We start from the raw sequence: 56,294 nt of genomic DNA on the forward strand, positions 1-56,294 counted from the left end.
ATTCAATGAGTTACCACTAATGGAAACTAAAGCTAATACTCTATTTGAGGAGAACGAATGGAACTAACTATAAACGTAGAGGACTATATCTCTGAGAGTGATATTAAAGAGATATGCAAGCAGAGTGTAAGAAGCTATCTAGATAAACAGATAAGTCAATTTACTAACATAAAGGACTTTATTTCTGAAGCTGTCTATGGTTCAATATCAGGAGAGTTTTTAAAAGTTATCTTTCAAGAGAACCCTGAAGCTGTAGAGAAAGCCTTACAGCAACTAAGGAAGCTAGTTAAAGATGGAGAGTTCATATCTAGCTACTCATTGTTTGGGTATAGCATTGAACCAAATGCCAGTGATAGGTACTATCGACCAGCTACTTATAAGAGAGCTACATATATCAATACTTTAGTCCAGAATATGCTGAAAAAGAATGAGGAAGCTATTAAGAATAAGATTAAAGAAATAGCCTTTAATAGAGTAGAAGCTTCTACACTTAAAGGAATTGATGATGGAGATTTTGATCTCTCTTACTACATTTTAGATGCCTTAAGAAAAGGGTTAAGAAAGGACTAATAATGAGAAACATCAAGTATAAGCTTTATTATCCTGCTCAGAAGAAGATACTTAGAGTAGTAAGTGTAAAGTTCAATGAAGCAGGGCTTATAGAAACTGTTGCTGTACCAATGAAAGATGCCTTACCAGAATACTATGGAGATACTGATCTTATTCTAGATCTCTATCCTAAAGATAAGATTGAACTATTAGAGTTCACTGAGTACTACGATATGGATGGTAATGAGATATATACAGGCTATATCGTTAGCTTCTCAGCTTCTCGTCAGAACTATGTAGGCGTTGTTGAGTGGGATAAAGATGCTACTAGCTATGTACTTAGAGTTAAAGACCACTACAATGAGTATTTTAACGAAGTAGATAATATAAAAATCTTAGGGAATATCTACGAGAATAAGGAGTTACTAAATGTGTAAGTTTTCAGATGGAGATCTATTAATACATAGGTTTAGAGAAAGACAAACTATAGATCCACTAATGTACTTTGAAGTAGTTACTGGGCTACAACAAGGAGAATACTTCTTATCAGACTATGGCACTATAGATATAAAACAAGCTGAAAGAGAGTACGTTAAGGTTACTGATGTCTTATGGCAACATTACATTCTAGATACTACAACTAATAAGCTGACACCTTACAATGGTCCTATGACTATTGAAGAAGCTAGAGATTTATATGCTCCTAGTAAGACTACAGATAAGATACTACTTACAGCTTACTGGGAAGGGTTTAGAATACCTATTGAGATGGAGTTCGTTGAAGACGATGTCTTAGTACGTAAGTCTGATGCAGGACGATCTTTAGAAGATAATGATAAATATCTACCTAAAGTTGTAGAAACTAATCAATCTGAAGAGATCTATTACCTATCTAATGGGATAGCTGTAAGCTTTAAGACAGCTCATGATGTATATCTAGATGCCTTCGGTGATAATGTCTTATGGCATTGGGAGCTAAAGACAGATGGTGATTGGTCTATGCCTACATCTACTAGAAAGTCATTTCAAGATACCTTAGAGATCACTAGCATAGATGGTAAATCAGTTACAGAGAGGCGAATACTTTATAGTCTCGGATTTTCAATAAAGGAGTAAAAGTGAAAAAGTTTTATGAAGTCAGGATAGTAAATGAAGATAGGCAACATTTTCATAAAGCATTCTTGAAAGAAGAGAATGCTGAGAAAGAAGCTGCTGAACAAAATGCTAGAATAAGAAAAGATAGTGATAAGACTATCTTTATAGTTAAGGCTCATGTCTTCGCAGATAGCGAGAACTAATATGAGTGAATCTGAACTTCTTAGTATATTTACAAGAGCTTTAGATTTATCTTTATCTAAAATTGTAGATACCCTAGAACTAAGAGAGTTACAGAGAATGTATCCTAAAAAGATCAAGGGTAATACTCAAGCTGCAGAGCTATTAGGTATCACTCCTAATGCTCTTAGGCTTAGAGTATTTAAGGCTATCTATCTCCCTAATATTCATTATAAGAAAATTTCAGATAGGATATTAGTTTGGGATAGAGATGCCTTACTACAAGAAAGGTTTAACAATGAAACTATACAAGCGTAATAATATTATTTATGCTGATTATGTCAAGGGAGGTAAGCGATACAGACAGAGTTTAAAATTAGAGTGGAATAAGACTAATCTTAACTATGCTAGAGTAGAATTGATACCTAAACTTATGCAAGATAAACCTAGAGAACTGATGCTCTTCGATGCCTTAGATTTATCCCTAGAACTAGACGAAAACTATTTACGTAATTCTTCTCTGCAGAATATTATCTATACTATATCTAGTATAAAGAAGATGGTTAAGGATAGAAGTATTCAAGAGATCACTGTCATAGATATAGAAAAGTTCTCGATTATGCTATCTAAGCAAGGCTATTGCTCTAATACTATTAAGAATTATCTAATGGTACTTAGTAAAGCTTTTAGGTATGCTATAAAGCAAGGTATTATTACCTTTAATCCAGTCTATAATATAAAGGTAAATACTAAACAGAGCTTGACTAGAGTTGTATATTCTAAAGAAGATATACCTAGATTGATTAATAGTGCTAAGGGTGAGCTTAGACTTGTATTATTATTAGCTTTCTATTCTGGAGCTAGAATAGGAGAGATACTTGCACTGACATCTAAAGATATATCTAGTGAGTTTATCTCTATATCTAAGACAATAGCCATTAATACTGGTGGGTTACATCCTACCAAGACTAATAAACCTAGAGTTGTCTATATACCTAAAGATATCCTAACAGAGTTCACTGACTTCAAGGGATTTACCATGTCTTACCAGAGACTAGGTAGAGCATTTCAGAACTTATGTAATGCTTTAGATTTACCTTATGCAGGATTTCATAGCCTTAGACATACCTATGCTAGTTTATTACTCAACGATAAGGTTAATCCATTAATTATTAAAGAGGCATTAGGACATTCATCTATGAAAATGTTAGAGCAAGTTTATGGACATTTTACTGGAGTGAAGACTGAAGATAAAGAAGCTATAAAAGCTAGTCTTGACACGATTAAGGCACATCAAGACTAGAACGAATTGAAATATGGGCTTTTAACAATATTGCAAAAATATTTCTTAAAGCAAAAAATATTTTTAAAAAGATTTTAGAAAATCTTAAATTTTCTAAAATCAAATTTCATTTTTTAATCCTCTAACCTCACGGCGATTGATCTTTTATGGGCTGTTAGTCCTTCAGCTTCGGCTAGCTGCATGCATGGTTTGCCAAGATGCATGATTCCTTTTCTGCTAACTGAGATGATAGAGCTTCGCTTCATGAAATTTTCAACTCCAAGCGGTGAGTAAAATCTCGCACTTCCGCCAGTTGGCAAGGTGTGGTTTGGTCCTGCGATGTAGTCGCCCATCGCTTCAGGCGTAAAGTGTCCAAAAAATATCGCTCCAGCATGTTTTACCTCGTCCATATAGCTCAAAGCGTCGTTTGTAGCGATCTCTAGGTGCTCCACTGCAAGCTCGTTCATCAGCTTAAAGCACTCTTGCAAGTCTTTTGCGACGATAATAGCAGCTTTGTTTCTCATACTAGCACTTGCGATTGGTTCGCGTTTTAGAGTTTTTAGCTCATCCTCTATGTGTCTTTGCACTGCCCTTGCAAAGGCCTCCACTGGCGTTATCAAAAAGGCACTTGCGATCTCGTCATGCTCGGCTTGTGAGAGTAGATCGATCGCTATATGGCGAGGGTCCGCACTATCATCAGCGATCACGCCTATCTCGCTTGGACCAGCGATCATATCGATATTTACGTCGCCATAAACTAGCTTTTTAGCAGTCGCTACGTAGATGTTGCCAGGTCCTGTGATGACGTCGACCTTTGGCACGGTCGCTGTGCCGTAAGCCATCGCTGCGATCGCACTTGCACCGCCTATTTTAAAGGCTGTTTTGATGCCACATAGATGCATCGCTGCAAGAAGCAGAGGATTTACCTTGCCACCTGGCGCTGGGGTGCAGACAACGATCTCTTTTACGCCAGCAACGACTGCTGGGATAGCATTCATAAGAAGCGAGCTAGGATAGGCCGCCTTACCGCCTGGGATATAAAGGCCAGCGCGATCAACCGGAGTGTATTTAGCACCAAGTAAGATGTCGTGCTCATCCTTATAGGTCCAGTCGCTTGGCTTTGTGCGCTCGTGATAGCTTTTTATCCTGTCGTGGGCTAAATTTAGAGCCACTCTTAGGGCGTTATCTAGCGAGTTGTAGGCCGCTTCCATCTCTTTTACGTCGATTATTATGTCGTTTTTGCTTGTGACATTAAATTTATCAAATTTACTTATCTGTGCAAAAAGCGCACTATCGCCATCTTTTCTTATCTCGTCTATGATACCTGTAACCACTGGCATCACGGCACTCATATCATTGTCACTTCGCCTAACAAGCTGTGAAAATTTACTCTCAAAGTCAGCGTCGCTGCTGTGTAAAAACTTCATTTATGATCCTTTATTTTTAGTTTTCTCTCATATCTTTGTTTTTGTGTAATGTTACCTAAAATTCCGCCTTGGTGGATATATAAAATTTCGCTCCCAAGCTTGTCTAAATTTGCAAAAAGCGTCATAAAGCCCACTGGGTCGTAAATAAGCTCAAACTCCACGCCACTTTTGCACACTTCAAGCCAAATTTCATAAAACTCTTTATATAAATTTCCAAAATGATACTTCTTTGGGGGATTTAAAATTTGCACTTTGCTGTTTTTATCTAGCTCGTAAATTTGCTTTTTGAGATAGTCGCTGTCTCCTACGCAAGGGGCTGTAAAGACCCTAAGATCGGTGTGCTTTGCTAGGTAGCATGCACTTGTGCCAGTGCCTGAGGGCAAGAATATATCAGGCCTTATGCCGCTTTTTTTGCTCCACTCATTTATCTCACGTGCCTGCGTGATAAAGCCAAACTCAGCCTCACTTTGCGCCACGCCCTCGTTTATAAAAAGTGCATTTTTACTCTTTGCTAGCTCTTTAGCAAATTTCTCACGCTCCTCTTTTACAAAAATTTCCATACCATTTTCAAGTGCAAATTTGAAATTTCCAACTGGATATTGCTCTAAATTTGAGCTAAGATGAGAGACGACGTAGTAAAATTTAAGCCCTTTTAGCTTGGCAAAAAGACTTAGGCTATACATAGCGTTTGACTGGCTTGAGCCGTGAGATACGATGGCTTTGACGCCACCAAGATCAGCCTTTAGAAAATACTCTAGCTTTCTTGCTTTGTTGCCGTTAAACTCGCCTAGCAGATCGTCTCTTAAAAGCCAAAATTCTCGCCCTCTTAAGCGAATTTTATCAATCACCCTTAAACTCCAAAAATTTCTCTATCTCGTTGATAGCCTCTTTGTTTGAGAGTGAAAATTTGATCTCTATACGCCTTGAAGCGTCCTTGTCCTCGGCTCCGTCTTTAAAAACTAGCTCGTTGTAGCTTCGCCCACTTGCGACAAGCAGCTTTCTAAGGCGTGCATCGTCACTAAATGAGTTTATAAACTCCATCACCGCGTAGGCTCTTTTTTGCGAAAGCTCTAGGTTATAAATGTAGCTTCCATCGCTATCTGTAAAGCCCTCTATGACAATCTGATCGATATTTGAGGCGATCTCTTTATCATTTAAAAGCACGTCAAAATACTTACTAAGCGTGGCCTTTAGCTCCTCTTTGACCTCTTCTTTTAAGACCGCACTACCCTTATCAAAAAGCACTGATGAGCTAAGCTTTAGCGCGCCTGAGTTTGGATCGATCTCGATGCTAGATCCTAGCCTATCTTTTAGGGCGGAGATCACTTTTACCCTTATGCCAGTTAGGTTTTTGACCCTGTCACGAGTGACGTTTAGATCCCTTAAAAGCTCGTCATATCTAGCCTCTTTTTTGCTTACTTGCTCGAGTAAAAAGGCGATCTTGGCTAAATTTTTCTCGCTACTTGCATTTGCATCGCTAAGCGCTTTATCTTTTGATGAAATTTCATCATTTAGCACGATCATCTTTTGATTTAGATCAAAAATGCTAGCATTTAGCTCTTTTATGCTCACATTTGCGTCTTTGTTTTCCTCTATGAGCTGGGCTAGTTTATCTTTTAGGGCGTCTATTTGGATGACAAAAATTTCATTTGATTTTTTTAAATTTATGTTTTCGTCGCTTATCTTTGAAAGCTCGCTTTTTAGGGCGTCATTTAGCTCTTCAAGTGTGAAATTCTTGCCCTGAGCGTCTTTTAAATTTGCTAAAGCTGCGATGATAGCTTGCTCTTTATTTTCAAGGGTGTTTTGAGTTAGGACGTATTTTACGACGACAGCGCCTATTAGCAGCATAAAAACAAAGAGCAGACCCGCCATCAAGTCCGCGTACGAAACCCAAAAGCTCGATTGATCTTCGTTATTTTTGTCTATTTTCATTGCACTAGATTTTCGATCTTTTCTATTACAGAATTTGCTTCTTTATCGATCTCGTCTATGTTCTTCTTAAGCTCAGCAATGAGGCTCTCGCGCTCTTTTTCACGCTCCAAGCTCCTACCCTCTTGCTCATACGCTGCCTTAAATATCGTAGCACTCTCCACGAGCGAGGTCCTAAATGCCTTTAATGCCTCGTTTTGCTCTTTCATCAAAGAGAGAGAAAATTCTTTTAAAATGGCGTCAAAACTCTTGATGGTCTGCTCAAATTTAAGCTGGCTCTCTTTTGTAGCGTTTAAATTTCTACTAAAAATTTCGCCAAGCTTTGCATGCTCGGTTAAAATTTTAACCTCCATATCTTTAAAGGCATTAGAAAACGCGCCAACCGCCTTTAATATATCGGAGTGGATTTTTACAAATTCATCTTGTTTTAGCCCAGATTCATTTAGCATTTTTAAACTTGCACTAAGCTCTGCCTTGCTTTGATTGATGATATTTTTCTCAACCTCACAAAGCTCTTTTAGGCTGTTAAATTTCTCATTTGTCTGCTCGCTTAGCTCTTTTACAAATTTATCATCAAGCACCATTTTAAAGGCGTCGTGACTATCTTTAAAGTAGCCTACACTTGCTTTCATGAAATTTGCATTTAGCTCATTTTCCTGCCAGAAAAACTCACGGCTTAGCTCTTTTTGCTCGCTGTAAAATCTCTCAAATTTACTAATGCCGATCTTTTCAAAAAACATCCACCAAAGCGCTAAAAATATGCCATATATCGATACATAAAACGCTGTAGCTACGCCATTTAGCAGTATAGCGATCTCTTTTTCAAGTCCGTTTGCGGTGCTTGAGCTAAAGCTTGGCATAGAGATAGCGATACTGATAAATGTGCCCAAAATTCCAAGCATAGGAAAGACTGCTTGACCGATGTTTGCTAGGTTGTCATTTCTAAAATTTCTTGTATAGCTCTCGAAAAAATCTTCAAATTTAGCGTTTGCCTTTTTGACGCCTGAAATTTCAAAAAGATGAGCAATGATAAATTCTTTTAGCCTTATCTTGTAGTCTTTGGCATTTGCTAAGAAATTTGAGTAAGCCACTAAGGCGCTGTGGCGTGAAAATATAAAAGCGACAAAGAGTATAATGCCCATCATCACGATGGTGTGAAGCTTCATCTGAAAATTTATAACGCCAAGATAGGCTAGTATCGCCAAGATATAGATAGCTAAAGGGATAAAGATAACTTTAAAAAAGACAAAGAAAGAGTGAGCTTGGCGCTCTTTTGGCACGCTTAGCTCACTAAAATCATTTTGATTTTGCATAGGATTAGTTCCTATTTAGGCAGTTTAAGTCGCTAAAAGCAATCTGAAGACGCTTAACCATGCTCTCCTCGCCACTTCTTAGCCATTTCCTTGGATCGTAGTATTTTTTATTTGGCTTATCATCGCCCTCTGGGTTGCCGATCTGCCCTTGCAAGTATGCTCTATTTTTAGCCTCATACTCACGCACGCCGTCCCAGAAAGCCCACTGCGTATCGGTGTCGATGTTCATCTTGATAACGCCGTAACTTACAGCATTTTTGATATCTTTTAGCTCACTGCCGCTACCGCCGTGAAATACAAAATTTACTGGCTTGTCGCTTTTTGTGTTAAATTTCTTAGCGACATAAGCTTGTGAGTTTTTAAGAATTTCTGGTCTTAGCACGACATTGCCCGGTTTATAGACACCATGAACGTTACCAAAACTAGCTGCGATGCTAAATTTATCGCTTATCTTGCTTAGTCTTTCATAAGCAAGCGCGACATCCTCTGGCTGAGTGTAAAGAAGTGCGTTATCAACGCTTGTGTTATCTACGCCATCTTCTTCGCCACCAGTGACGCCTAGCTCGATCTCTAGGCTGATGCCAAGCTCGCTAAGCTCTTTTAGATACTTCTCGCACGTGCTTAAATTTTCGTTGATATTCTCTTCACTAAGATCAAGCATGTGAGAGCTAAAAAGTGGCACGCCGTGAGTTTTTTTATACTCATGACTTGCTTTTACTAGCTCGTCTATCCAAGGCAAAAGCTTTCTAGCAGCGTGGTCAGTGTGTAAAATGACTGGCACGCCATAAGCCTTGGCAAGCAGATGAACATGCTTTGCTCCAGCGATCGCACCAAGAACGGCTGCATTTTCGCAGGCTTTACCAGCGTAAAAACCTGCACCGCCATTACTAAACTGAACGATAACAGGCGAGTTAGCAACCTTTGCCGCTTCTAAAACAGCATTTACTGAGTCGCTGCCTACGACATTTACAGCAGGTATTGCAAAACCTTGCTCTTTGGCATAAGCATAAAGTTTTGTTACATCATCTCCGCTTAAAACACCAGGTTTTACGATATCCAAAACGCCCATTTTATCCTCCAAATTTTATTTGTATTCTATCTTTGCTTTTTGGCGTAGAGCTTCACTTTTTTGTCTAACAGCAGCTTGGAATTTCTCCATTTTCACAGCTTGCTCGATCTCTGGTTTTGCTTGTTCAAAGCTTACAGTGCCAGCAGCTTTGCCATCTTCTTTTAAGATAACGTGGTAGCCAAACTGAGTTTTAACTGGCTTAGTTGAAACTGTGCCATTAGCCATTGAAAATGCTGCGTCTGCAAAAGGTTTTACCATTTGGCTTTGACCAAACCAGCCAAGCTCGCCGCCGTGTGCTGCTGAGCCTTTGTCGATTGATTTTTGGCTTGCTAGCTCTGCAAATTTCTTAGTTAGAGCCTCACCTTTTAAATTTTTAAGTTGAGCGATGATGTCGTTTGCTGTTTTTTCATCTTCAACTAAGATATGTCTTGCTCTTGCTTGAGCTGGTTGGTTCATGCTAGCTTTGTTTTTGTTGTAAAAATCTCTTAAATCGCTATCGCTTACTTTTATACCGTCAAATAATTTTCTCATATAAAGCTCAACTGCGATGCCTTCTTGTGCAGCTTTTACAGCCTTGATGTAATCAACATCTTTTTCAATGCCTGTCGCTTTTGCGTCTTTTAAAAGGAGTTTTCTATTGATTAGATCGTCGATTATACGTTTTTTCTCATTTGGTTGAAGCTTGCTAGCGTCAAAACCTGGCATAGCCGCTGACAAAAGAGCTGAGATATCGCTATCGTTTATAGCATCGCCATCAACTGTTGCAACTACTGCTGCGTTTAGAGTGACAGCTGCAGCTAAACTTAAAACTGCTGGAAACAAAAATTTTTTCATATAAATCCTTTAAAAAATTGATTTTATGGGCAGGATTATATCAAATAATGCGGTAACTTTTCGTTTAACTTGCAATTTTAGGTAAAATAGCCAAATGAGAACAAAAAAAGATATTTTAGAGATAAAAAAGAGGCTTTTAGAAGAGTTTAAAGACGCCAAAAGCGAGCTTAAATTTAGAAATTTATATGAACTTCTTGTCTGCGTCATGCTCTCAGCTCAATGCACAGACAAAAGGGTAAATTTGATCACACCTGCCCTATTTGAAGCATATAAAGATGTTTTTGAGCTAGCTAGTGCAAATTTAGCCAGCCTAAAACTGATGATAAACTCATGCAGTTTTTTTAATAATAAGGCCCTGAATTTGATCAAGATGGCAAACAGCGTGGTTGAGCTTTATAACGGAGAAATTCCGCTTGATGAAGAGAAGCTAAAAGCCCTTGCTGGAGTTGGGCAAAAGACCGCTCACGTCGTGCTTTTAGAGGCAACAAATGCAAACGTAATGGCAGTTGATACGCATGTTTTTAGAGTATCACATAGACTTGGCTTAAGCAGCGCAAAGACGCCAGAAGCGACCGAAGATGATCTAAGCCGTGCCTTTAAAACTGATCTTGGCAAGCTTCATCAAGGCATGGTTCTTTTTGGACGCTACACCTGCAAGGCTAAAAAACCGCTTTGCCATGAGTGCATATTAAACGATCTTTGTAAGAGTAAGGACAAGGTGATATAGAAAAATTTGCTAGAAATTTCTAGCAAATTTTATTTTTATGAGTTATATTTTTTAACGATACCGCGAACGACTTTTTCGATAAAAAGTGCAGAAGCTACTTCGCAGTGCTCTCTTGTAGAGTGAGGTGAGTAGATATTTGGTCCGATTGAGCATGCACTAAGACCTGCTTTTTTCTCCAAAAGCACTCCACATTCAAGTCCAGCATGCACAGCTGTTATCCTTGCATTTGGCTTATAAATTTTAAGCTCTTCTAAGATGTCGTTTGCAAATTTATCATTTATAGGCTTCCAAGCTGGGTTTCTATCTTTTGAAATGACGTTAAAACCGACCGCTTTTGCAAGCTCAGAAATTTCAAATTCCATTCTATTTAGGCCGTCTTTGCTCATTGACCTTGCGAAAAACTCCACTTCAAGCGTGCCGTCATCTTTGATCTTTGCTAAAGAGAGATTTACGCTATCTTGTGGGATGCCTAGCTCGCAGTTATAGGCCCTTACACCTTGTGAAAATGAGTTAATAAGAGCTAAAATTTTCTCGCCGTTTTCTAAAATTTCATCTCCCATGCCAAGCTTTTTCACGCTTAAATTCTCACACTCGCTCTTTAGCTCCTTATCACTTAAAACTAGTGCAGTTGCGCCACTTGGGATAGAGTTGCTTCGCTCGCCACCTTCAAATTTAACAAGCCTGCAGCCATTTTTAGTCACAAATGCCGCCAAAACCTTGATCGCATTTGGGATATTTTTATGTATCTCGTTGCCAGAGTGTCCGCCAGGTAGGCCGCTCACTTTTACTTCATAAAGCGTGCTCTCTTTTGTTTTTTTGCTATTGAGCGCGATGGTCGCAAATAAATTTATACCGCCAGCGCAGCCGATAGTTACGCGGTCGTCCTCTTCACTATCTAAATTTAAAAGTTTATCGGCTTTTAGATCGCCGTTAAAGCCAGCAGCTCCGACCATGCCAACCTCTTCGTTGTTTGTAAAGAGGCACTCAATGTCGTCAAATTCGCTTATCATCTGCATCATTATAGCCACGCCTATGCCATTATCTGCGCCTAAAGACGAGTTTTTAGCTCTCATATAGCCATCATCGCCATAAACTATCTCGATCTTTGGCGCATCGCCCATGCAAACCATATCGTAGTGGCTCTGTAAGCAAATTTTTGGCTTGCCTTTAAATGCATGAACGTTGCCAAAACTATCGACCACGACCTCACAGCCCTTGTCTTTTGCATAACTAGCCAGAAAATCACGCATCTTATCAGTATCGTAACTGCAGTGCGGTATCGCTGCAAGTGTCTCAAATTTCGTTAGAACTTCGCTCTTTGACATATTTGCCTCCATTAAATTTATTTTATCTCGCCCTTATAGCCAGTCGCATCAACCGCTTTTAAAAGCTCTTTTTCATCGACCTTGTCATCTGCTACAACGACAGCTTTTCGCTCTTTTAGCGATACGTCTGCCTTTTTTACGCCCTCAACGCTAAGTGCGGCCTTTCTTACTATCGCCGTGCAAAGCGGACAGTGCATGCTAGGCACCAAAATCTCTATCGTTTTCTCAGCGTAGCAACTAAGTGCAAGAAGGGCTAAAACTAAAATTTTACGCATAAATTTCTCCTAAAAGCTCCGGATATGTAAGGAGTAAAAGCAAAATCACTCCAAAAAGTATATATATAAGTATCCATTTTTTCTTTTTATAGCTTAGGTTGCAACTTTTTGGCTTGTAAAATAAAGCCACACCTGAGATCACAAAGCAAATAACCGCCACGACGCTCAAAGGGACGCGGTACTCGTATAAATTTTGTGTCCAAGATAGAAAAGAAAAAGAAGTGCCAAAAAGCAAGAAAAGAAGTGCCGGTAAGCAGCACAAGGTAGCGCCGATAGCACTACCTATGGATGTTAGTATCAGCCAAAAGGCTCTCATTTTAGCTCTGTTGAGACGTAGTCGTAGCTAAATTCTTTTGGCGAATAGTAGTTTTGTGTGTTGCCATCAACCTCAGCGTATGGATAGCCAAAGTTGTTTAGCGGAGTTTGCTCTGGGGTTGGCTTTAAGATAAAGTCACGGCCGTAGTTAAAGCCTATCCAGCACATCTCCCAGTTGCCAAAGCAATAGTCCCTAATAGCTTTGATCTTAGCGTCGTCGTTTGTTAATTTCTCGCCCAGTCTTACCTTCGTAACGTCAGCTGGATCAACCGGTATCCAACCATAGCCTTTTAAGTAAAACTCAGCCCTGCAGTGCTGTCCGCCTGAAATTTTAGCCACGCCGTCTTTTGCGCTACCCATCTGGTCTGAAAATCTAGACTGACCAACCCTGATACCAAAAATTTCTCTTGCTGGGATGCCAACTGATCTGCAAAGTCCCACAAAAACTGAGTTTATGTCGGTGCATTTGCCAACTAGTTTGCCGCTTTCAAGTATGGCTTTAACGTCGCCTGTGCCACATCCAAGGATGCTATTATCACGCTGCATAGTGTTTGCAACCCACGTATATATCGCTTTTGCACGCTCCAAATCGCCTTTAGTATTGCCGATAATCTCTAGCGCTTTTGCTCTTACGACGCCGTCAGTTGGTATGTGTGAAGTTGGTTTTAAAAACTCCAAAATCGCAGGATCGACCTTCTCATTTGGATCGAAATTTACCTTGCTAAAGTCGGTATTGCGCTCTGTTGTTTGGATTTTAAACTGGATATTTAAAATAGGTCTTTGCTCATTTTCTTCAAATTCGCCATACATTGTTGGTATTAGCGTGTCTGAGATATAAACGTTTTTAGCGGTTGTGTTTATGACGTAGTCTTGGGTTAGTTGCTGATAAGTGGTGCTTAGTGGGAGCGGCAACCAAATTCTTGAGCTTTTGCCCTTTTCAAGCAGCTGGTGTTTGAAATTTACGTCGAAATTTCTAACTACTGGGTTTGCTGGCTCGTCGCTAGCTAGAGTGACACTTGGAAGCAGACTTGCTGCACCTAAAAAACTACTGAATTTAAAAAAATCTCTTCTTTGCATAAAATGCCTTTTTGCTTAATCTTAGCCAAACTTGGCTCTAAAATTGCCCGCTATTCTAGCATAAAATTTTTATTTATGATAAAATCCGCCACATGAAAAAGATTATATTTTTAGGCTTTATAGCGCTATTTTGCAATGGTTGTCTTTATATGAACGAGCGCGGAGTTTCGACGCAATATTATAATGATTGTAAAGAGTATTATGACGCGACTGGCACCTACCAAAAAGAGTGTCCGCACAACATCGTCGACTGGAAATAGCGTGGATCTTAGCAAATTTAACGAGCAGCAAAAGCAATTTTTAAATAGGATAGAAAATTTAGCAAATTTTGATTGCGAATTTAGCCTTAGTGAGAGCGTAAATGTCAAATTTAAAGAGCTAAGCGCTGCGAGCAAAGATGAAATTTATAACCTCGCCCTTAGCCTAAAGCCTTGGCGAAAAGGGCCATTTTTACTTGATGATATATATATAGATAGCGAGTGGCAAAGTTTTATTAAATTTAATATCCTTGCCCCCCACCTAAATTTAGCTGGCAAGTGCGTGGCTGATGTGGGTTGTAACAATGGATATTATATGTTTAAGATGCTTGGGTACGGCCCAAAAAGCATAACTGGCTTTGATCCTAGCGTGCATACATTTTTACAGTTTAAGTTTTTAAATAAATTTATCCGCTCAAATATCAACTATGAGCTTCTTGGGGTAGAGAGCTTGCCAGAATACGCAGCGAAATTTGACACCATTTTTTGCCTTGGTGTCATCTATCATAGAAGCGATCCTATAAAGATGCTAAAAGAGCTAAAAACCGCGCTAAATCCAGGCGGCGAGCTATTTTTAGATACGATGTATATAGATATGGATGGCGACTTTGCACTTACACCAAAGGATAGGTACTCAAAAATTCCAAATATCTACTTTGTGCCAACGCTTAGCGCGCTTTGTAACTGGTGTGAGAGGGCTAAATTTAAGGATTTTACCCTGCTTGAGACAAAGGCTACTGATCTAAACGAACAGCGAAAAACACAGTGGATAGATGGAGAGAGTCTTTCAAATTTCTTAGACCCAGACGACAACACAAAGACTATCGAGGGCTATCCAGCACCAAAAAGAGCCTATATAAGAGTTAAAATTTAAGGATAAATATGGCAGATGAAAATATTTTTGAAGCAAAAGATGAATCACAAATAATCCTCCCAGAGGACGAAAACCCGCTAAGAAACGAGATAAAAACAGCTCCTTTAACAAAGCTAAATTTTAGTGGAACGGCATTTTTACTTGAGAAAAATCACGCAAAAACTAGATTTTTTACCACGGCTGATATGGTGAGCGATGCTGAGGGGCTCATACATAGCGGTTTTGTCTTCATGGGGGCTAACTACGCAGCACTTTTAGCTATAAATGAAGAATTTTGCGTTAGCATCGGAGCTAGGATAAATTTCTTTGGACCGCTCAAGCTTGGCGATGTGGTCGAATTTGACGCACAAGCAAGGTTTGAAGAGAGTAGAAAAAGAGAGGTAAAAGTGATAGGCTACGTAAAAGAGATCAAGATCTTTGAGGGCATCTTTCAGCTAGTCACGCTCGAAGAGCATATCTTTGTCACTCAACAAAAAAATATCCAAAAAGAAGCCGCCATAAGACAAAAGAGAGAGCGCGAAGAGGCGCAGGCTAAAAACAACGGCTAAATTTAACTGATGAGATATAATTTTCTCATCTTTTAACTTCAAATAAACTCAAATTTTTAAAGACAAATCTTATCTCATTATCTTATTTTGGTAAACAATCGGTAATAATTTTTGAAATTTTTAACGAAATTTAAGCTATAAAATTAATTTTCTATGATAATATCCTTTCAAAACATTTTTATCAAAAGGAGATTTAGATGAAACTTACAAAAGTTAGCTTAGCTGCTTTGGTTGCTTTAGGTGCATTTTCAAGCGTTGCAAGTGCAACTCCACTTGAAGAAGCTATAAAAAACGTAGATCTTTCAGGATATGCAAGATATCGTTATACAAATGATCACTTCAAATCAAACCCTGATACAAAAGCAAAAACAAACGATGTTGCTGGTTATGCTTTCAGAGCACAAACATCATTTAAAGCAGCTATCGACGATAACTTCTTTGGTGTTTTAACTTTAAGATATGATCAAACAGATGATTCTGGCAACAAAAACCTAAAAGGTACAGATAAAACAAGTACGACCGACACTTTTGGCGTTTATGAGATGTACTTAGGCTATAAAGTAGCTAATACTACTATTACAGCTGGCAAGCAACTTATCAAAACTTTCTATGATGATGGTGATATAGCAGGTACTGGTCTAAAAGTAGTAAGTACTGATGTACCTGGTCTTACTTTAACAGCTGCAGCTTATGATGCACTACAAAGCGACGGTACTGAAATAGATGGTCCATTGCTTAATAGAATAGTAAATGGTACTGAAAATGATAAATTTAATGGTTCTGCTGGCAATCTTTACTATTTAGGTGCAGCTGGCAGTTATGATCCAGTATCTTTTAAAGCAGCTATTGCAAATCTTCAAGAGATAGCAACACTTTATGGTGCTGAAGCTGGTGTTAGCTTTAATGTAACCGATGATGTAAATCTAAACCTAAAAGGTCAATTTGTCCATAACGACTCAGATCACAAAGATGTAGCTGATGCTAACTTCTGGGCAGTTCAAGCTGGCACAAAACTATTTGGTGCTAAGCTTAACGCTGGTTATTTAGACTTTGATGCTAAAAATAAAGATAATAATAAGTGGTCATTTACTTCAATTGATGCAAATGGTCAGTTAATCAACCCAACTAAAATTCTAAATAGTGTTATGAGTGGCGGCGGAAAACAATACTATAACAATATTAAAGGTAACAACGACTACTGGTTTGTTAATGCTGGATATGATATAGATAAATTTGGCTTTGGTGCTGGATATACTCAAGGTAAAGGCTACAGCTACGCGCTTGGTAAAGAGAGAGCAAAAAGAAACGAATGGTATCTTGATGCTAGCTACAAATACAGCAAAAAACTTACATTCCTTTCTTGGTATGCAGCTGCTAAAGACAAAAAAGACGGCGAAAGCTACAAACAAGATCGTATCAGATTTGAAGCAAAATATAGCTTTTAAAAACATTTATCCGAGCGAGCTTTCGCTCGGATCTTTTCAACTTCTCAATACTTAATCAAAATCAGCAAATACAACTAATAAAATTTATATAATGCAAACAAAAAAGGCAAAAAATGTATCTTTTTTCTCTCATTACGCATTTAGTTTGCGCCATTATCTTTATAGGATATGTATTTTTTGATGTTTGTATATATCCATTTGCCAAAAAAACGATAAATCCACAAACTCTTGAAGCTGTCAAAAAGGCTTACACAAAAGGCAGTACAAAGGTTTTTGGCACAGCGTTTTTACTGCTTTTGATAAGTGGAGCTTTTATGGCAAAGGACTATCTTGGAGGCGAGCATGGTTGGTGGCAAAGCAACTTTCAAAAGCTCTTGCTAGCAAAGATCGTAGTTTTACTTCTTATGTGTCTTATCACTTTCATCTCTGTTCTTAATGTCACTATCTTAAAAAAACCAGATCCATTTGGTAAATTTTCACATCTCATAGCTCTTATTCTTTGCCTGATAATGGTCATTTTGGCAAAACTTATGTGGTGGCTTTAGCAAAATTTGGTTGTAAATTTAAGCCCAAATTTACAACCAAGCCCAAATAAATTTAGTCTATGCTCTTTAGCTTATCTTTATTTAACCCTTCTTCTATACGCTTGATCTCCTCGCTTCCATCTCTTACGACGCTTTTGTCGTATTTTATATACTCATCTATCTTTTTTGGATATTCGACGTGAGTTAGGATAAATTTAAAGACATTTAGCCTAGCCTCCTTTTTATTGTCACTTGAGACGATCACCCACGGCGAGATGCTATTGTGAGAGGCTAGCAGCATCGAGTATTTGGCGATGGAGTACTGATCCCAAAGTTCTTGCGCTTTTTGATCTACTGGAGAGATTTTAAACTGCTTTAGCGGGTCGTTTAGACGCTCTTTAAAGCGCTTTTTTTGCTCCTCTTTTGTGATCGAGAGGTAAATTTTAAAGAAAATGATGCCTGAGTTTATGATCATCTCTTCAAATTTTGGCACCTCGCGTAAGAACTCTTTATGCTCAGCCTGCGTGCAAAAGCCCATCACTGGCTCTACACCAGCCCTATTGTACCAGCTCCTATCAAAGATCACTATCTCGCCAGCGCTTGGCAGATGTGTCACATATCTTTGAAAGTACCACTGCGTCTTCTCGACATCACTTGGTTTTGTAAGCGCCACGATACGGCAACCGCGTGGATTTAGATGCTCAGTTAAGCGCTTTATCGTGCCGCCCTTGCCAGCCGCGTCTCGCCCCTCCATTAGCATAAGCACCCTAAGACCCTTGTCTTTGACATGATTTTGGAATTTTAAAAGTTCTATCTGAAGCAGCCTTAGCTCTTCTTCGTAGCCTAGCTTATCACTCTTTTGGTGCTTTTTATCTTTTGACATCATCGCTCCTTTTAAAAATTTCACGCTTTTTCACGATTTTACTATAAAATAGAATAAATTTAAGAATTTAGACTAAAATCATCTCTTTTAATTTAGCAAGGATTAACATGTTTTTTAAATTTATTTTCTCTCTCATTTTGTTTGCAGGCACGCTTTTTGCCGAGGTTTTAGACGTTAGTAAGGCATTTGTTTTAAGCCCCAGTATCGATGAACAAGGTGTTGAGATCAAGTTTAAATTTGGCGAAAATATCTACCTTTATAAAGATAGCTTTGAGGTTAAACTTGGCGAAGAGAAGATAAACAACCTCTTAAATATGCCAAAGAGCGAAAACACCGGCGAATATGAAATTTACCCAAAAGATTTTTCACTATTTATCCCATTAAATTTAGTAAAAGAGCATCTTAAAAACGGCAGTGCTAGGCTAAATTTAAGTTATCAAGGTTGTGCTAAAAATGGCATCTGTTACCGCCCGCAAACTAAAATTTACGACATCTTTGAGAAATTTGACAAATTTAGCATCATAGCCTTTGAAAAAGAGCAAAAAGATGAAACAAATCCTGAATTTACCGAGCTTTCAGAAGATCAAAGCATCGCAAACGAGCTAAGCAGCAAAAACTTTTTTATCTCGCTTGCGACATTTTTTGGCTACGGTCTCTTGCTCTCGCTCACACCTTGCGTCTTCCCGATGATACCGATCCTATCAAGCATCATCGTCTCAAAGGGTGGCAGCCTAAATGCCAAAAAAGGCTTCTTGCTCTCGCTAGTCTATGTCGTTGCGATGAGCCTTGCCTACGCGCTTGCTGGCGTTGGGGCAAGCCTGCTTGGCTTTGGCATCGCAGGGACTCTGCAAAACATCTACGTACTTGGCGCGTTTGCGGCCATTTTTATCATCTTGAGCTTTAGTATGTTTGGCTTTTACGACATCAAACTGCCCTCTAAATTTGAAAATATGATCAGCAAAAAGTCACAAAACAGCTCAGGCCTCATCGGCATTTTCATCATGGGTTTTGCCTCAGCGCTCATTGTCTCACCTTGCGTGGCAGCACCGCTAGCAGGCGCACTTCTTTACATCGCGCAAAGCGGAGATGCCATTTATGGGGGCATCATGCTCTTTGTCATGGGGCTAGGCATGGGCGCGCCGCTTCTTGTGATAGGGCTAAGCTCAGGCAAGCTCCTGCCAAGACCTGGCGGCTGGATGGATGAAGTTAAAAAACTCTTTGGCTTTTTGATGCTCATAATGGCTGTTTGGATCCTCGCACGCGTGCTTGGAGCGTTTTTTGAGCTACTAGGTTATGGCGTCATAGGCGTCTTTGCGGCCATTTATCTTGGAGCGTTTGAGGCAGCAAATAGCGGCTGGGCTAAATTTAAAAAAGCGCTTTGCGTGCTAGTTTTTATCTACTCGCTCATGCTAATAATCGGTGCATTTTTGGGCTCAAAAGACGCGTTTTCGCCGCTTTCTGGGCTAAATTTAGCCAAAAACGAGAGCGAGCTAAATTTCAAACAAGCTAGAAATTTAAACGAGCTAAATGAGATGTTAACAAGCTCAAGCAATCCAGTGCTTGTGGACTTCTACGCTGACTGGTGCGCGAGCTGCAAAGAGATAGAGCACATCACTTTTAAGGACGCCGGCGTGAAAAATGCTTTGGCAAATTTTACGCTTATTCGTATCGACGTGACAAGTGGCGGGGCACAAAACGATGAGATGCTAAGAAATTTTGGGCTCATCGATCCGCCTGCACTTCTACTTTTTAAAGGTGGCGAAGAGCAAAAAGCACTTAGGACGATCGGCTTTATAAATGCTAAAAATTTCATAGCAAAGCTTGAGAAAATTTAGATTACGAAGGCAAATTTGGCTGAAATTTTTAAATTTATCAGTCAAATTTCTCTAGGTTTTTCAGACCTTGTAACTAACTAGAAAAGTAGCAAAGAAACAAATTTGAGCTATCAAATTTATATCGTGTAGAGACGCAAGTAAAATCGCAAAGTCAAAACTTGCAATCATCTTAAATTTATCAAATTTTAAAAATATCAGTGATTTTGGTTTGGTTTTATGATTGTAAAACAACCAAATTTTAATCAAATTTCACTCATCTCACGCACAAACAAGACCGAAAGCCAAAGATAAAAAATCTCGCTCAAGCGATCACCTTAAATTTATAAAATTTAAGATATGCCAACGAATAAAAATATAAACTAAATTTAGCTTTGCACAAAGGCAGCAACACAACTAAAATTTAATCATTTTTTTTGCCAAACAGTGTGCGGACAAGACCACGATGCAAAAACAAAACTCAGTAAAATTTGCGGTTGTCTTAGTTTTAAAATATCTCAGTAAATAGGCAAAATTATTCAAATAAATTTAAAATATGAAGTACGCAGTAAATTTAACCAATAACATGGCTAAATTGAGCAAGGCCACAAAATCAAAAACAAAAATCAGCTAAATCATTACCCAAATTTATAAAATTCAGATTTTGCTCTGCCGCAGCAAAGACGCCAAAGCAGAGCAAATTTAGGCTCATTTGCCAAATTTAGCTAGCGCTCTTTGGTAGTCCTCTTCGCTGTCGATGCCGATACTTTGACTTTCAACCTCTAGCATCGCTATCCTTTTGCCATTTTCTATGGCGCGCAGCTGCTCTAGTTTCTCGGTATTTTCAAGGCTTGAAGGCAAGAGGCCGCAAAACTCATTTAGGCTTTTTACGCTGTATCCGTAGATGCCAAGGTGTGCCTTGTAGCTTTTGCACTCGCTTCTGTTAAATGGTATCCTTGATCTTGAAAAATAAAGCGCATATCCCTCAAAATCAGTCACCACTTTGACTAAATTTTTATCATCTGCAAACTCATCGTCCATCTTTTTATAGCAAGAAAACATAAAGGCTTTTTCTCTATTTTGCTCGCAAAATGCCCTAAATTTAGCGATATTTTCAGGCTCGATAAATGGCTCATCAGCCTGAACATTTATGATGATCTCGCTCCCTCTTAACCCCAAAATTTGCGCCGCTTCGTTTATCCTGTCAGTGCCACTTTGATGATCTTTGCTAGTTAGAACTGCTTTTATGCCGTGAGCCTTGGCGATATCAAGCACGCTTGGCTCATCCACCGCAACCGCTACATCGTCCACGCCGCTTACTCTAAGAGCCGTCGCCACAAACATCGGCACGCCATTTATCTCTTTTAAAATTTTATTACTAAACCTTGTTGAGGCAAGGCGGGCTGGGATGATTATCATCGCTCGATCCATTCTAGGACGCACTTTTCGATCTCGTCCTCTTTTATGATATTTTTATGCAAAATTTTTGCGCTAAACAGCGAGTTTATCGAGCTTGGCACGCTGTCGTTTAAGATTTTAGCGGTCTTTGCGAGCGCATCTTTTTCATCTTTTGTATCTTTGATCTGGCACGCTTTGATCATGCTTGGCGTAAATTTCACCCAGTGCGCGGTCGATGTGATGACGCTTACTCGGCTAGTATCCACCATCTTAAAGCAAGTTGCCGTATGCGGATCGATCGCATAGCCGCCCTTTGCGAGCTTTGCGATATATGCCTCGCACTCTTTGTCGTCGCACCAGCTAGCCTCAAAGTCCTCTTTTAGCGCTTCAAGCTCTTGCTTGCTAAGCTTATAAAATTTGTTTTTAGCTAGGCTTTGCATAAGCTCATTAGTTCTAACACTACCAAATTTATCAAATAGCAAGCGCTCGACGTTTGAGCTTACCAAAATGTCCATGGCTGGGCTTATCGTCTTAACCAGCTTTTTGTCTCTTAGGTCATAAACGCCGGTGGTGAAAAACTGTGTCAAGATGTTATTTGCGTTTGAGGCGATCTTGATCTTGCCGATCTTTGCGCCCATTTTTTTAGCGTAATACGCTCCAAGCGCATTGCCGAAATTTCCGCTTGGCACGATGATATCAAAGCTCTCGTTTGCCTTAAGTGCCTTTTGTTTTAGCAAATTTGCGTAGGCGTAGGCGTGGTAGATGATCTGAAAGAGAATTCTGCCAAAATTTACCGAGTTTGCCGCGCTTAGTTTAAGGCGTTTTTTCTTAAGCTCAGATTTAAATTTATCATTTGCAAGCAGCGTTTTTAGCGCTCTTTGGGCGTCATCAAAGTCGCCTTTTATGCCAAAAACCTTTAAATTTTCACCCTGCATGGTCTGCATCTGAAGCTTTTGCACCTCGCTCGTGCCGCCATCTGGATAGAGGCAGACGACCTTGATATTTTCGTCGTTTGCAAAAGTCTGAAGTGTCGCAGGACCCGTGTCACCGCTAGTTGCGCACATGATAAGGTATCTTTCGCCTCTTTCATTTGCTAGCTGGCTAAGCAGCGAGCCAAAGGGCTGAAGCGCCATATCCTTAAATGCCCTTGTTGGGCCGTGATAGAGCTCATTTACGTATAAATTTTTATCTATTTTTTTAAAAATGACTGGGTGTTTTGGATCATCAAAGCTTGCATATCTCTTGAGCGCTTTTTTGAAAAACGCCTCAGATACATCAAATTTAAATAGCGAGATGATATGAAGTGCGAGCTTTTCGTAGCTTAGGCTTGAGAGCTCTTGCCACTTTGCCTTTGTGATCTTTGGTAGCTTCTTTGGCGCGTAAAGTCCGCCGTGAGCGGAGCTTGGGCTAAGCATGGCTGTGCTTAAATTTACATTTTTTACCTTTTCATCTTTCACGCTTCTAGTTGGTGTTAGTCTCATTTTTTACCTTTTTTGGTTGATTTTTTTATCCAATTTTCATATTTTTTAAAAACATCTTTTGGCTTAAGTGCCAAAATTTCTGGGGTTTCGTAGCTGTGGTGCTTTCTTATAAATTTAGCTACTTTTTTAAATTTAACGTCCGTTTTTATGAGTAAAATTTGCTCTTTTTCATCACAAAGCTTCTCTTGCCAAAGATAAATGCTCTTTGCGCTAAAGCTACTCACGCAAGCTGCAAGTCCCTTTTTTACGAGCTTTTTGCTTAGTTTTTTTGCCTCTTTTTTCTTTGCGACTGAGGTGATTAAAATTCTCATTTTGATCTAAATTTTCCTTTTAAAAAGTGGCTCATTATAACAAAATGGGCTTAAATTTGCTTCGCCAAAACCTTTTTAAACTCCTCACTTAGCGTAACTTCAAGCGTGATAAGCGATACTCTCAGCCCAAAATCCTTTACCTTTACATAGTCTTTTTGCGTCATCAAAAGCGAGGTGGCGCCGTAACTTTGCAAAATTTCACTTAGCTCTTCTTTTGAAAAGTCGTAGTGATCAGGGAAAAAGACCTGTCCCACGCACTCGCTAAAAAATGCTTCAAGGCGGGCTGGGTTTGCTATGGCGGTAACTAGCACCATTTTTTCGCTTTTATTTAGAATTTCGCTCTTTCTAAAGTGAGTTTGCCCCTCACGTGCGATGAAATCACCAAATTTATAAAAGCTAAATGGATATCTATAAGCCCCGCTTGGCAGGCAAAGCTTTAGCTTTGGCTCTGGGTTTGGACGCACCAAGATGTCAAATTTGGCTATATCAAATTTAGAAAATCCATCATCCAGCAAGATATACTTTGCGCCATGCTTTTTGGCGTAGTCTATGGCTACTTTTCTATCTTCGCTTACTATCACATTTGCGTTTTTGATGCTTGTAGCGTATATCATCGCCTCATCGCCACTTGCCGCCACGTCAAGTAAAATTTCGCCATCCCTTGCGACAACTTGCATGCCCTTGCTCTTTCTTTTGTATCCTCTAAGAATGATAAAAGCGCCTTCGAAATTTTTAGCGATAGCTACGCAAAGTGGGGTCTTGCCGCTTCCTCCAAGGGTTAAGTTTCCAACGCTTATTATTTTTATGCCAAAGTCCTTTTTTTGCGCGCTAAATTTCTTGCAAACAACGACTAAAGCGTAGATAAGACTTAGTGGCAAAAGTAAAAATGCTAGTAAAATTTGAAAGAAATTTGGGCGAAAGAAGTAGTCATTCGCCCAGGCGTGTAAAAGGATGTTAAATTTCTTAAACACGAGATTTAGAAATTTCTTTTACCGTGTTGCAGATGTATTGCACCTCTTCATCGCTCAAACTATGATAGATAGGTAGCGACAAGACTTGCTGATACGCTTTTAGAGCATTTGGGAAGTCATTTACTTTAAGCGAATATTTATTTTTATAATAGCTTAGCAAATGTATCGGTATGTAGTGCAGCGAAGTGTGAATTCCACGCTCCAAAAGCTCTCTAGCAAAGCTGTCGCGGTTTTTATTTATCTTGATGATGTACTGAGTGTAGATGTGCTCGCGTTTTTTGACTGGAGTTGTGATGTTGTGATACTCTTTAAGCTCTTTATCGTAAATTTCAGCGATCTTTTTTCTACGTTTTATAAGCTCGTCTGTCTTTTCAAGCTGAGCGATAGAAAATGCCGCATTTATCGAGTTTATGTCATATTTTAAACCGATATCAACAACGTCGTAGATGTAGCTTAAACTACCAAATTTATCTATACCATTTACAAGGGCGTAGTTGCGAAGCAATTTTGCTTTTTTATAGACCTCTTCGTCGTTTGTCGTGAAAAAGCCAACCGTTGAGATTGGATTTTGCACGCGTGAGTTTGTCTGAAAGCACGATAAGAACGAGTCTGAACCGACTTTTTTGCCGTTATATGTAAGACCTATGCCGCGGTTTGCGTCGTCTAAGACGACGATGCCATACTTATCGCAGATAGCCTTTATCTCATCAAGCTTAGCACTTTGTCCAGCGATGTGTGAGATAAAAGCACACTTTAGTTTTTTGTGATTTTGCTCTTTTAGTACCTTTTCAAGGGCTTCTGGACTGATGTTAAAGTCCTCTTCATCGATATCGACAAAGATAGGCTCAGCATCAAAATGTCTAACAGCCTGAGCTATACTAGGGAAGGCATTTACTGAGCAGATGACCTTATCGCCGCGCTTTGTGTCCATCGCACTTAGCGCTAGATGATGCGCTGCTGCGATGTTGTTTGTAGTGATAACAAATTTAGCACCAAAGTACTCTTTTAGCTTTTCTTCAAATTTAGCAACTGTATCAGTGGCATTTTCAGAATGCAAAGCCTCTTCGATAAGCTCACTTTCGCGCTCAGTGATAGTCGGTTTGTAAAACGGAATTTCTCTCATCTTTAATCCTTTAAATTTTCACTATCAACGGCATTTGTCGTTTAAACCTGTTTGACACAACTCTATTTTCTATATCCAAGACCGCTTTTGATCCAAACTTTTTGATGGCTTGCTCCTTGTTATTTTCTAAATTTTGTAAAATCTCGTCAATGACAGCGTAGCTGTAACCTATGTCACCCTCGTCACTTTGTCCATCCCAAAGATCAGCTGAAGGCGCTTTTTTGATAAAATTTTCATCAACACCAAGATGTTTTGCAAATTCAAAAATTTCACTCTTATAAAGCTCTCCGATAGGATTTATCGCGCACGCCAAATCCCCAAATATCGTGCCATAGCCAAGCATAAGCTCACTTTTGTTGCTTGTGCCGATGACTAGAGCGTTTATACTAGATGAATAATCATAAAGCAAGCTCATTCTAACTCTAGCTGCTAAATTCCCTTTTCTTAAATTGCTTAAATTTACATCTATCGTTTCGTAAAAGGCATTTAAAATGCTCTCAATGGATAAAACCTTGTATTTTATGTTTAGTTTTTCGCATAAATTTAAGGCATCGTCCATATTTTCTTTATTTGATGATGCTGTTGGCATGATGAGTGCATGAGTTTCATCTGGCTTTGCTCTCGCACAAAGTGTCGCAACCACAGCAGAATCAATACCGCCGCTTACGCCTAATAGTAGTTTTTTACCTTTAGTTTTATCTTTTAAGCTAAAAACTAAGGTTTCTTCTATTTTTTGATACCCCTTCATTGTCCCTTTGCCTAAATTTGCTTCCTTTTGCAAAAATTATACTAATTAAATTTAAAATTTTTCTTTAAGTTTAAGTAAAAAGATGCAAATATTTAAGAAATAATAAATTTAAGGTAAAAAATGAGAGTAATGCATAAAAATTTTGGCGATTTTGGAACAAATTGCTACATCGTCACCAAAAATGGCTCAAGTTTAGTGATAGATCCAGGCGATGGGGCAAAAGAGTGGGTTTTGCAAAATGCACAAAATTTAAAGGCGATACTTTGCACTCATGGGCATTTTGACCATATTTACGACGTGAGCGAGCTAAAAAATGAGCTAAAAATCCCAGTTTATATCAATAAATTTGATGCTTTTATGTGTGAGAGTGACATTTTTGGCTATATGAAAAATACCTTTGTGCCAGACATTTTAGTTGATGGCGATGAGAGCTTTGCGGTGGGTGACTTTTCTTTTAAATTTCACCATTTTCCAGGGCATACACCGGGCTGTTCGATGATAGAGATAGAAGATGCGATGTTTAGTGGGGATTTTTTATTTAAAGGTAGTATCGGACGCTGGGATTTTCCATTTTCAAACAAAAACGAGATGCTAAATAGTTTAGAAAAATGCAAAAATCTAAAAGGCGACTTCGCACTTTATCCAGGACACGGCGAAAGCAGCACACTAAAAGCCGAGCAACAAGAGCTTGATAGGTGGATAGAGATCGTAAGAAGGTCTTAAATTTTTAGGCTTGGCTAAATTTTAAAAATTTATACTTTTCATCTTACAAGATAATGTTGTGAGAGTGTGTTAAGAAGTGTTTAGAGGTTTAAATTTATAAGCTAAAAGAGCAAGGCAAGTGCCCTGCCCTAGGAGTTTTACTCGACTTCAGCGTCTATTACGTCGTCGTCTTTTTTGTTGTTGCCGCCGTTTGCGCCAGCGTTTTCATCTTTTTTATACATAGCTTCTGCAAGTTTATGGCTAGCTTTACTTAGAGCTTCTACCTTTGCATCGATCTGCTCTTTTGAAGAGTTTTCGTCTTTTAGAACCTCTTTTAGATCATTTAGCGCAGCTTCGATGTTGCTTCTATCATCAGCTGGGACTTTCTCGCCAAGCTCGCTCATGCTCTTTTCAGTTTGATGAACTAGTGCATCGGCTTGGTTTCTAGCTTCAACTGCATCTTTGCGTTTTTTATCCTCTTCTTTGTGAAGCTCAGCGTCTTTTACCATGCTATTTATCTCATCTTCGCTAAGACCGCTTGATCCTGAGATAGTGATGTTTTGGGCTTTACCAGTTGCTTTATCTTTTGCTGAAACGGTTAAAATTCCGTTTGCGTCGATGTCAAATTCAACTTCGATTTGAGGCACGCCTCTTGGAGCTGCTGGGATACCTTCGAGGTTAAAGTTACCAAGTGATTTATTATCCCTTGCAAACTCACGCTCACCTTGTAAAACCATGATAGTAACGGCATTTTGGTTATCTTCTGCAGTTGAGAAGACTTGACTTTTCTTAGTTGGTATAGTTGTGCCTTTTTCGATGATCTTTGTCATCACGCCGCCAAGTGTCTCGATACCAAGGCTAAGTGGAGTAACGTCAAGAAGTAGCACGTCTTTTACGTCACCTTTGATAACCGCACCTTGGATCGCAGCACCGATAGCTACGACTTCATCTGGATTTACGCTCTTATTTAGCTCTTTGCCAAATGCCTTTTTAACCTCTTCTTGAACAAGTGGTACACGAGTTGAACCACCGACCATTACGACCTCTTTGATGTCGCCCTTGCTTAGACCTGCATCTTTGATGACTTCATTTATCTTAGTGATAGTCTCGCCCACAAGTGAGTCGATCATGCCTTCAAATTTAGCGCGAGTTAGCTTTTTGACAAGGTGTTTTGGACCAGTCGCGTCAGCTGTGATAAATGGTAAATTTATCTCAGTCTCTTGAGCTGAGCTTAGCTCTTTTTTAGCATTTTCAGCGGCTTCTTTTAAGCGTTGAAGTGCCATGATATCGCCTTTTAGATCGATACCAGTTTCGTTTTTGAACTCACTTACTAGCCAGTCGATGATCTTGTTATCAAAGTCATCGCCACCTAAGAATGCGTTACCGCCAGTTGCCAAAACCTCAACGATATTATCGCCAGTTTCAAGCACTGTAACGTCAAATGTACCACCACCTAGGTCATAAACTAAAATTTTCTCAGCCTCTTTTTTATCAAGACCATAGGCAAGTGCCGCAGCTGTTGGCTCGTTGATGATACGAAGCACGTTTAGACCAGCGATAGTACCAGCCTCTTTTGTAGCCTTTCTTTGGCTATCGTTAAAGTATGCAGGCACAGTGATAACCGCGTCTGTCACGCTCTCGCCAAGGTATGCTTCAGCGTCTTCTTTTAGTTTGATAAGAATTTTTGCTGAAATTTCTTGCGGAGTATAGACCTTGCCAGCTATCTCAACCGCGCAAGCGCCGTTTCTATCTACAACGTGATATGGCAAACGAGCCTTTGCCTCTTCAGCATTTTTTTCATTGCTCATCAAACCCATGATACGTTTGATAGAATATATCGTTTTTTCAGGGTTTGTAACTGCTTGACGTTTTGCAACGTCACCTACTAAAATTTCACCTTTGTCTGTAAAAGCAACAACAGATGGAGTTGTGTTTTTACCCTCTTTATTTGGGATAACCTTGCTCTCGCCGCGCTCAAAAACGCTCACACAAGAGTTTGTTGTACCTAAGTCTATACCTATAACTTTTGACATATTTTTCCTTTATTAGATTTATTTTTTAAATTTAGTTTGCCACACTGACCATAGCTGGGCGCAAAACCCTACCATTTATCATATAGCCTTTTTGTAAAGCTTGCACGATCTGACCGCTTTGCTTCTCCTCGCTATCGACCCTTAAAACGGCATTATGCACATTTGGATCAAACTCGGCATCAGTTGCGATCTCGCTCACGCCATGCTTTTCAAAACATTTCTTGAACTGATTTATCGTTATCAAAATGCCCTCTTTGATCTTTTTGGCAAATTCATCATCTTCTGGGTCAAAATTTGCAGCGATCTCGAGCGCATCGATGACTGGGAGCAAGTCCCTTGCAAATTTCTCATTTGCATAGCTTGCAACGTCTGCTTTCTCTTTTTCATAACGCTTTTTGATATTTTCAAACTCAGCATTTGCTCTGTAATATTTATCAGTGATCTCGCCAAGCTCTTTTTCGAGCTTCTCCACTTTTGAGATATCGCTAAGTGCATCTAAATTTACACTATCGCTAGCTGCCTCTTGCACAGGCTCGACCTCAGGTAGATTTTGCTCTTTTACCTCTTCGCTCACGCGGCCTCCTTTATTAGATTTATAAATTTCACATAATCAGTATAAACACTGCCAGCACAGATCATCTGCGCCTCGCTACCAAGGTAGTTTGCTTTAAATTTAAGCCCCATGTAATTTTCATCAAACATAGGAGAAAATGTAAGTTCTTCATCCATCTGCAAGCTAAAACTAGGATCAAAAATCATCTTAAAGCGTCTATCCTTGAACATATTAAAGGCTAAAATTTCATTTTCTTGGAAGTAAATTTTAGTCCTTTTAAGCTCTCTTATCTTGTTTTTTAGTTCGCTTAAGCCAACTTGAGAACAGATAAGCTCAAGCTTGTCTAAACTAACTCCGATAAGGTTGTTTAAAAATTTATACATCCTAGCATCAAATTTGATAACTATCTCATCGCCGCTAAAATTTAAAACCAGATATCTATCATTTAAATTTAAAATTTCTAGCAACTCCTTGTCGATCGTGCCAAAAATCATACAATAAAGTTCAAATTCATCACAGAGCATCTTTAAGCTTCTTAGATCATTTATCTCTAAATTTATGTCGCTTTCAGCAAAAATTTCACTCCAATATCTCCTCATTGCAGCGATAGTTGGGATCCTGCCGCCACTGATGTGAAGTTTTGTGATCTCGCCCTCATCTGAAAGCTTTTTGAAATAAACACGTATCGTAGATGCTGGTATCGCCACGCTCATGCGAGAGCCAAGCTCGTTTGAGCCAATAGGCGCATTGTTCTGTAAATAGGCTTCAATGATAGAATTTAGTATCAAATCGCGTTTATTTGTTTTACTCACTTTTAGCACTCTTTCTTTTTAATTGCTAAGCGGATTATACAACTTTAGTTTATCAATGTCAAGTATATAAGTTAAAAAAATTTATTTACATATATTTAGCCTATATAACTAAACTTTTCTAATGCCTATAATATAAGCTTTGCGTAAAAAGAAATAAAAATTAAAACAGAATAAGAAATTTAACTTCAACATAAAAACCCGAAATTTCTAATTTTATTCAAAAAATTAAAAGTTTTTTATACGTTATAACGTATATTATAAATAATTTTTAGTATGTTTAATGCTTTATTTTGATATTTATATACTATTTTACATTATTTATATAATATTTTAGGTATATTTAATGATAAATAACGTATAATTTTTCAATGATTGAAACAAGTGATATATTTAATTTGCTTCACAATGCAGTTGAGGCAAAAAATATCGGTAAGAAAATTTCACAAGCAAAAATGGCAGAAGATCTTGGCGTACCTATGAGGACATATCAGGACTGGAGACTTGGAAACTCAAGGCCGCAAGCTGCTGCTGCTGTTTGCAAACTGTTATGTGAGCTTGACGATGATGAAATATTATTTGTTGTCAATAAGATGAGAAAATTGCTAGGAAAATAGATGGAAAATTTAACACAAAAAGAGAGAATCGACCTTGAGAGCGTTTTTGCAGTCATTTGCACTAAAAAAGAGTCAAAAATTTTGGTTACTTACAAGGATCTATGCTCGGCTGCAGCTTCAAAATTTCATGTAGTTAAAAACAAGATCAAAAAAGCAAGAGAAAAAAGAGCCAAAATTTAGTATTTTTGGCTTGAAATTTGTATATTTTATAAACTTTGTAGCCAAAAAGGCTGTCAAATAAATTTCATCCTACCTATTTATATATGGTTTTGCTCCGCTTATCTTAACGAGCATCTATCTTAGCTACCAAAATATCTATAAATGGTAGCTTCAGTAGCCAAACGCAAATTTATCAAATTTATTGTCACTAACCTATCTTCTCTGCTTCTTTATTGCGTATATTTCTTATCTATAAATTTTTGGGAGTTTTTCGCTAGGTCAATGAGTAAAGACGGGCTAAATAGGATGGAATTTAAAATTTCAGAGCTTGCAAAGGCGCTTGGTTTTAGCGTCATTTCAAAAGATAGAAACCCAGCTTGGAAGCCTATAAATGATAAATTTGCAAACGATATCTTAGAAGAGCTTAAAATTTATAAGCCAAATGCAAGGATAACAGCTGTGCATGCTGGACTAGAATGTGGAGTGCTTTTGGAGAAAAAAGCAGATCTTAGTGCATGTTCTATTGGACCAAACATCTACTCACCTCACTCTAAAAGAGAGCACTGCGAAGTAGCTTCTGCGCTTTTTATAGAAAAAGTAGTTTGCGGTATAGTTAAAAAATATAACTCATAAAAACTAAAATTTGCTAGAAATTTCTAGCAAATTTTATATCTCAAAGCATCTAAAGCAAATTCGCCCGCAAACGCGAGCAAATTTAGACTATTTTCCAAACTCATAAACGATCTTGCCACTTTTTATCGTGGTAGTCGCTGCGCCTTTTAGCTTTTTGCCAAATAGTGGAGAATTTACCGATTTTGAGCGGTTTATCTTTTCATCATAAATATACTCGATCTCAGGGTCTATCACCGCGATGTCAGCTAGCATGCCCTCAGCAAGCCTGCCCTTATCTTTTAAATTTAGCATCTTAGCCGCATTTGTAGAAGTTAGCTCCACCATGCGCTCTAAGCTTATAACGCCCTCATTTACGAGCTTAAGAGTGAGTGGCACAAGGGTTTGAAGTCCGATGATGCCAAATGGCGCCTTGTCAAATTCCACTATCTTTTCATCCGTGTGATGTGGGGCATGATCGGTGGCGATAACGTCTATAAGTCCGCTTTTTAGCGCCTCTCTCACCGCTTTTACGTCGCTTATCTCACGAAGTGGCGGCGACATTTTGAAATTTGTATCGTAGGCATTTTTCAAAATTTCATCGTCACTAAAGCTAAAGTGGTGAGGTGTCGCCTCGCAAGTGATGTTTATGCCCTCTTTTTTGCCCATTTCGATGATCTTTAGCGAGTACTCTGAGCTTACGTGAGCGATGTGGATGTGCGCTTTGGTGAGCTTTGCAAGCAGCATATCACGGCTCACTGCGATCTCCTCTTTCTCTCTCGCCATGCCGCGAAGTCCAAGTATGGCTGAGACCTTGCCCTCATGCATGACGCCCTGCCTGCAAAGCGAGCAGTCCTCTGAGTGGCTTATACAAAAGCTATTAAACATGCTTGAGTATTCAAGTGCCGCTCTCATCACGCTTGAGCTAGTCACTGGTAGGCCGTCATCACTAAATGCAACTGCGCCAGCCTCTATAAGATCGCCCATTTCAACGATCTCATTACCGCCAAGTCCTTTGCTAATGGCTGCGATTGGCAAAAGATCGATCAGTCCGCAGTTTTTAGCCTTTTCTATCATAGCTCTTGTGATCGAGGCGTTGTCATTTACTGGGTTTGTGTTAGCCATGCAAAGGCAGGTGGTCACTCCTCCAGCCACAGCCGCTTCGGAGCCTGAGATGATGTCGTCTTTATACTCTTGACCAGGATCGCGAAAATGCACGTGCATATCGATAAGTCCTGGCATGACGAGCTTATTTGTAGCGTCGATGACCTTATCAGCCTCAAATTTCTCACTTCCGATTTTGGCTATTTTGCCGTTTTCTATTAGGATATTTGCCTTAAATTTCTCGTCGCTATTTACGATAGTGCCGTTAATTATTGCTATTTTCATCGTTAGCCCCTATTTTTTGCAAGCGTATTTAGTATCGCCATTCTTATAGCAACGCCGTTTTCAACTTGATTTAGTATGACTGAGTGCGTGCCATCAGCCACGTCTGAATTTAACTCCACGCCCCTATTTATCGGTCCTGGGTGCAGCACGATCGCATCAGGCTTTGCTAGCTTTATCCTATTTTTATTTAGTCCAAAGAATTTCGAGTACTCTCTCGAGCTTGGAAATGCCACGTCCGCACCGCCACGCTCTAGTTGGATGCGAAGCATGATGATGACGTCGCTGCCCTCGCAAGCCTCCTCCATATTTTTGCAAATTTGAGACTCAAAGACCTCAGCGTCTTTTGGCATCATCATCCTTGGCGCAAAGAGCTTTAAATTTATACCAAATTTCTTCATCGCCCAGATGTCAGACCTTGCCACGCGGCTTCTAGCGATGTCGCCGATGATCGCCACGTTTAGGTTTTTATCCAAAATTTTACCATGCTCTCTTAGCGTGAAAAGATCAAGCAGAGCTTGGCTTGGGTGCTCATTTGTGCCGTCTCCTGCATTTACGACGCTAGCTTCTGTCCTATCAGCTGCAAATTTCGCCGCTCCAGAGCTTGGGTGGCGAAGCACGATGATATCAGTTCTCATAGCAGCCATGTTATTCATCGTGTCATTTAGACTCTCGCCCTTTGTCACGCTAGAGCTTGACGAGCTGAAATTTATCGTATCAGCCCCAAGCCTCTTTGCTGCGATTTCAAAGGATGTTCTAGTTCTTGTCGAGTTTTCATAAAATGCGTTGATCGTGGTCTTTCCACGAAGGTAGTCATTTTTTTTCACTTGGCTTAAATTTAGCTCCTTAAACTCTTTCGCCGCCTCTAGAAAATATAAAATTTCTTCCTTGCTAAGCTCTCTAGTTCCTATCAAATCTTTATGTTTGTAGCCCATTTTAAGCCCTTTTTGATCTATTTTGTTACAAAGTCGCAAGCTGGTTTGTAGCCGTTATCGCAAGCTTTTTTAAACAAAGCTTTTGCCTTCTCTTCGCTTTTTGCTTCATTATCATCTTTGTCTTTTATAAGGCCATAAGCTGTCATTTCGCCTAGCTTTTCGCAGGCCATACCCTCATTTTCGTCGCACATTTTTGTAAAAATTTTCTCAGCCTGAGCTCTATCTTTCGCCACGCCATCGCCGTTAAATAGCATGATAGCATTCATCGTGCAAGCCTTTTTCTCGCCCTCGCCGCAAGCTTTGTTAAAAGCAAGATAGGCCTCGTTAAAATTTTTCTTTGCATAAAGCTCATTTGCCTTGTCTAAATTTTCATTTGCCATAGCATTTAGCGCAAAAAGTGCTGTCGCTAAAACTAAAATTTTCTTCATATTTTCTCCTTATTTAAATAACTTTGGATGGTGTTTTTTCATATATTCAACTATCTCTATGACCTCATCGCTACCGCTAGCGTCAGAGTTCTCTAGCGCATCATCGATGCACTCGACATAGAGATTTGCCGCCTCTTCAAGCTTCTCTTTTTTTACGCCAGCATAGTAAAACATCGCCTCAAGCACCATGCTAAGCTCGTAGCTAAGCTCCTCTACGCTTACCTCTTCTTCTTTCATATCTCCTCCTGTGTTTTTTTAGTTATTAGATCAACTATCTGCGCCTTGATCGGCTCATAGCTAAAGCCATCTTTGAAATTTGCAAATAGCCCGCCGCTAGCGTTCACGTGTCCGCCGCCGCCAACTAGGTGTTTTGCCATGGCGCTAACATCTAGCTTGCCATTTGCACGAAAGCTTAGCGTTTTTTTATTTGTCACGTCGATAAAGAAGTCAAATTCAGGATTTGCCACTAAAAAGTCGTTGCCGATAACCGAAACATTGCCGACATTGTAGGTTAAAATTCCTTTATGATCTTTATAGCTTATGCTAAATTTCTCTTTATTTTCACTAAGTTTTTTTACGACGTAGTTTGATATTAGATTGCTTAGCGTATCGTCTTTATCCTCTTTGAAAAATGACTTTTTAATAGCATGCACCTGCATGTCAAGGCCTATATAGTCGTTTTTATCGTTAAAAAATTTGCTCGCTTCTTTTAAGAGATGATCCATATAGAGGTTGTTTTCAGCTTCAAACATCACTTTATTTATCTCTTTAGCATTTGCCACAAGCCCCAAGCAGACCTTGCCCATCTCGAAATTTTTATCATCTTTTAGCCAGATATCCACGGCATTTACGACGTCACTAAAAATTTCAAGCTCCTTGTTTTTGCCAAAAATGCCCGCAAAAAAGTCGTAAGTGATCTTTGTAGCGCACCTTGAACTATCTAAAAAGTACCATGAGTAAGCGCTCGCGCACTCGGCACCGCTTTGGTGATGATCTAGCAAAAATAGCTTTATATTTTTGCCCTCTATCATCTCCTCAAAGCTCTCGCACTGAGCTAGGCTTAAATTTAGATCGGTGATCAAAATGACGTTTTTATCATCGTTTGAGGCGTCTATCTCAGATAGAATTTGAGCAAATTTATCATCTATCTCTCTGCCGTAGTTTGAGTTTAGAAATTTCACATCTTTGAAGTAAAAATTTGTTATGTATTGCGCGCCGTATCCGTCAAGATCGGTGTGTGAGAGGTGATAAATTTTCATCTTTTTCCTTTATAAATTTTCTATTTCTATGACGCCAACTGTTTCAAATGGCGTATTTGCCGAGATCTCAGCAAAGCTTAGTACCACTATGTCGATGGCGAAATTTGCGCAGATATTTGCTATAAATTTGCGCAAGCTTGGCTCCACGCAAAGCACCATCTCTCCGTGCTGGCTCATTGGCCGTTTCTCTTTTTCACGCCTAAGTGCTTGCACGATAGATGATGTCTGCGCCACATTTATCATCAAGTGATATGCGCCGTCTTTATACTGCACCGCATCCATGAGCTTTTGCTGCGCGGCGGTGTCTAGGATGTAGAAATTTAGCTGACCCTTTTCATCTACATAAAGCGAGGTGATGACGCGTGAAAGCGCTGCACGCACGTGCTCGATGATCATATCTAAATTTTTACTAACCTCGGCGATGTCGCTGATGGCTTCAAGTATGCTAAGTAGGTCTTTGATCGGGATATTGTCTTTAAGCAGCGTTTTTAAGACCTTTTGGATCAAATTTATAGGTGCGATCCTTAGCGTATCCTCGACCACGACTGGGTAGTCGATCTTTAGTTTGTCTAGTAAATTTTGCGTCTCTTGGCGAGTTAGAAGCTCGGCTGCATTTTGCTTGATAAGCTCGCTCATGTGCGTTGAGATGACGCTTGCAGGATCAACTATCGTATATCCGCTAAGTATGGCGTCCTCTTTGACGCTAGCATCGATCCAAAGAGCATCTAGCCCAAAAGCTGGCTCCTTTGTCGGAATTCCTTCTATATCCTCGCTCACTAGGCCACTATCCATCGCTAGAAATTTATCCGCGTAAATTTCGCCCTGACCGATCACGATGCCTTTTAGCTTAAAGCGGTACTCGTTTGGTGGTAGTTGGAGGTTGTCGCGTATCCTTATCTTTGGCATCAAAAAGCCAAGACTTGAAGCGATATTTCGCCTCATAGCACGAATTCTCTCAATGAGATCCACGTCAGCTAGCTTTAGCAAGCCATATCCTAAGTCAAGCTCTAAAATTTCAAGCTTTAAGATGTCATTTATCTTAGTCTCTTCTTCTCTTGCGATCTCTTCGTCGCTCTTCTTTGGAGCCTTAGCAGCCCCACCACTTGCAGCTGCTGCTCCAGCCCCACTTGGCGTAGCGGCTCCAGCTTTTTTGCCAGCTGTTTTTTCTTTTGGTGCAAGGCTTAAATTTAGCCCGCCATCTTTGGTCTGCTTTATAATGTAGCCAAGTCCCAAAAATAGTAGTGCTATAAAGCCAAGAGATAGAGTTGGCAGACCAGGCACAAGGGCAAACATAAATAGTATGAAGCCCACTATCAGCAAGGTTTTATAGTCGCCTAAGAGTTGATTTAGCGTGCCCTCTGCAAAGTCCTCGTCGTCTTTGCTAGCCCTTGTGATGATGATAGCAGTCGCTGTTGAAGTGATAAGTCCTGGAATCTGGCTCACAAGGCCATCACCGATAGTTAGGATCGTATAGTACTGAGCCGATGTCGCCATATCAAGGCCGTGCTGAAACGAACCGATAGCAAAGCCGCCGATGATGTTAATGATAGTGATGATGATGCCAGCTACGGCGTCACCTTTTATAAATTTAGACGAACCATCCATCGCGCCGTAGAAATTTGCCTCTCCGATGATGGCTTGACGTCTTTCGCGCGCCGTTTTTTCGTCGATCAAACCTGCGTTTAGATCGGCATCTATCGCCATTTGCTTACCAGGCATCGCATCAAGTGTAAAACGTGCTTGCACCTCACTCACACGGGTTGAACCCTTTGTTACGACCATGAAATTTATGAGTACCAAGATACAAAAAACGATGGTGCCGATGACGAAGTTGCCGCCAACGACGAAATTTCCAAAGCTTGAGATGATCTCACTGACCGCTTCTGGGCCATTGTGACCCTCGCTTAAGATCATACGCGTAGTTGCTATGTTTAGCGAGAGGCGAAAAAGAGTGATGATGAGAATGAGCGTCGGAAACGTGCTAAGGTCAGTCGGCTTTGGCACGTAAATAGATATCAAAATAATAAGCACTGAAATCGAGATCGAAAGTGCTAAGAAAAAGTCAAGCACCGCACTTGGAAGCGGAACGATGATGATAGCAAGGATGGCAACGATGATGCCAACGATGCTAAGACTTTTAAATTTGACAATTGGCGCAAGAAACGGTGCGACAAGAGTCAAGATATTATTTTTTTGCTTTGCCAACTTTACTTCTTAACGATGTCACTTAGTTTGATCGCGTCAAGCATCTCGTCGATCTTGCCTTGAAGGCCGCTAAACATCGACCAAATTTGACAGCTTGAGGCTTTGTTTGATGGGCAACCAAGCGCTGAAGATGAGCACTCAAAGACGCTTAGTTCGCGCTTTTCGGCGCATTCGATTATCTTTTTTATGCTTAAATTTTCAGGTTCGCCGTTTAGTGCAAAACCGCCATTTGCTCCTTTAAATGACTTTAAAACTCCATCTTTTGCTAAATTTTGTAAAATTTTTGCCAGAAAACTTTTTGAAATTTTAAGCTCATTTGAGATCGTATCAACATCAACTGGCGATGATTTTTGAGATATTAAAATAAGCGAAAGTAGAGCGTATTCGCTTGCCTTTGTAAAAAGCATTTATCTTCCTTAACTCTTTAAATAGCCCTAATTTTATTAAATTTTTACTGCATTTTTCATTAATTTTTAAAAAGCGTAATTTTATCTAACTTTATGTTTTAAATGCTATAATCGCTCTTCCAAAATTCACCAATCAGGAGGTCATCATGGCTTTGGATTCGGCTAAAAAAGCTCAAATAGTTGCGAAATTCGCTAGAAAAGAGGGAGATACAGGCTCTCCAGAAGTTCAAATAGCTCTTTTAACAGCTAGAATAACTGAACTTACAGAACACCTTAAAATTTTCAAAAAAGACTTTTCATCACGTTTAGGTCTTTTGAAACTAGTTGGTCAAAGAAAAAGACTTTTAAAGTATCTTAAAAACAAAGACTACACTACATATTCAAAACTAATCTCTGAGCTTGGCTTAAGAGATAAATAATCCCACGGAGAGCGACCTGCTCTCCCTTTAAATTTCGCCTTTTACTTTCAAAATTTCTCTTTATTTTTATAGTTGAAACAGCTTGTCTCAAACTAAATTTAAATTTAATTTTTCATCTTTCAGCTTCTGTGTCAAATTTACACAATTTATTTCTTATTTGATAAATTTTAGAAATTCCTGCAAATTTAGCATATTTTTTGAATTCCTATATATTCGGCTTTTTAAATTTTATATAAAATATAACTTAAAATTAAAATTTATTTTTTAAATAAAGAATTTTTCATAAAAGATTAAGTTTCGCGCTAGTAATATTACTCAAAATAAATATGCAGAAAATGCATAATTAGAAGGAGAAAGTGATGAAAGAAGGCAAAGTCATCTGTCCTTATTGCGGGACAGGCTGTCAAGTAACCTTGCACGTGGAAAACAACGTCGTTCGTGCCGCTACTGGCGTCGAAGACAATCCAGTCAATCAAGGAAATTTATGTTTAAAGGGCTTTTATGGCTGGGACTACGTTGCAAGTCCAGACAGACTTACAAAGCCGCTTATTAGAAAGAAAAATGGGGTCTTTTCAAAGGATGGTGAATTTGAAGAGGCCAGCTGGGACGAGGCGCTTGATCTTGTCGTAGAAAAGATGAAAGAGGCAAAAGAGAAATACGGCCCTGACTCACTAGCAGGAAACTTCTCAGCACGCTGTACACTTGAAGACAACTACGTCGCTCAAAAGCTAATGCGAGCTGTAATTGGCACAAACAACGTCGATCACTGCGCTAGAATTTGACACGCTCCGACAGTAGCAGGACTTGCTAAAACAATCGGAAACGGAGCTGCCACAAATAGCTTTACAGAGATTGGCACTTATAGTAACTGTATATTAATGATAGGCTCAAACCCAGAAAATGGTCACCCAATCGCAGCTATGCACATCCAAAGAGCGCTAAACCGCGGTGCAAAACTGATCGTTATCGACCCTATCAAGACCGAGTTTGCAAGTAGAGCCGACATACACTTGCAGCTAGAGCCTGAGCACAACATCCCTGTTATCAACGCACTTCTTTACACTATCATCGAAGAAGGCCTTGTAAATGAGGAATTTGTAAGAGATCACACAATAGGCATCGAGTACGTTAAAGAAGCTGTAAAAGACTATGCCCCAGAAGTTGTAGCTAAATACACAAGGCTAAATCCAGAGGATATCAGAGCAGCTGCTAGAATGTACGCCACCACAAAACCAGCCGTCATCACTCACGGCATGGGCGTAACTCACTTCAACCACGGCGTTGGCGGAGTTTGCGATGTATCAAATTTATTCTTGATCACTGGCAATATCTGCGAGCTTGGCACAGGCGACTTGCCACTTAGAGGTCAAGAGAATGTTCAAGGCTGCTGCGATATGGGCGTTTTACCAAACATCTTCCCAAATCTTGGCTCAGTAACTGACCCAGAGCAAAGAGCTTGGTTTGAGAAAATGTGGCACCTAGAACCTGGATTTTTAAACTCAAAGATAGGTATCCATAAAACTGAAGTACCTGATGCGATCCTTGATGGCAGAGTGCATTTCTTCTGGACTATCGGCGAAAACCCAGTCATCTCTGAGCCAAATACAAACCACTTCTTAAAAGGCATCGCAAATGTCGATTTCTACGTGGTTCAAGATCTATTTTTAACTGAGACTTCACTAAAAGCTGACGTGGTACTCCCTGGCGTGGCAAGTAGTGAAAAAGAGGGTCTTTACACAAACGCAGAGCGCCGTGTCCAGCACAACGAAGCAGTCATCACACCTCCAGGTGATGCTAGACAAGACTGGTGGATAGTTTGCGAGATCGCACGTCGTTTGGGTGCAACAGAGGGTTTTAATTTTAACTCACCAGAAGAAATTTGGGAAGAAGTTAGAAAATGCGACCCTAGACGCTACGGCGGTATGAGCTACTATAGGCTTAAAAAATATCACGGACTTCACTGGCCATGCCCAACTGAAGATGATATGGGCGGTCAGAGCTTATATCTAGATAAGAAATTCTTTACACCTGATGGCAAAGGCCGCTTCGTGCCTTGTCTATTTGTGGATAAAGCTGATGAGATCGAGAGCGCAAAACTTGAGTTTGCTAAGAAGATGAATATGTCGCCAGAGTATCCTATCATGGCTGGTTCAGTCGATGAGAAGACTGACGCTGAGTATCCGATACAGCTTTTAACTACAAGAAAAGTTTATCAATACACAGTTGGCACCATGACAAGACGCTCACGTGCCATCGAAGAGGGCGGAGATAGCATCGGACCTATCGCCGAGATGAGTCCAGCGCTTGCAGAAAGATACGGACTAAAACAAGGCGACTTTATCAAAGCTTGGAGTAGATACGGCTACATCGTCGTAAAAGCTGAAGTAACTGACATCGTGCCTGATGGCATCATACAGATGACTTTCCACTACTGGGAGAGCTCTTGCAACGAGCTAACAAGCAGCGGTTGGGACTACATCAGCAAGACTCCGACATTTAAAGCAGCTATCCAGATCAAAAAGATCGATGAAGAGGAATTTTTACGAGTTCGCGAGCTAAAACGCGAGAAATTCCAAACTTCAAAGATCATCTACGATGACTTCCACCACCACGGAAACGCAGCGATAAATGAGTAAATTTAGCGGGTAACTCCCGCTAAATTTCTTTACTATTAAATTTCATTATTCAAAAATGCTGACATTGCAAAGCAAAATCTAAATTTTAAATTCAATGTTTATGATTAAATTTTATATTTAAATACAAAAGCAGATGTTTTTAAATTTACTTAAACGCCAAAAAGCTCATGAAATTTCCCCATTTAAATGTGCTCTCGACACGCTTAAAGCCAGCATTTAGGGCTAAGTTTCTATTTTCTTCTTCAGTGTATGGCACCAGCACATTTTCAAGCGCCTCTCTTTTTTGGGCGATCTCGTAGCGTGAGTAGCCTTGCGCTTGCTTGTAGTCCTCGTAAATTTCTATGACACTTTTAGTAAGCTTTTTATCTTCAAAGATGATCTTTTCACTAAACAAAAAGACGCCATTTTCATTTAGTCCGTTATAAATTTTTTGCACCAGATCAGCCCTTTTTGGCGGTCTGATAAACTGCAAAGTATAGTTTGCCAAAACAGCGTCAAAGCCCTCTAGCTCGCACTCTAAGATGTCGTCTAAAATAAATTCAATATCAGCTCCATAAGCTTTTGCCTTGTTTTTTGCATTTGCAAGCATCGCCTCAGAGTTATCCACGCCGCTTAGCACGAGGTCGTTTCTAAGGTTGTTTAGCAAAAGCAGGCTATTTGCCGTCGAGCAGCCAAGGTCGCACACTTTTGCTGATTTTGGCAAAATTTTAGCAAGCAACTTTGCGTTTAAATTTGAGCTAACGTCGTAAAACGGTACCGAGCGCGAGATCATATCATCAAAAACGCTCGCCACAAAGTCATCAAATTCAAACTGCTTGCTTATAGGTTCTTTAAAAATTTCATCTCTCATATACCAGCTCCATATCCGTCAAAGTATCTCATCGTCTCTCCAAAAAAGAGATCGCACACGCCCACGCACTGTCTAGCCTCGTTTATATCGCGTTTTATCTGCTTTTTTAGCTCGCTAAGATTATTAAATTTCTTATTATCGCGCAAACGTTTTATGAAGCAAACGGCGACATGCTTTGTCACTTTTGGCGCGACCTCGTCTAAGATGTGCGTCTCGACGCTAAAATTTCCATCCGTGCTAAGTCTGTTGCCTATAAAAGTGACCGAGCCATAGGTGTATGAGCCCATTCTCGTTCTTGTCGCATAGACGCCCTCGCGCGGCAAAAGATAGCTTTTTATATCTAAATTTAGCGTAGCAACCAGCTCTTTTGCGCCGATGCCCTGCCCTTTTATCACGTTGCCCTCGATCGAGTACTCCCTGCCTATCAGCCTGTTTGCCTCATCGATGTTGCCTTGGCGTATCAGCTCTCTAATTGATGAGCTATGCACGCCCATGCCGTCATAGCAAACCTCATCAACGACGACCACCTCGCCATCAAAAATCCTTTTCAGATCGTGCTTGTCCCACGCTCTATTTCTGCCAAATCTAAAATCAAATCCAACAACGATCTTTTTTAAATTTTTAAAATCCCGCTTTAAAAGTGCGATAAATTCCTCGCCGCTAAGCCCTTTTATACTCTCAAAATCATACAAAAAGCAAGGATAGTTTGAGTACTCAGCTCGCTTGAGCTTTGGCGTGATGTTGGCCTTATTTTTATCGATGACAACAAGTCCGCCAAACTCGCCAAGCTGCTTTATAAGCTGCTTGTGCCCCCTATGCACGCCGTCAAAGTGCCCGATCGCAACGGCAGTGATGTTATCTTTTGTTAAAAGCGTAGAAAAATTCGGCATTTCCTTCCTTTCCCTTGACCTCGCACTCTTTGCAAGCTATCAGTTCAAATTTCAAGCTGCTTGCTAGCACTTCAAAGCGCTTCATAGCTAAATTTACAGCCTTAGCGTCGGTGACAACGCCTTTTTTATTGCGTTTTACGCCAACGCCCACTTCAAACTGCGGTTTAAAAAGCGTGATGATGAGCGAATTCTCACTTGCAAGCTCGCAAATGGCTGGCAAAATTTCAGCCAAAGAGATAAAGCTCACGTCGCAGGTTATGAGGTTAAATTCATTTTTGTGCGTTTTAGCAAACTCCCTGACGTCAGTCTTTTCATAAATTTTCACTCGCTCATCGCCTCTTAGGCTAGCATCCAGCTGATCAGTGCCCACATCGACGCCAGCCACGCTCTTTACGCCACGCTCAAGCAAAATTTGCATAAAGCCGCCAGTTGAGCTGCCGATATCAAGTGCGTTTTTGCCAGCTAGGTCAAATTTCATCGCCTCCAAAAAGCTCTTTAGCTTCAAAGCGCCTCGTCCAACGTAAATTTCATCAAGCAGCGAAATTTTAGCCTCGCTAACCTCGCTTGAAACCTTAGTGCAAATCTGCCCGTTTGCAAGCACCTTGCCAGATTTTATAAGCTCGCTCGCTTTGTTTCTGCTTATGTTTAAAACGCTTGCGACGTAGTTATCAAACCTCAAGTTTTAGCCTCTCATATTCGCTCTCATCGATCACCAGCACGCCTAGCTCATTTGCTTTATCAAGCTTGCTGCCAGCCTCCTCGCCAGCTAAGACGAAGTCCGTTTTTTTAGAAACTGAGCCAGAAACCTTTGCGCCAAAGCTCTCAAGCTCCGCCTTTATCTCATCTCTTGGGCGACTTAGCGTGCCAGTTATCACGACCGTCTTGCCACTTAGCGCGTTTGAGATGCTCTGCGTCTGCGTCACGCTTGGCTGCACGATCTGGCTTAAAGCTAAAATTTCATCCCTATTTACCTCGGCAAAGTCGATTAAACTATTTGCCATCTCCGCGCCAAAGCCCTCAAGCGAGACAAGCTCTTCAAAGCTAGCATCAAGCCAGCCCATCCCAAAGCTACTTGCAAGCTTTTTAGCCGCCACCTCGCCGATGTGCTCGCAGCCAAGACCAGTGATAAAGCGCGATAGCTCCGCACCTTTGCTAGCCTCAATGGCATTTAAAAGGTTATTTACCTTTTTCTCTTTAAAGCCCTCAAGCGCCATGAGATCATCAAATTTAAGGCTGTAGATGTCTTTTATGCAAGCGATCAGCCCCTTGTCAAATAGCAAATTTACGATCGCATCGCCAAGACCGTCGATATTTAGGCATTTTTTCGATGCGTAGTGGATTATTGAGCCCACCACTCTTGCCCTGCAGCTTAAATTTTGGCACTTTACAAAGACACCTTCATCAAGCAGGTGCGAGCCGCAAACTGGGCAAAATTTAGGCCTATCAATCGCTTGCTCACTGCCATCTCTCCTATCTTTAAAGACCTTTGTGATCTTTGGTATCACATCTCCTGAGCGGATGATGCCGATGTAGTCGTTTTTCATGACACCAAGGCGCTCGATCTCGTCAAAGTTATGAAGGGTGGCGGATTTTACATTTGCGCCATCTATATTTACCTCATCAAGCACGCCAACAGGCGTCACCACGCCGCTTCTGCCAACTTGAAGTGCCACATCTTTTAGCCTAGTCACCTTCTCAATGGCTGGAAATTTAAACGCCACCATAAATTTTGGAAATTTAACCGTGTAGCCTAGCTGCTCGCAGCGTGCAAGGTCGTTTACGCGTATCACCATGCCATCCATCATCACACTTTTTGCGTCACGATTTGCCAAGAGCTCGTTATATGCGGACTCAAGCTCATCTTTTTTTAAAATTTTAAAAAAATCATCTCTTTCAAAGCCAAGCTCACGCACAAATTTCATCACCTCGCTGTGATCTTTTAGCCCAAGACTCTGCTCGCCCACGCCCCAAGGTATGAAAAGTAGCTTTCTTTTAGCAGTCACTGCGCTATCAAGCTGTCTAAGACTTCCTGCAGCTGCGTTTCTAGGGTTTGAAAGTGGCGCTTCGCCAGATTTTGCACGCTCTATATTTAGTAGCTCAAAGTCCTCTTTTCTTATAACAACTTCGCCACGAATTTCAATGAGCCCTTTGTAGCTAATGCTCTTTGGCACTGAGCTAATGGTCCTTGCATTTTGCGTCACGTCCTCGCCTGTAATGCCGTCGCCTCTGGTTATCGCTCTTACTAAAACGCCATTTTCGTAGAGTAAATTTAGGCTCGCTCCGTCAAATTTTGGCTCAGCGACAAAGGTCAAATTCTCCTTCTCGCCGCGCTTTAGCCAAGCATCAAGCTCGCCAAGGCTAAAGATATCCTCCATGCTCCACATGCGCTTTATGTGGCTTGCCTTGCTAAAGCCCTCTTTTACGCCTCCACCTACTCGCTTAGTCGGTGAAAATAGCGAAATTTCGCTTGGGTTTGCCTGCTCGAAGGCCAAAACCGCGTGATATAGCGCGTCATACTCTTCGTCGCTTGCAAGTGGCTCGTCCTCGTCGTAGTAGGCCTTAGCCCACACATTTAGCGTATTTATCGCTCGTTCGTACTCTTGTTTTGTCATTTTCGCTCCAAATTTACACCGCATTTTATCTTAAACATGCTTTATAAATAATCCAAATTTAGCTCATTTTTATCGCATAAATGGACATTTTTATAGACCTTTGCTATCTCGTCTCTTGCCCTCATCAGCGCAAAGCCAAGCAAATTTTGCCCTCGCCACTTCATGGGATTTTGCGCATTTTCATCGCTTGCACTCATGCCTATGCCCCAAATTTTATCAACTGGGCTTGCCTCAACTAAAATTTTACTCCCAGTTTGAAGCAAAAAGTCTCGCAAAGGGGCATTTTGACTAAATTTTAGATAGCTCGCATTTAGCACAACGCTAAATTTTATCTCGTCCCAGACCTTGGCGTCAAAGTCACGTACCTGCCTGCCAAGTGCCTTCATCTGCGCTGGATCTTTGGCGGATAAAATTTGCTCTAAAGCCTCTTTATCGCCAAAACACTCAGCCTTTTTAGCCATCATATATTGCTCGGCGCAAATGTATCTAGTTTCATCTTGCCAAAAACTAGAGCCGTACCACTGGCTTAGACAGCTTGCGCTTATGCCTGCACTCTTTTGATGACCCCAAAAAAATAGAAATTTATCCGCCTTGCCAGCGTTGTAGCGCTTTTTTAGCCACTTTAACTCATATCTAGGCTCACGCTCCCAAAGGTCGGTGACAAATTCATCGTTGATAAAAAGCATGCTTTCATCAGAGCCTAGTCTCTCATCCCAGTAGCCACGCCACGTCGCAGGCTCAGTAAAGAGCTGCTGATACTCGCTACGTTCATCTTGGCTTAGCGTTTTAAGCCAGTCGTTAAATTTAAACTTATAATCCTCGCCAGCGCCCATTCTCCAGCCGATGGAAAATGGATCTATACTTGGAAATTTGATCCAAGGCGGCGGCAATAAATTTTTCATCTAGCCTCTTTTTAGCCAAATGCCCTACCAAAGCGTGGCTTGGCTCATCGCCTCGTGCATATCAAAAAGCTGCTTGTGCTCTGCCACGTCGTGCGTTCTTATGATCTGCGCACCGTTTTCGAAGGCTTTTAAGTGCAGATAAAGCGAACCTGGTAAGCGCTCCTTGACCTCGCTTTTATAGTAGTGATTTATGACTGATTTGCGGCTAGCACCAACTAGCAGCGGGCAGCCAAATTTCAAAAAATGCTCCAAATGCTTAATAAGCAGTAAATTTTGCTCAGCCGTCTTGCCAAAGCCAATACCCACATCAAGCACTATCTTTTTAGCGCCAAGCTCCCTTGCTAGGACGATCTTTTGCTCAAAAAAGTCTGAAATTTCACCGATTAGATCGTTATACTTTGGCGCAATCTGCATGGTAGCTGGGTCTCCTTGCATGTGCATCATGCAAAACTGGGCATCATATCTTGCAGCAAGCGAGGCTAAATTTGCGTTTGCTGTGATGTCATTTATCATCTTAAAGCCGTGGTTTAGCGCAAATTCTAAGCAATACTCATCAAAGCTATCAAGGCTAAATTTCGCCTTTTCGTGTAAATTTAGCCTGTAAATTTCTTCTATGATATCTTTTATGCGCCTAAACTCCTCCTCGCGGCCGCAATACTCGCTCCCTGGCCTTGAGCTAACGCCGCCAAGGTCGATGTAGTCAGCACCTGCTTCGATCATGGCTTCGATTTTTGCTATGCCATTTTGCGTATTTATGCGGCTTTGCTCGTTAAAACTATCCGAATTTATATTTGCAACGCCCATTATAAGAGGCTTTGTGGGCTTTATAAATTTAGTTTCTAAAAAGACGGCAAGCTTTTTAAGCCCAAAGTCTTGTAGCTTCTCTTTTTTAGCTAGCTGCCTAAGCTGCGCATTTGTCGCCATTAACAAGGCTTTGTTTAGGCTCTCGCGACCCAAGATCGTATCATTATGCGTAACTAGCTCGGCGCCGACACTTAGGGCGTCTTGCTTTAGGATATTTGCCGCTGGGGTCTTTATCTCGTCAATGAAGATAAAATTTATCTCGCTCTTTTCGTGCATGAGCTTCGCACCAGCAGGGCTTGGCGAGACAGCCTTGCAAATTTGATCAAAGTCGCTTTTGTTATTTATCTTATAAAATTTCAATGTCGTCCTTTCTCAAAGATAGTAAGCAAAAGTGGCGTTAAGACGGCGTGAGACTTGGCGTTTAGATCAGCAAGCTTGATGAGTGAGAAAAAATACTCCATCTCCTCGCCGCTAAATTTATACCCGCTATCAACCGCCTTTGTCACGATGGCTCCGACAAGCTCTTTTAGCTCGTTTTTGCCAAATTTTTGCGCCTGCTCCTCTGCTATCTTTTGATCGATAAAGCTTGTTAGCTCTTTTAGGCTGAGCGATTTTAAATTTAGCTCCACACTCATTTTTGGCTTTTTGGTGAGCTTGTTTTCTATAAGCATCCTCGATCTGATCGTTGGCAGAAGTAAATTTTTACTCTGCGTTACTATTATAAATTTGATGTTTCTTGGGGGCTCTTCGATGATCTTTAAAAGTGCGTTTTGAGCCTCGGTACGAAAAGACTTCGCCTCTATGACTAAAATTTTTTCATCTTTTTCAGCGATGTAGGCTTCGGCGATGACCTCTTTTGCATTTTCTAGTAAAAAATCATCACTTATAAAAAATCTTAGATTATTTACGCCAAACTCGGCTTCAAGCTTGGCTTTTAAATTTTCAAAATCGCTTGTTATGACGATTTTATTAAGCATTTAGAGCATCACCTTTGCAAAGAGCACGGCGTCTATGCTCTTGTCAAAAAGTTTATATAAATTTAGAAGTTTGATGTCTAAGTTTTCATCGCTCGAGCTTAGCGTGAAGCTGTTTTGCGCCTGCTCGTCAAAGAGCCACATATAGCTGTTTTCATCAGTCTTGGCTAAATTTGCACGCTTGTCTATGCTCTTGCCGATGTAAAAAAAGATGTAGCCATTTGGAAAGGCAAGGCTTAGCATATCTTTTAAAAGCTGTTTTTGCTCGTTTGTCTCGATGCTGTCAAAGGCTGGATAGAGCGATCTTAGGCTAAAAAATGGCAAAAACGGACGCTCGCTTTTTGTGCGGTTGATATTTCTTAAAAGATAGTTTTCAAACCACTCTCGCTCATCGTCGCAGATGACTATAAAAGCCTTGCTATCAAGCAAAAATTTAAGCCTAGATGCGAGCAAAGGCGTCCATTCGACGCGCTTCTCCTCCATCCAGCTCATATATCTTTCGCTTCTTATAGTCTCAAGCGTCCATTGGATAAAATCTTGCATTATTTATCTAACTTATACGCATCGTGAAGCACGCGAACTGCGAGCTCGCCATATTTTTGATCGACGATCATTGAGATCTTTATCTCGCTTGTTGAGATCATTTGGATATTTATCCCCTCTTTTGCAAGCGTCTCAAATGCTAGACATGCTACGCCGCTGTGGCTCTTCATGCCTACGCCGATAACTGAGACTTTCACGATCGCATCGTCATACTCGACATGTTTTGCAGCTGAGAGCTTTTGCATAGTCTCTTTTGCTAGGTCAAGCTCGTTTTGTGGCACTGTAAAGCCTAAATTTGTCGTGCCGTCGTGTCCTACGTTTTGAATTATCATATCTACATTTATATTTTGATGAGCTAGAGCTGTGAAAATCTCAGCTGCGATGCCAGGCTTATCGACTACGCCTCTTAAAGTTACTCTTGCTTGATTTTTATCTAGTGCTATACCGCTTACTAAAACCGCTTCCATATTATCTTCCTTTGCTATTAATGTACCTTCGTTGTGGTTAAAACTGCTTCTTGTGATTAGTTTGACATTTAGTTTTTTTGCTAGCTCAACTGAGCGATTTTGAAGCACTTTCGCCCCAGCAGAAGCAAGCTCAAGCATCTCGTCATAGCTTATCTTTTCTAGCTTTTTTGCCTTTTTTTCTATCCTTGGATCAGTCGTATAAACGCCATCAACGTCGGTAAAAATTTCACACAGATCAGCTTCAAGCGCACCTGCTAATGCAACCGCACTAAGATCACTTCCGCCTCTGCCTAGTGTAGTGATATCACCTTTGTCGTCTATGCCTTGAAAGCCTGCTACGACTACGATCCTGCCAGCTTTTAGCTCAGCTTTTAGCCTAGTGGTGTCTATCTTTTCTATCCTAGCTTTTGTGTGAATTTCATCTGTTATTATCCCAGCCATTGCGCCAGTTAGCCCTACGCACGCATAGCCTTTTGCATTAAGTGCAATCGTCAAAAGTGCGGTGGTTACTTGCTCTCCAGAGCTTAAAAGCATATCAGTAGCAACGCCGTCTGGGTGCTTTGAAAAATACTCACTATATTCAACCAATTGATTTGTAACTCCACTCATCGCAGAAACTACCACAACCACGTCAGCGCCGCTGTTTTTAGTCTCTATGACCCTATTTGCCACAGCTTCGATGCGCTCAAGCGTGCCTACGCTAGTTCCGCCAAATTTTTGAACGATTAACATCAAAAATATCCTTTCTCTTTAAAATAACTCAAAACTTTGTCATAAATAGGCTTTTTGAAGTGATTTATCCCCTCTAAAGCCTTGTTGATATCTACAAATTTATACTCGCTAAACTCTGGATGCTCAGTCTTTAAATTTATGCTCGCACCATTTTTAAGCCTAACTAAAAAGTACTTTTGCGTCTGCCCATCAAATGGATAAAATCTCTTTGACGCATTAGCTGGAAAGTCGTAGCTAAGCCAATCAGGATACTCCTCTAAGAAGTCAAATTTATCAGTTCCGATCTCCTCTTTAAGCTCCCTTTTTAGCGCTTGTTTTGGACTTTCGCCTTCATCTATGCCACCTTGAGGAAACTGCCAGATATCGTCCATATCAACCCTTTTTGCGACTAAAATTTCGCATTTAAAAGGGTAAGAGCTAGACAAAATGACAGCTGCTACATTTGGTCTATATTTTTTTTGCATGTTTTTTCCAAAAAAATTTTATTTGAGATGATAACGAAAAAGAGTTAAGAGATAGATAAATAAGAGTTAGTTTTTACGCCGTTTGTAATAAATCGCACCTCCACTAAAAAGTAGCAAAACCACAACGCACGATGCTAGGCAAAATATAAATTTACCAAGCTCACCAAAGATATATCCAGCGTGCAAATCAAGCATAAATTTATAAATTTCAAATGACTTTGGCATGGCGTTTTTTGAAATTTGCTCGCTTTTAGTATCTACTAAAAGCCTAACGCCATCTCTATCGCTAGCTCCCTTTGGCAGGTAAAAGAGCATAAATTTGACGCCACCGCTATTTGCTATAAAATTTAAAGCATCAAACTCGCTGCCAAATTTAGAGATGAAAATTTCATAAGCCTTTTTAAGGTTTGCCACCTTTTGCTCATCGCTTAAGCTAAAGCCATTTTTGTTTGTAAAATTTGGCTTTTTAAAGACCTTTTCTTCGCCACAAATTTGATTTATAACCTTAGCAAAGCTCTCATAAGAAAAGTAAAGCCCACTAATGCAAATCACGCTTAAAACGGTGCCAAGATAGATACCCAAAAAGCCGTGTAGCGAATACAAAAACGCAAATTTCTTTGCTTTTAAATTTAGTTTAAATGCCTCCCCCATCCTGCTTCTAAATCTCCAAAAATATATCACAGCCCCGCTTATCAAGACAAAAAGCAGCGCAAGCGTAGAGAGTGCCACTAGCTCGCTTGCAAATTTACTCAAATTTTCATTTTTAAAAAGCGAAAGGGCTAAGTTTTTATGCAAATTTAAAACCAGCCCTATAAACTTCTCCGCGCTGTTTTTGCCAGAAATTTCTCCAGTGTAAGGATCAACGAAAAACGACTCAAACTCGCCATTTTCGCTGGTTCCGCTTATGACGTAAGCCTTGTTTGCCTCTGATTTTATCTTTAGGTAGCTAAGATTAAAATTTGGCTCACTTTTGCTAAAAATTTTTAAAATTTCATCTATCTCTAAAGGCTTTTTGCCAGCCACGACCTCATCTTTGCTAAAGATATCGATTATCTCATCGTGATACGAGATGATCGCTCCACTAATGCTAAGCACAAGAAGCGGCAAGGCAAAGATAAAAGCCAAGATAAGATGAAATTTTTTCAAAATTTTTATCATTTTAAAACTTTAGATTAAAACCAAGCTCGATCTTTTGTCCGTCAGCTATCAAGATGTCGTATCTGCCAGATCTTGTCGTAAAGTACTCATTAAAGAGGTTATAAACGCTTAGATTTAGGCTGAAATTTTTAGTTACGTTGTAGTTTATGCCAAGATCGGCGATCACGTAAGGTCTGATGTCATCATCGTAGCTAAGTGAGTCTTTGCTCCTGCCATAATAATTTATCTGAGACCAGAAATTTAGCCATCTGTTTAGCTCGTAGTTTGCTCCAAATTTAAATGTATGAAGCGGATAGTTGTTTAAGCTTTTGCCTATCTCCGCTCCATCTTTTTGTTTTGATCTTGTATAGACGTAGCTTTGATTTAGCCTAAGAGCGTTTGTGACTTGCCACTCATTTGTTAATTCAACTCCGTAAATTTCAGCTTTGCCGACATTTACACTCTCCCAAATACCATTTGGATAAATTTTGCCTTTATGTCTGCAAACACTGCCTCTTGAGCAGATAGGGCTATAGCTTAACATATCTTTAAAACTTGTGTAAAAGCCAGTTAGTGAGGCTTCAAAACCTTCATTGTCATTATAAACGCCACCAAATTCATAACTTACGCTTGTCTCTGGCTTAAGGCTGCTTCTACCAAGCTGCGCTCCAAGTCCTCCAGCAAATGGCGACGCAAGATCTTGTGTTCGTTGCTTGATGTCAGGTGTCGCGTATCCTGTGCTAACTCCACCCTTTAAGGCGAAAAAGTCGTTTAAGCTATAGATGCCATAAATTCTTGGTGAAACGTGCGAGCCATAGTTTTCATCGTAGTTATAGCGAATACCAGTACTTAAGATAAAATCTTTTGTAAGATGATAATCATCCTCGCCGTAAAGTGAAACATCATATCTTTTTACATTCGCAGCGTCCGCTGTGGTTGCCTTTTCATCTAGCTTTTCTCTTTTAGCATTTAGGCCTAAAGTAAAGGCGTTATTATCAGTAAAATATGAGCCTTTTGTATCAAAATTGAGTGTTTTTAGCGTCAAATTTTGTTGTGCGATCTCTTTTATCTTGCCGTAAGATAGGTAGCTTTGAAGCAAGATATCATCAAGCCTTGCTTCGTGGCTTAAATTTATCACATCACCCTTTATCCTCTCACTAGCAACTGAGTTGGTGCCAGTCGATAGTGTTTTGCCTTTAGTTCTTTTATATTTTACATCGCTTCTTGCAAGCTCAAGCGTGATGTCATTGTTTTCATTTGGTCTAAAAAAGAGCTTCGTGCCAAAATTTCTATCTTTTTGCTCTCTGTTTGCGTATGAGATTTTATCCTCTGACTTGTTTAAATTTTTACCATAAACTGAGATGCTTAAAATATCGTCTATTAGCCTAGAGTGCAGATATAGGCTGTTGTAAAACTCGCCGCTTATATTTTTATTTCTAGCAAATTTATAGCTTGAGCCAAGATTTGCATGAAAGTCGTTGCTAAACTCGTCTGTTATGATGTTTATCACACCGCCCAACGCGTCACTACCATAAAGTGAGCTCATAGGACCTCGTATCACCTCGATGCGGCTTATAGCACTTGCTGGTGGGATGAAGCTATATGAGCCTCCAACACTTCTTAGCCCCTTATAAGCGTTATCTCCTGGCACTGGCATGCCATTTACTAAAATTTTAGTAAATCTTGGAGAGAATCCGCGTATAGAAATTCCTCGTCTATTTGCCGCTTCGGGAGTCGTTCCAAAAAGGCTTGGCACGTCTTTTACCATGCTCTCAACGTCCTTATGATTTCTCTTTTCTAGCGCATCTTGAGTGATGACGCTAAGCGTTGCAGGGGCGTCTTTTATGTTTTGCTCAAAGCCAGTTGCGCTTACTACTTTAACCTCTGGCAGAACTTTATCTTCATTTGCAAAAAGCGGTAAATTTATAAAAACTGCCGCACAAATAGAAATTTTTAATGCACTTTTCACAAAAAACTCCTTATTAAAATTTAAATCACATTTTACTAAAATAAAATAATCGTTATCAATATCAGACATAACGCTAGAGGGATTAAATTTAACGCTCAAGGGATAAAATGATAAATTTAGATAAAAGATATGGCATAAGTAAAATCTCACAAAGTAACAAGCGGATAAATGTAGAATTTTTCAAACAAAATAATGGCATCAGTTACCTAAAAAGCGAGATTTTATGCAACGAAATCATCAAAAGAGAGAGCCAGGGAGATAAAAAATATCTATTTTTGATGTTTAACGAAGCAAAAGATAATCTTTGCTTTAAACTTGATAAAAAAGAGTATCTTTTAAGCAGGGATGAGTTTTGCATAGGGCTGGTAAATGACAGCTTAAAAGGCGTTTTTGAATATCAAAATAAATTTTATAAAACTAAAACCTTGCTTTTTGAAGAGCACTATGCAAATAAGCTTGAAATTTTTAGTGAGCTAAAATTTGAAGAGAAATTTGATCTTATAAAATACAAAAAAGACAAGGCTCAAATTTGCGTTTTAAACGAGCTTGAGACGACAAATTTATATGATGGTATGATGAGAGAAATTTTTATAGAGTCAAAAATTTTAGAGCTTATCTACAAGAGCAAAGCTTTAAAAGATGAGAAAATTTATTTTAGCAGTGACGAAGAAAAAGTGCTTTTAAAGGCTAAGAAAATTTTGCTTACTCGCATGCAAAATCCCCCAAGCATTAAGGAGTTAGCCCATCTTTGCGGCACTAATGACTTTTGGCTTAAGAAAAATTTTAAACTCTTTTTCAAAGATACGATCTATCAGCTTTTAGCAAAAGAGCGGCTAAAGCTTGCATTTGCCCTTTTAAAGCAAAATGATATCAGTATAAAAGAGGCCGCTAGCATCGTTGGCTACACAAATGCAGCACATTTTGCAAAAATTTTTAAAGGCACTTTTGGCTTTTTACCAAGCGAGCTAATAAGGCAAAAAAGCTACTTTTAAACTGCGCTAAATGCCAAATTTCTTATAATCGCCAAAATTTAAAAAAGAGAGAAATTTGCAAGTTTATATCCACGTGCCATTTTGCGAGAGCAAGTGTCCTTACTGCGCCTTTGGCTCAAGCGATGACGAATTTAGCAAGGTTAGCGCCTATTTTAAAGCGCTTTGCCTTGATCTAAATTTCCAGCTAAAAAGCCAAAATGTAAAAGAAATTTCTACTATCTTTTTTGGCGGCGGCACACCAAGTGCGGTAAATGCTAAGCTTTATGATGAGATTTTTAGCATTTTAGCTCCACTTTGCACGCCAGAAACTGAGATAACGCTTGAAGCAAATCCAAATTCAGCAAATTTAGCCTGGCTAAAGCATGTAAAAAATTTAGGCGCAAACCGCATCAGCTTTGGCGCTCAAAGCTTTTTTGAAGATAAGCTTAAATTTCTAGGACGCATCCACAGCAGGGAGCAAATTTTTAAAGCGGTTGAAAATGCCCATGTAGCTGGCTTTAAGAGCATAAATTTAGACCTCATCTATGACACTAAATTTGATACCAAAAAGCGCCTTTTAGCTGAGGTTGAAAGCTTAAAAAGCCTTGCTATCACGCATCTAAGCGCCTACTCGCTCACGCTTGAAGAAAACACCCCATTTGCTGGCAAAAAAAGCTATAAAAAGGATAGCGACACTTTGGCTAAATTTATGATAGAGCAGATCCAGGGGGCTGACTTTAGGCAGTATGAAATTTCAAATTTTGGAGAAATTTGTAGGCACAATCTTGGCTACTGGCAAGGCAAAAACTACCTTGGTGTGGGCGCTTTTAGCGTGGGCTTTGTGGATGGCACTAGATACTACGCTAAAAGTAGCATAGACGCCTACATCGCTCAGCCAACGCATAGAGCAAGAGAAATTTTAAGCCAAAGCGAGCTAGCAAGAGAGCATATATTTTTAGGGCTTAGAAGCATCGTGGGTGTGGAGGCTGGGCGCTTAAGCGAGGCTCAGAAAAAAAGGGCAAATTTACTTGTAGAAAATGAAAAACTGCTCTTTAAAGAGGGCAAATTTTACAACCCAAATTTCTTACTAAGCGACGAGATCGCACTCTTTATCGAGGGCTAAATTTATAAAAATTTGAGCAAAGTCAAGATAAAATACAAAGCTTAAATAAAATTTAACAGAGGCAAAAATGTTTGGAATGAGTTTTTCTGAGATTTTGGTCATCGCCGTGATCGCTGTGCTAGTTTTGGGCCCTGACAAGCTGCCAAGCGCTATGGTGCAGATCGCTAAATTTCTAAAGATGTTTAAAAAAGGCATAAATGACGCAAAATCAACATTTGATCAAGAGATGAAGATAGCCGAGCTCAAAGAAGACGCTCAAAAATACAAAGAGAGCATAACTCAAAGTGCGCAAAGCGTGCGTAAAAAGCTCACATTTGAAGAGCTTGACGAGATCAAAAAAAGCGCAAGCGACGTCACTGAGAGCATACAAAATGTCGTAAGTGACACGAAAAAAACGGTAGAAAATATACAAAATCCAACAAATTTAGTTAAAGATGCGATCTTAAACGATAAAAAAGAGGCGTAATGTTTGAAGAGCTAAGACCCCATTTGATCGAACTTAGAAAGAGGCTTTTTATAAGCATAGTAAGCGTTTTTGTCTGTTTTGGCATCTGTTTTACATTTTGGAATCCACTGCTTGCATGGATGAGCGAGCCGCTAAAGCAGGTCTTGCCAGCTGGCTCAAACATCATCTTTACACAAATTCAAGAGCCATTTTTCACTGCGATGAAGGTCGCCTTTTTTGCTGGTTTGGTGCTTGCTTTGCCTATCATTTTTTGGCAGTTTTGGCTATTTGTCGCACCTGGACTTTATGATAATGAAAAAAAATATGTGATCCCATTTGTCCTCTCTGCTTCATTTATGTTTGCGTGCGGGGCGGCGTTTTGCTACTATGTGGTCATCCCGCTTGGCTTTACATTTTTGGTAAATTTTGGCGGTCAGCTCTTTACGGCACTGCCAAGCATCGGCGAGTACGTGGGCTTTTTTA

63 protein-coding genes (2 of these 63 only partly in view) are annotated in these 56,294 nt (G+C 40.0%); 24 read left to right on the forward strand and 39 right to left on the reverse strand.

The genetic code is table 11. The annotated features are described in order from the left end of the window. The 7 genes from B9N65_RS01260 to B9N65_RS01290 all read left to right on the forward strand — a co-directional run. Positions 1-67, forward strand: partial view of a hypothetical protein gene (locus B9N65_RS01260; RefSeq protein WP_087582494.1) — the final stretch only. It extends 371 nt beyond the left edge of the window; 67 of the gene's 438 nt are visible here — the last part of the coding sequence; its start codon lies off the left edge, out of view; its stop codon occupies positions 65-67. Then, positions 58-570: a hypothetical protein gene (locus B9N65_RS01265; RefSeq protein ID WP_087582495.1), complete on the forward strand. Its 513-nt coding sequence runs from the start codon at positions 58-60 to the stop codon at positions 568-570. The genes B9N65_RS01260 and B9N65_RS01265 overlap by 10 nt, the downstream gene beginning before the upstream one ends. Positions 571-680: 110 nt before the next feature. Continuing rightward, positions 681-986, forward strand: a complete 306-nt coding sequence (locus B9N65_RS01270; RefSeq protein ID WP_180385110.1) for a YopX family protein — start codon at positions 681-683, stop codon at positions 984-986. Next, positions 979-1,665, forward strand: a complete 687-nt coding sequence (locus tag B9N65_RS01275; RefSeq protein WP_087582497.1) for a hypothetical protein — start codon at positions 979-981, stop codon at positions 1,663-1,665. The genes B9N65_RS01270 and B9N65_RS01275 overlap by 8 nt, the downstream gene beginning before the upstream one ends. A gap of 2 nt (positions 1,666-1,667) precedes the next feature. Continuing rightward, positions 1,668-1,847 carry a hypothetical protein gene (locus B9N65_RS01280; protein ID WP_087582498.1) on the forward strand — a complete coding sequence of 60 codons (180 nt, stop codon included), beginning with the start codon at positions 1,668-1,670 and terminating at the stop codon, positions 1,845-1,847. Between the two features lies 1 nt (position 1,848). Beyond that, positions 1,849-2,142, forward strand: coding sequence for a hypothetical protein (locus B9N65_RS01285; protein ID WP_087582499.1), 294 nt, complete (start codon positions 1,849-1,851; stop codon positions 2,140-2,142). Further along, positions 2,123-3,127: a tyrosine-type recombinase/integrase gene (locus B9N65_RS01290; RefSeq protein ID WP_180385111.1), complete on the forward strand. Its 1,005-nt coding sequence runs from the start codon at positions 2,123-2,125 to the stop codon at positions 3,125-3,127. Before B9N65_RS01285 ends, B9N65_RS01290 begins: the two co-directional genes overlap by 20 nt. 113 nt (positions 3,128-3,240) lie before the next feature. Here B9N65_RS01290 and hisD read toward each other — a convergent pair whose 3' ends face one another. The 6 genes from hisD to B9N65_RS01320 are packed head-to-tail and all read right to left on the reverse strand — an operon-like array spanning position 3,241 to position 9,678. Further along, positions 3,241-4,533 (reverse strand): histidinol dehydrogenase, encoded by a 1,293-nt coding sequence (hisD, locus tag B9N65_RS01295; RefSeq protein ID WP_087582501.1) that lies wholly within the window; start codon positions 4,531-4,533, stop codon positions 3,241-3,243. Next, on the reverse strand, positions 4,530-5,381 hold the full coding sequence (locus B9N65_RS01300; RefSeq protein WP_087582502.1) for a pyridoxal-phosphate dependent enzyme: 852 nt from the start codon (positions 5,379-5,381) through the stop codon (positions 4,530-4,532). Before B9N65_RS01300 ends, hisD begins: the two co-directional genes overlap by 4 nt. Beyond that, positions 5,374-6,465, reverse strand: coding sequence for an OmpA family protein (locus B9N65_RS01305; protein ID WP_087582503.1), 1,092 nt, complete (start codon positions 6,463-6,465; stop codon positions 5,374-5,376). Before B9N65_RS01305 ends, B9N65_RS01300 begins: the two co-directional genes overlap by 8 nt. Further along, positions 6,462-7,775: a MotA/TolQ/ExbB proton channel family protein gene (locus B9N65_RS01310; protein WP_087582504.1), complete on the reverse strand. Its 1,314-nt coding sequence runs from the start codon at positions 7,773-7,775 to the stop codon at positions 6,462-6,464. The genes B9N65_RS01305 and B9N65_RS01310 overlap by 4 nt, the downstream gene beginning before the upstream one ends. 4 nt (positions 7,776-7,779) lie before the next feature. Continuing rightward, positions 7,780-8,844, reverse strand: a complete 1,065-nt coding sequence (fbaA, locus tag B9N65_RS01315; protein ID WP_087582505.1) for a class II fructose-bisphosphate aldolase — start codon at positions 8,842-8,844, stop codon at positions 7,780-7,782. 15 nt (positions 8,845-8,859) lie between these two features. Then, on the reverse strand, positions 8,860-9,678 hold the full coding sequence (locus B9N65_RS01320; protein WP_009294116.1) for a peptidylprolyl isomerase: 819 nt from the start codon (positions 9,676-9,678) through the stop codon (positions 8,860-8,862). A 94-nt stretch (positions 9,679-9,772) separates the two neighbouring features. Between B9N65_RS01320 and nth the strand changes: the two genes are divergently transcribed. Further along, complete coding sequence (nth, locus tag B9N65_RS01325; RefSeq protein ID WP_048809839.1) at positions 9,773-10,405, forward strand: endonuclease III; 633 nt, start codon at positions 9,773-9,775, stop codon at positions 10,403-10,405. Between the two features lie 35 nt (positions 10,406-10,440). On the opposite strand, the gene B9N65_RS01330 is transcribed toward nth, so the two are convergent. From B9N65_RS01330 to B9N65_RS01345, 4 genes are read right to left on the reverse strand one after another with little or no spacing between them, the layout of a single operon-like run. Next, positions 10,441-11,730: a M28 family peptidase gene (locus B9N65_RS01330; protein ID WP_087582506.1), complete on the reverse strand. Its 1,290-nt coding sequence runs from the start codon at positions 11,728-11,730 to the stop codon at positions 10,441-10,443. A 17-nt stretch (positions 11,731-11,747) separates the two neighbouring features. Then, positions 11,748-12,005, reverse strand: coding sequence for a heavy-metal-associated domain-containing protein (locus B9N65_RS01335; RefSeq protein WP_087582507.1), 258 nt, complete (start codon positions 12,003-12,005; stop codon positions 11,748-11,750). Then, a complete protein-coding gene (locus B9N65_RS01340) occupies positions 11,998-12,321 on the reverse strand; it encodes a hypothetical protein (RefSeq protein WP_009294140.1) in 324 nt (107 codons plus the stop codon). Before B9N65_RS01340 ends, B9N65_RS01335 begins: the two co-directional genes overlap by 8 nt. Then, positions 12,318-13,397 carry a transglutaminase-like domain-containing protein gene (locus tag B9N65_RS01345; RefSeq protein ID WP_087582508.1) on the reverse strand — a complete coding sequence of 360 codons (1,080 nt, stop codon included), beginning with the start codon at positions 13,395-13,397 and terminating at the stop codon, positions 12,318-12,320. The genes B9N65_RS01340 and B9N65_RS01345 overlap by 4 nt, the downstream gene beginning before the upstream one ends. Before the next feature lie 92 nt (positions 13,398-13,489). On the opposite strand from B9N65_RS01345, the gene B9N65_RS10965 reads away from it, so the two are divergent. From B9N65_RS10965 to B9N65_RS01365, 5 genes are all read left to right on the forward strand, one after another. After that, a complete protein-coding gene (locus tag B9N65_RS10965) occupies positions 13,490-13,657 on the forward strand; it encodes a hypothetical protein (RefSeq protein WP_002942642.1) in 168 nt (55 codons plus the stop codon). Between the two features lies 1 nt (position 13,658). Then, the gene (gene cmoB / locus B9N65_RS01350) at positions 13,659-14,528 is read left to right on the forward strand and encodes a tRNA 5-methoxyuridine(34)/uridine 5-oxyacetic acid(34) synthase CmoB (RefSeq protein ID WP_257640013.1); all 870 of its coding nucleotides are present in this window, start codon (positions 13,659-13,661) and stop codon (positions 14,526-14,528) included. 8 nt (positions 14,529-14,536) lie between these two features. Continuing rightward, the gene (locus tag B9N65_RS01355; protein WP_087582510.1) at positions 14,537-15,076 is read left to right on the forward strand and encodes a thioesterase; all 540 of its coding nucleotides are present in this window, start codon (positions 14,537-14,539) and stop codon (positions 15,074-15,076) included. A 197-nt stretch (positions 15,077-15,273) separates the two neighbouring features. After that, positions 15,274-16,521, forward strand: coding sequence for a major outer membrane protein (locus B9N65_RS01360; RefSeq protein ID WP_087582511.1), 1,248 nt, complete (start codon positions 15,274-15,276; stop codon positions 16,519-16,521). Positions 16,522-16,634: 113 nt separating this feature from the next. Beyond that, positions 16,635-17,066 (forward strand): trehalose-6-phosphate synthase, encoded by a 432-nt coding sequence (locus B9N65_RS01365; protein WP_087582512.1) that lies wholly within the window; start codon positions 16,635-16,637, stop codon positions 17,064-17,066. A 52-nt stretch (positions 17,067-17,118) separates the two neighbouring features. Here the strand turns inward: B9N65_RS01365 and ppk2 are convergent, their stop codons facing one another. Further along, entirely contained in the window at positions 17,119-17,928 is an 810-nt protein-coding gene (gene ppk2 / locus B9N65_RS01370; RefSeq protein WP_087582513.1) for a polyphosphate kinase 2, read from the reverse strand. 107 nt (positions 17,929-18,035) lie between these two features. Here ppk2 and dsbD point away from each other — a divergent pair, with 107 nt between their 5' ends. After that, positions 18,036-19,763 carry a protein-disulfide reductase DsbD gene (gene dsbD, locus B9N65_RS01375; RefSeq protein ID WP_087582514.1) on the forward strand — a complete coding sequence of 576 codons (1,728 nt, stop codon included), beginning with the start codon at positions 18,036-18,038 and terminating at the stop codon, positions 19,761-19,763. 684 nt (positions 19,764-20,447) lie between these two features. Here the strand turns inward: dsbD and kdsB are convergent. The 6 genes from kdsB to B9N65_RS01405 are packed head-to-tail and all read right to left on the reverse strand — an operon-like array spanning position 20,448 to position 25,771. Beyond that, positions 20,448-21,158: a 3-deoxy-manno-octulosonate cytidylyltransferase gene (gene kdsB, locus B9N65_RS01380; protein ID WP_087582515.1), complete on the reverse strand. Its 711-nt coding sequence runs from the start codon at positions 21,156-21,158 to the stop codon at positions 20,448-20,450. Continuing rightward, a complete protein-coding gene (gene thrC / locus B9N65_RS01385; RefSeq protein WP_087582516.1) occupies positions 21,155-22,618 on the reverse strand; it encodes a threonine synthase in 1,464 nt (487 codons plus the stop codon). Before thrC ends, kdsB begins: the two co-directional genes overlap by 4 nt. Then, positions 22,615-22,929 (reverse strand): divalent-cation tolerance protein CutA, encoded by a 315-nt coding sequence (gene cutA / locus B9N65_RS11385; protein WP_021090148.1) that lies wholly within the window; start codon positions 22,927-22,929, stop codon positions 22,615-22,617. Before cutA ends, thrC begins: the two co-directional genes overlap by 4 nt. Positions 22,930-22,979: 50 nt before the next feature. Next, positions 22,980-23,900, reverse strand: a complete 921-nt coding sequence (locus B9N65_RS01395; RefSeq protein ID WP_087582517.1) for a tetraacyldisaccharide 4'-kinase — start codon at positions 23,898-23,900, stop codon at positions 22,980-22,982. After that, positions 23,893-25,023: a DegT/DnrJ/EryC1/StrS family aminotransferase gene (locus B9N65_RS01400; protein ID WP_087582518.1), complete on the reverse strand. Its 1,131-nt coding sequence runs from the start codon at positions 25,021-25,023 to the stop codon at positions 23,893-23,895. The genes B9N65_RS01395 and B9N65_RS01400 overlap by 8 nt, the downstream gene beginning before the upstream one ends. A 10-nt stretch (positions 25,024-25,033) precedes the next feature. After that, on the reverse strand, positions 25,034-25,771 hold the full coding sequence (locus B9N65_RS01405; protein ID WP_087582519.1) for an NAD+ synthase: 738 nt from the start codon (positions 25,769-25,771) through the stop codon (positions 25,034-25,036). A gap of 120 nt (positions 25,772-25,891) precedes the next feature. Here B9N65_RS01405 and B9N65_RS01410 point away from each other — a divergent pair, with 120 nt between their 5' ends. Continuing rightward, the gene (locus tag B9N65_RS01410; RefSeq protein ID WP_087582520.1) at positions 25,892-26,494 is read left to right on the forward strand and encodes an MBL fold metallo-hydrolase; all 603 of its coding nucleotides are present in this window, start codon (positions 25,892-25,894) and stop codon (positions 26,492-26,494) included. Between the two features lie 137 nt (positions 26,495-26,631). Here B9N65_RS01410 and dnaK read toward each other — a convergent pair whose 3' ends face one another. From dnaK to B9N65_RS01425, 3 genes are read right to left on the reverse strand one after another with little or no spacing between them, the layout of a single operon-like run. Continuing rightward, a complete protein-coding gene (gene dnaK / locus B9N65_RS01415; protein WP_087582521.1) occupies positions 26,632-28,506 on the reverse strand; it encodes a molecular chaperone DnaK in 1,875 nt (624 codons plus the stop codon). Positions 28,507-28,537: 31 nt separating this feature from the next. Further along, on the reverse strand, positions 28,538-29,080 hold the full coding sequence (gene grpE / locus B9N65_RS01420; RefSeq protein WP_021090155.1) for a nucleotide exchange factor GrpE: 543 nt from the start codon (positions 29,078-29,080) through the stop codon (positions 28,538-28,540). Next, complete coding sequence (locus B9N65_RS01425; RefSeq protein WP_087582732.1) at positions 29,077-29,871, reverse strand: HrcA family transcriptional regulator; 795 nt, start codon at positions 29,869-29,871, stop codon at positions 29,077-29,079. The genes grpE and B9N65_RS01425 overlap by 4 nt, the downstream gene beginning before the upstream one ends. Before the next feature lie 368 nt (positions 29,872-30,239). On the opposite strand from B9N65_RS01425, the gene B9N65_RS01430 reads away from it, so the two are divergent. The 3 genes from B9N65_RS01430 to B9N65_RS01440 all read left to right on the forward strand — a co-directional run bounded on the left by B9N65_RS01430 (position 30,240) and on the right by B9N65_RS01440 (position 31,277). Then, positions 30,240-30,485: a DNA-binding protein gene (locus B9N65_RS01430; protein WP_087582522.1), complete on the forward strand. Its 246-nt coding sequence runs from the start codon at positions 30,240-30,242 to the stop codon at positions 30,483-30,485. Next, entirely contained in the window at positions 30,486-30,665 is a 180-nt protein-coding gene (locus B9N65_RS01435) for a hypothetical protein (RefSeq protein WP_087580935.1), read from the forward strand. Positions 30,666-30,806: 141 nt separating this feature from the next. After that, entirely contained in the window at positions 30,807-31,277 is a 471-nt protein-coding gene (locus tag B9N65_RS01440; RefSeq protein WP_257640006.1) for a hypothetical protein, read from the forward strand. An 87-nt stretch (positions 31,278-31,364) separates the two neighbouring features. Here B9N65_RS01440 and B9N65_RS01445 read toward each other — a convergent pair whose 3' ends face one another. The 7 genes from B9N65_RS01445 to B9N65_RS01475 are packed head-to-tail and all read right to left on the reverse strand — an operon-like array spanning position 31,365 to position 37,873. Next, the gene (locus B9N65_RS01445; protein WP_087582523.1) at positions 31,365-32,642 is read right to left on the reverse strand and encodes a dihydroorotase; all 1,278 of its coding nucleotides are present in this window, start codon (positions 32,640-32,642) and stop codon (positions 31,365-31,367) included. A gap of 2 nt (positions 32,643-32,644) precedes the next feature. Continuing rightward, a complete protein-coding gene (locus tag B9N65_RS01450; protein WP_002942659.1) occupies positions 32,645-33,574 on the reverse strand; it encodes an aspartate carbamoyltransferase catalytic subunit in 930 nt (309 codons plus the stop codon). Between the two features lie 17 nt (positions 33,575-33,591). Continuing rightward, positions 33,592-34,002, reverse strand: a complete 411-nt coding sequence (locus B9N65_RS01455) for a tetratricopeptide repeat protein (RefSeq protein WP_087582524.1) — start codon at positions 34,000-34,002, stop codon at positions 33,592-33,594. 9 nt (positions 34,003-34,011) lie between these two features. Then, complete coding sequence (locus tag B9N65_RS01460) at positions 34,012-34,239, reverse strand: hypothetical protein (RefSeq protein ID WP_012140046.1); 228 nt, start codon at positions 34,237-34,239, stop codon at positions 34,012-34,014. Next, complete coding sequence (locus B9N65_RS01465; protein WP_087582525.1) at positions 34,236-35,261, reverse strand: DHH family phosphoesterase; 1,026 nt, start codon at positions 35,259-35,261, stop codon at positions 34,236-34,238. The genes B9N65_RS01460 and B9N65_RS01465 overlap by 4 nt, the downstream gene beginning before the upstream one ends. Positions 35,262-35,270: 9 nt before the next feature. Then, on the reverse strand, positions 35,271-37,466 hold the full coding sequence (gene flhA / locus B9N65_RS01470) for a flagellar biosynthesis protein FlhA (RefSeq protein WP_087582526.1): 2,196 nt from the start codon (positions 37,464-37,466) through the stop codon (positions 35,271-35,273). Positions 37,467-37,468: 2 nt separating this feature from the next. Continuing rightward, positions 37,469-37,873, reverse strand: coding sequence for an Rrf2 family transcriptional regulator (locus tag B9N65_RS01475; RefSeq protein ID WP_004317794.1), 405 nt, complete (start codon positions 37,871-37,873; stop codon positions 37,469-37,471). A 146-nt stretch (positions 37,874-38,019) separates the two neighbouring features. Between B9N65_RS01475 and rpsO the strand changes: the two genes are divergently transcribed. Next, a complete protein-coding gene (gene rpsO, locus B9N65_RS01480) occupies positions 38,020-38,292 on the forward strand; it encodes a 30S ribosomal protein S15 (protein WP_004317763.1) in 273 nt (90 codons plus the stop codon). Positions 38,293-38,651: 359 nt separating this feature from the next. Next, positions 38,652-40,928, forward strand: coding sequence for a formate dehydrogenase subunit alpha (gene fdhF, locus B9N65_RS11390; RefSeq protein ID WP_080655749.1), 2,277 nt, complete (start codon positions 38,652-38,654; stop codon positions 40,926-40,928). Between the two features lie 145 nt (positions 40,929-41,073). Here fdhF and cmoA read toward each other — a convergent pair whose 3' ends face one another. The 12 genes from cmoA to B9N65_RS01550 form a co-directional block, all read right to left on the reverse strand. Further along, positions 41,074-41,778, reverse strand: a complete 705-nt coding sequence (gene cmoA / locus B9N65_RS01495; protein ID WP_021085945.1) for a carboxy-S-adenosyl-L-methionine synthase CmoA — start codon at positions 41,776-41,778, stop codon at positions 41,074-41,076. After that, positions 41,775-42,668, reverse strand: a complete 894-nt coding sequence (locus B9N65_RS01500) for a bifunctional riboflavin kinase/FAD synthetase (RefSeq protein WP_087582527.1) — start codon at positions 42,666-42,668, stop codon at positions 41,775-41,777. Before B9N65_RS01500 ends, cmoA begins: the two co-directional genes overlap by 4 nt. Beyond that, complete coding sequence (tlyA, locus tag B9N65_RS01505; protein ID WP_087582528.1) at positions 42,634-43,347, reverse strand: 23S rRNA (cytidine-2'-O)-methyltransferase TlyA; 714 nt, start codon at positions 43,345-43,347, stop codon at positions 42,634-42,636. The genes B9N65_RS01500 and tlyA overlap by 35 nt, the downstream gene beginning before the upstream one ends. Then, positions 43,337-45,280 carry an NAD-dependent DNA ligase LigA gene (gene ligA, locus B9N65_RS01510; protein WP_087582529.1) on the reverse strand — a complete coding sequence of 648 codons (1,944 nt, stop codon included), beginning with the start codon at positions 45,278-45,280 and terminating at the stop codon, positions 43,337-43,339. The genes tlyA and ligA overlap by 11 nt, the downstream gene beginning before the upstream one ends. A gap of 41 nt (positions 45,281-45,321) precedes the next feature. After that, positions 45,322-46,182 carry an NADAR family protein gene (locus B9N65_RS01515; protein ID WP_087582530.1) on the reverse strand — a complete coding sequence of 287 codons (861 nt, stop codon included), beginning with the start codon at positions 46,180-46,182 and terminating at the stop codon, positions 45,322-45,324. Positions 46,183-46,206: 24 nt separating this feature from the next. Beyond that, the gene (gene folP / locus B9N65_RS01520) at positions 46,207-47,346 is read right to left on the reverse strand and encodes a dihydropteroate synthase (protein WP_087582531.1); all 1,140 of its coding nucleotides are present in this window, start codon (positions 47,344-47,346) and stop codon (positions 46,207-46,209) included. Beyond that, positions 47,343-47,963 carry a DNA polymerase III subunit delta' gene (locus tag B9N65_RS01525; RefSeq protein WP_087582532.1) on the reverse strand — a complete coding sequence of 207 codons (621 nt, stop codon included), beginning with the start codon at positions 47,961-47,963 and terminating at the stop codon, positions 47,343-47,345. The genes folP and B9N65_RS01525 overlap by 4 nt, the downstream gene beginning before the upstream one ends. Next, positions 47,964-48,503: a HobA family DNA replication regulator gene (locus B9N65_RS01530; RefSeq protein WP_009294158.1), complete on the reverse strand. Its 540-nt coding sequence runs from the start codon at positions 48,501-48,503 to the stop codon at positions 47,964-47,966. Then, complete coding sequence (locus B9N65_RS01535) at positions 48,503-49,702, reverse strand: aspartate kinase (RefSeq protein ID WP_002939482.1); 1,200 nt, start codon at positions 49,700-49,702, stop codon at positions 48,503-48,505. Before B9N65_RS01535 ends, B9N65_RS01530 begins: the two co-directional genes overlap by 1 nt. Beyond that, positions 49,702-50,166: an RNA pyrophosphohydrolase gene (locus B9N65_RS01540; RefSeq protein WP_021087786.1), complete on the reverse strand. Its 465-nt coding sequence runs from the start codon at positions 50,164-50,166 to the stop codon at positions 49,702-49,704. The genes B9N65_RS01535 and B9N65_RS01540 overlap by 1 nt, the downstream gene beginning before the upstream one ends. A gap of 66 nt (positions 50,167-50,232) precedes the next feature. After that, positions 50,233-51,324 carry a PepSY-associated TM helix domain-containing protein gene (locus B9N65_RS01545; protein ID WP_087582533.1) on the reverse strand — a complete coding sequence of 364 codons (1,092 nt, stop codon included), beginning with the start codon at positions 51,322-51,324 and terminating at the stop codon, positions 50,233-50,235. A 1-nt stretch (position 51,325) separates the two neighbouring features. Continuing rightward, positions 51,326-53,272, reverse strand: a complete 1,947-nt coding sequence (locus B9N65_RS01550; protein ID WP_087582534.1) for a TonB-dependent receptor domain-containing protein — start codon at positions 53,270-53,272, stop codon at positions 51,326-51,328. Positions 53,273-53,379: 107 nt separating this feature from the next. Between B9N65_RS01550 and B9N65_RS01555 the strand changes: the two genes are divergently transcribed. From B9N65_RS01555 to tatC, 4 genes are all read left to right on the forward strand, one after another. Further along, complete coding sequence (locus B9N65_RS01555) at positions 53,380-54,264, forward strand: helix-turn-helix domain-containing protein (protein WP_087582535.1); 885 nt, start codon at positions 53,380-53,382, stop codon at positions 54,262-54,264. Positions 54,265-54,319: 55 nt separating this feature from the next. Next, a complete protein-coding gene (gene hemW / locus B9N65_RS01560) occupies positions 54,320-55,366 on the forward strand; it encodes a radical SAM family heme chaperone HemW (RefSeq protein WP_087582536.1) in 1,047 nt (348 codons plus the stop codon). Between the two features lie 67 nt (positions 55,367-55,433). Continuing rightward, positions 55,434-55,832 carry a Sec-independent protein translocase protein TatB gene (gene tatB / locus B9N65_RS01570; RefSeq protein WP_012140063.1) on the forward strand — a complete coding sequence of 133 codons (399 nt, stop codon included), beginning with the start codon at positions 55,434-55,436 and terminating at the stop codon, positions 55,830-55,832. Beyond that, positions 55,832-56,294, forward strand: partial view of a twin-arginine translocase subunit TatC gene (gene tatC / locus B9N65_RS01575; protein WP_087582537.1) — the 5' portion only. Its footprint extends 293 nt past the window's final position; the window shows 463 of its 756 coding nt (coding positions 1-463); the start codon lies at positions 55,832-55,834; its stop codon lies beyond the right edge, outside the window. The genes tatB and tatC overlap by 1 nt, the downstream gene beginning before the upstream one ends.

The sequence above is a fragment of the Campylobacter concisus genome, assembly GCF_002165815.1.
GTDB classification, from domain to species: Bacteria; Campylobacterota; Campylobacteria; order Campylobacterales; family Campylobacteraceae; genus Campylobacter_A; species Campylobacter_A concisus_BH.

Bases quoted from the DNA above. Each gene is read 5' to 3' on its own strand.
- B9N65_RS01335 (WP_087582507.1), bottom strand. From the start codon at position 12,005: ATGCGTAAAATTTTAGTTTTAGCCCTTCTTGCACTTAGTTGCTACGCT.
- B9N65_RS01265 (WP_087582495.1), top strand. From the start codon at position 58: ATGGAACTAACTATAAACGTAGAGGACTATATCTCTGAGAGTGATATT.
- B9N65_RS01430 (WP_087582522.1), top strand. From the start codon at position 30,240: ATGATTGAAACAAGTGATATATTTAATTTGCTTCACAATGCAGTTGAG.
- thrC (WP_087582516.1), bottom strand. From the start codon at position 22,618: ATGAGACTAACACCAACTAGAAGCGTGAAAGATGAAAAGGTAAAAAAT.
- B9N65_RS01320 (WP_009294116.1), bottom strand. From the start codon at position 9,678: ATGAAAAAATTTTTGTTTCCAGCAGTTTTAAGTTTAGCTGCAGCTGTC.
- B9N65_RS01360 (WP_087582511.1), top strand. From the start codon at position 15,274: ATGAAACTTACAAAAGTTAGCTTAGCTGCTTTGGTTGCTTTAGGTGCA.
- tatB (WP_012140063.1), top strand. From the start codon at position 55,434: ATGTTTGGAATGAGTTTTTCTGAGATTTTGGTCATCGCCGTGATCGCT.
- B9N65_RS01290 (WP_180385111.1), top strand. From the start codon at position 2,123: ATGAAACTATACAAGCGTAATAATATTATTTATGCTGATTATGTCAAG.
- B9N65_RS01345 (WP_087582508.1), bottom strand. From the start codon at position 13,397: ATGCAAAGAAGAGATTTTTTTAAATTCAGTAGTTTTTTAGGTGCAGCA.
- fbaA (WP_087582505.1), bottom strand. From the start codon at position 8,844: ATGGGCGTTTTGGATATCGTAAAACCTGGTGTTTTAAGCGGAGATGAT.
- B9N65_RS01365 (WP_087582512.1), top strand. From the start codon at position 16,635: ATGTATCTTTTTTCTCTCATTACGCATTTAGTTTGCGCCATTATCTTT.
- B9N65_RS01535 (WP_002939482.1), bottom strand. From the start codon at position 49,702: ATGTTAATCGTTCAAAAATTTGGCGGAACTAGCGTAGGCACGCTTGAG.
- B9N65_RS01545 (WP_087582533.1), bottom strand. From the start codon at position 51,324: ATGATAAAAATTTTGAAAAAATTTCATCTTATCTTGGCTTTTATCTTT.
- B9N65_RS01275 (WP_087582497.1), top strand. From the start codon at position 979: ATGTGTAAGTTTTCAGATGGAGATCTATTAATACATAGGTTTAGAGAA.
- hisD (WP_087582501.1), bottom strand. From the start codon at position 4,533: ATGAAGTTTTTACACAGCAGCGACGCTGACTTTGAGAGTAAATTTTCA.
- B9N65_RS01460 (WP_012140046.1), bottom strand. From the start codon at position 34,239: ATGAAAGAAGAAGAGGTAAGCGTAGAGGAGCTTAGCTACGAGCTTAGC.
- B9N65_RS01515 (WP_087582530.1), bottom strand. From the start codon at position 46,182: ATGAAAAATTTATTGCCGCCGCCTTGGATCAAATTTCCAAGTATAGAT.
- B9N65_RS01355 (WP_087582510.1), top strand. From the start codon at position 14,537: ATGGCAGATGAAAATATTTTTGAAGCAAAAGATGAATCACAAATAATC.
- B9N65_RS01310 (WP_087582504.1), bottom strand. From the start codon at position 7,775: ATGCAAAATCAAAATGATTTTAGTGAGCTAAGCGTGCCAAAAGAGCGC.
- B9N65_RS01450 (WP_002942659.1), bottom strand. From the start codon at position 33,574: ATGGGCTACAAACATAAAGATTTGATAGGAACTAGAGAGCTTAGCAAG.
- B9N65_RS01445 (WP_087582523.1), bottom strand. From the start codon at position 32,642: ATGAAAATAGCAATAATTAACGGCACTATCGTAAATAGCGACGAGAAA.
- B9N65_RS01305 (WP_087582503.1), bottom strand. From the start codon at position 6,465: ATGAAAATAGACAAAAATAACGAAGATCAATCGAGCTTTTGGGTTTCG.
- nth (WP_048809839.1), top strand. From the start codon at position 9,773: ATGAGAACAAAAAAAGATATTTTAGAGATAAAAAAGAGGCTTTTAGAA.
- B9N65_RS01500 (WP_087582527.1), bottom strand. From the start codon at position 42,668: ATGCCGAATTTTTCTACGCTTTTAACAAAAGATAACATCACTGCCGTT.
- B9N65_RS01435 (WP_087580935.1), top strand. From the start codon at position 30,486: ATGGAAAATTTAACACAAAAAGAGAGAATCGACCTTGAGAGCGTTTTT.
- B9N65_RS01270 (WP_180385110.1), top strand. From the start codon at position 681: ATGAAAGATGCCTTACCAGAATACTATGGAGATACTGATCTTATTCTA.
- cutA (WP_021090148.1), bottom strand. From the start codon at position 22,929: ATGAGAATTTTAATCACCTCAGTCGCAAAGAAAAAAGAGGCAAAAAAA.
- ligA (WP_087582529.1), bottom strand. From the start codon at position 45,280: ATGACAAAACAAGAGTACGAACGAGCGATAAATACGCTAAATGTGTGG.
- B9N65_RS01465 (WP_087582525.1), bottom strand. From the start codon at position 35,261: ATGAAAATTTATCACCTCTCACACACCGATCTTGACGGATACGGCGCG.
- dnaK (WP_087582521.1), bottom strand. From the start codon at position 28,506: ATGTCAAAAGTTATAGGTATAGACTTAGGTACAACAAACTCTTGTGTG.
- B9N65_RS01330 (WP_087582506.1), bottom strand. From the start codon at position 11,730: ATGTCAAAGAGCGAAGTTCTAACGAAATTTGAGACACTTGCAGCGATA.
- B9N65_RS01285 (WP_087582499.1), top strand. From the start codon at position 1,849: ATGAGTGAATCTGAACTTCTTAGTATATTTACAAGAGCTTTAGATTTA.
- B9N65_RS01410 (WP_087582520.1), top strand. From the start codon at position 25,892: ATGAGAGTAATGCATAAAAATTTTGGCGATTTTGGAACAAATTGCTAC.
- ppk2 (WP_087582513.1), bottom strand. From the start codon at position 17,928: ATGTCAAAAGATAAAAAGCACCAAAAGAGTGATAAGCTAGGCTACGAA.
- dsbD (WP_087582514.1), top strand. From the start codon at position 18,036: ATGTTTTTTAAATTTATTTTCTCTCTCATTTTGTTTGCAGGCACGCTT.
- B9N65_RS01455 (WP_087582524.1), bottom strand. From the start codon at position 34,002: ATGAAGAAAATTTTAGTTTTAGCGACAGCACTTTTTGCGCTAAATGCT.
- B9N65_RS01400 (WP_087582518.1), bottom strand. From the start codon at position 25,023: ATGAGAGAAATTCCGTTTTACAAACCGACTATCACTGAGCGCGAAAGT.
- B9N65_RS01555 (WP_087582535.1), top strand. From the start codon at position 53,380: ATGATAAATTTAGATAAAAGATATGGCATAAGTAAAATCTCACAAAGT.
- B9N65_RS01530 (WP_009294158.1), bottom strand. From the start codon at position 48,503: ATGCAAGATTTTATCCAATGGACGCTTGAGACTATAAGAAGCGAAAGA.
- B9N65_RS01540 (WP_021087786.1), bottom strand. From the start codon at position 50,166: ATGCAAAAAAAATATAGACCAAATGTAGCAGCTGTCATTTTGTCTAGC.
- B9N65_RS01340 (WP_009294140.1), bottom strand. From the start codon at position 12,321: ATGAGAGCCTTTTGGCTGATACTAACATCCATAGGTAGTGCTATCGGC.
- cmoA (WP_021085945.1), bottom strand. From the start codon at position 41,778: ATGAGAGATGAAATTTTTAAAGAACCTATAAGCAAGCAGTTTGAATTT.
- B9N65_RS01475 (WP_004317794.1), bottom strand. From the start codon at position 37,873: ATGCTTTTTACAAAGGCAAGCGAATACGCTCTACTTTCGCTTATTTTA.
- B9N65_RS01440 (WP_257640006.1), top strand. From the start codon at position 30,807: ATGGTAGCTTCAGTAGCCAAACGCAAATTTATCAAATTTATTGTCACT.
- rpsO (WP_004317763.1), top strand. From the start codon at position 38,020: ATGGCTTTGGATTCGGCTAAAAAAGCTCAAATAGTTGCGAAATTCGCT.
- B9N65_RS01525 (WP_087582532.1), bottom strand. From the start codon at position 47,963: ATGCTTAATAAAATCGTCATAACAAGCGATTTTGAAAATTTAAAAGCC.
- B9N65_RS10965 (WP_002942642.1), top strand. From the start codon at position 13,490: ATGAAAAAGATTATATTTTTAGGCTTTATAGCGCTATTTTGCAATGGT.
- B9N65_RS01405 (WP_087582519.1), bottom strand. From the start codon at position 25,771: ATGAAGGGGTATCAAAAAATAGAAGAAACCTTAGTTTTTAGCTTAAAA.
- kdsB (WP_087582515.1), bottom strand. From the start codon at position 21,158: ATGATAATCATCCCAGCCCGCCTTGCCTCAACAAGGTTTAGTAATAAA.